62 protein-coding genes and 5 pseudogenes are annotated in these 57671 nt (G+C 44.0%); 9 read left to right on the top strand and 58 right to left on the bottom strand.

Annotation, left to right across the window (positions count from 1 at the left end):
• The first annotated feature begins 316 nt into the window (after positions 1 to 316).
• Positions 317 to 1123: a helix-turn-helix domain-containing protein gene (locus LKD23_RS06655; RefSeq protein ID WP_227621031.1), complete on the top strand. Its 807-nt coding sequence runs from the start codon at positions 317 to 319 to the stop codon at positions 1121 to 1123.
• 61 nt (positions 1124 to 1184) lie between these two features.
• Here the strand turns inward: LKD23_RS06655 and LKD23_RS06660 are convergent, their stop codons facing one another.
• The 10 genes and pseudogenes from LKD23_RS06660 to LKD23_RS06705 form a co-directional block, all read right to left on the bottom strand.
• Positions 1185 to 2147 (bottom strand): DUF3658 domain-containing protein, encoded by a 963-nt coding sequence (locus LKD23_RS06660; RefSeq protein ID WP_227620985.1) that lies wholly within the window; start codon positions 2145 to 2147, stop codon positions 1185 to 1187.
• 29 nt (positions 2148 to 2176) lie between these two features.
• Positions 2177 to 2554 (bottom strand): TnpV protein, encoded by a 378-nt coding sequence (locus LKD23_RS06665; protein WP_005335912.1) that lies wholly within the window; start codon positions 2552 to 2554, stop codon positions 2177 to 2179.
• On the bottom strand, positions 2514 to 2876 hold the full coding sequence (locus LKD23_RS06670; RefSeq protein ID WP_005335920.1) for a helix-turn-helix domain-containing protein: 363 nt from the start codon (positions 2874 to 2876) through the stop codon (positions 2514 to 2516). Before LKD23_RS06670 ends, LKD23_RS06665 begins: the two co-directional genes overlap by 41 nt.
• Positions 2877 to 2947: 71 nt before the next feature.
• Positions 2948 to 3100 (bottom strand): annotated as a pseudogene (locus LKD23_RS06675) (Maff2 family mobile element protein); the annotation flags it as partial.
• A gap of 244 nt (positions 3101 to 3344) precedes the next feature.
• Positions 3345 to 4178, bottom strand: a pseudogene (locus tag LKD23_RS06680) (VirD4-like conjugal transfer protein, CD1115 family); the annotation flags it as partial.
• A gap of 85 nt (positions 4179 to 4263) precedes the next feature.
• Complete coding sequence (locus LKD23_RS06685) at positions 4264 to 4629, bottom strand: hypothetical protein (RefSeq protein WP_055214749.1); 366 nt, start codon at positions 4627 to 4629, stop codon at positions 4264 to 4266.
• Positions 4630 to 4706: 77 nt separating this feature from the next.
• Entirely contained in the window at positions 4707 to 4880 is a 174-nt protein-coding gene (locus LKD23_RS06690; protein ID WP_005924807.1) for a transposon-encoded TnpW family protein, read from the bottom strand.
• A gap of 64 nt (positions 4881 to 4944) precedes the next feature.
• Complete coding sequence (locus LKD23_RS06695) at positions 4945 to 5808, bottom strand: ATP-binding protein (RefSeq protein ID WP_055214747.1); 864 nt, start codon at positions 5806 to 5808, stop codon at positions 4945 to 4947.
• Positions 5805 to 6554 (bottom strand): phage replisome organizer N-terminal domain-containing protein, encoded by a 750-nt coding sequence (locus LKD23_RS06700; RefSeq protein WP_055214745.1) that lies wholly within the window; start codon positions 6552 to 6554, stop codon positions 5805 to 5807. Before LKD23_RS06700 ends, LKD23_RS06695 begins: the two co-directional genes overlap by 4 nt.
• Before the next feature lie 113 nt (positions 6555 to 6667).
• Positions 6668 to 7066 carry a cysteine-rich VLP domain-containing protein gene (locus tag LKD23_RS06705; RefSeq protein WP_082414011.1) on the bottom strand — a complete coding sequence of 133 codons (399 nt, stop codon included), beginning with the start codon at positions 7064 to 7066 and terminating at the stop codon, positions 6668 to 6670.
• Between the two features lie 126 nt (positions 7067 to 7192).
• Between LKD23_RS06705 and LKD23_RS06710 the strand changes: the two genes are divergently transcribed.
• Together LKD23_RS06710 and LKD23_RS06715 are read left to right on the top strand one after the other, a co-directional pair.
• Positions 7193 to 7471, top strand: coding sequence for a type II toxin-antitoxin system RelB/DinJ family antitoxin (locus LKD23_RS06710; protein WP_005924829.1), 279 nt, complete (start codon positions 7193 to 7195; stop codon positions 7469 to 7471).
• Complete coding sequence (locus LKD23_RS06715) at positions 7468 to 7758, top strand: type II toxin-antitoxin system YafQ family toxin (RefSeq protein ID WP_002596328.1); 291 nt, start codon at positions 7468 to 7470, stop codon at positions 7756 to 7758. Before LKD23_RS06710 ends, LKD23_RS06715 begins: the two co-directional genes overlap by 4 nt.
• A 77-nt stretch (positions 7759 to 7835) precedes the next feature.
• Here the strand turns inward: LKD23_RS06715 and mobQ are convergent, their stop codons facing one another.
• The 11 genes from mobQ to LKD23_RS06770 all read right to left on the bottom strand — a co-directional run bounded on the left by mobQ (position 7836) and on the right by LKD23_RS06770 (position 17674).
• Positions 7836 to 9281 (bottom strand): MobQ family relaxase, encoded by a 1446-nt coding sequence (gene mobQ / locus LKD23_RS06720; RefSeq protein WP_227620986.1) that lies wholly within the window; start codon positions 9279 to 9281, stop codon positions 7836 to 7838.
• Between the two features lie 187 nt (positions 9282 to 9468).
• The gene (locus tag LKD23_RS06725) at positions 9469 to 9819 is read right to left on the bottom strand and encodes a DUF3847 domain-containing protein (protein ID WP_431834225.1); all 351 of its coding nucleotides are present in this window, start codon (positions 9817 to 9819) and stop codon (positions 9469 to 9471) included.
• Entirely contained in the window at positions 9788 to 10249 is a 462-nt protein-coding gene (locus LKD23_RS06730) for an RNA polymerase sigma factor (protein ID WP_009296689.1), read from the bottom strand. Before LKD23_RS06730 ends, LKD23_RS06725 begins: the two co-directional genes overlap by 32 nt.
• A gap of 10 nt (positions 10250 to 10259) precedes the next feature.
• Positions 10260 to 10712, bottom strand: a complete 453-nt coding sequence (locus LKD23_RS06735) for a hypothetical protein (RefSeq protein WP_055214735.1) — start codon at positions 10710 to 10712, stop codon at positions 10260 to 10262.
• Positions 10713 to 10815: 103 nt separating this feature from the next.
• Positions 10816 to 11229, bottom strand: a complete 414-nt coding sequence (locus LKD23_RS06740; RefSeq protein WP_055214733.1) for an RNA polymerase sigma factor — start codon at positions 11227 to 11229, stop codon at positions 10816 to 10818.
• An 841-nt stretch (positions 11230 to 12070) separates the two neighbouring features.
• Complete coding sequence (locus LKD23_RS06745; RefSeq protein WP_055214731.1) at positions 12071 to 12445, bottom strand: hypothetical protein; 375 nt, start codon at positions 12443 to 12445, stop codon at positions 12071 to 12073.
• Positions 12446 to 12499: 54 nt separating this feature from the next.
• Positions 12500 to 15016, bottom strand: a complete 2517-nt coding sequence (locus LKD23_RS06750) for an ABC transporter permease (RefSeq protein WP_055214729.1) — start codon at positions 15014 to 15016, stop codon at positions 12500 to 12502.
• Entirely contained in the window at positions 15016 to 15696 is a 681-nt protein-coding gene (locus LKD23_RS06755; RefSeq protein WP_055214727.1) for an ABC transporter ATP-binding protein, read from the bottom strand. The genes LKD23_RS06750 and LKD23_RS06755 overlap by 1 nt, the downstream gene beginning before the upstream one ends.
• Before the next feature lie 116 nt (positions 15697 to 15812).
• Positions 15813 to 16820, bottom strand: a complete 1008-nt coding sequence (locus tag LKD23_RS06760; protein ID WP_055214725.1) for a sensor histidine kinase — start codon at positions 16818 to 16820, stop codon at positions 15813 to 15815.
• Between the two features lies 1 nt (position 16821).
• Positions 16822 to 17493, bottom strand: coding sequence for a response regulator transcription factor (locus tag LKD23_RS06765; protein ID WP_055214723.1), 672 nt, complete (start codon positions 17491 to 17493; stop codon positions 16822 to 16824).
• Entirely contained in the window at positions 17471 to 17674 is a 204-nt protein-coding gene (locus LKD23_RS06770) for a helix-turn-helix domain-containing protein (protein ID WP_055214721.1), read from the bottom strand. The genes LKD23_RS06765 and LKD23_RS06770 overlap by 23 nt, the downstream gene beginning before the upstream one ends.
• A 144-nt stretch (positions 17675 to 17818) precedes the next feature.
• On the opposite strand from LKD23_RS06770, the gene LKD23_RS06775 reads away from it, so the two are divergent.
• Positions 17819 to 18187, top strand: a complete 369-nt coding sequence (locus tag LKD23_RS06775; RefSeq protein ID WP_055214719.1) for a helix-turn-helix transcriptional regulator — start codon at positions 17819 to 17821, stop codon at positions 18185 to 18187.
• A gap of 27 nt (positions 18188 to 18214) precedes the next feature.
• On the opposite strand, the gene LKD23_RS06780 is transcribed toward LKD23_RS06775, so the two are convergent.
• The 9 genes and pseudogenes from LKD23_RS06780 to LKD23_RS06820 form a co-directional block, all read right to left on the bottom strand.
• The gene (locus LKD23_RS06780) at positions 18215 to 18514 is read right to left on the bottom strand and encodes a hypothetical protein (protein WP_227620987.1); all 300 of its coding nucleotides are present in this window, start codon (positions 18512 to 18514) and stop codon (positions 18215 to 18217) included.
• A 16-nt stretch (positions 18515 to 18530) separates the two neighbouring features.
• A complete protein-coding gene (locus tag LKD23_RS06785) occupies positions 18531 to 18884 on the bottom strand; it encodes a TnpV protein (RefSeq protein ID WP_055214714.1) in 354 nt (117 codons plus the stop codon).
• Between the two features lie 26 nt (positions 18885 to 18910).
• A complete protein-coding gene (locus tag LKD23_RS06790; RefSeq protein WP_055214712.1) occupies positions 18911 to 20782 on the bottom strand; it encodes a recombinase family protein in 1872 nt (623 codons plus the stop codon).
• A gap of 90 nt (positions 20783 to 20872) precedes the next feature.
• A pseudogene (locus LKD23_RS06795) lies at positions 20873 to 21835 on the bottom strand (type IV secretory system conjugative DNA transfer family protein); the annotation flags it as partial.
• A 110-nt stretch (positions 21836 to 21945) separates the two neighbouring features.
• Positions 21946 to 22446 (bottom strand): DUF3801 domain-containing protein, encoded by a 501-nt coding sequence (locus LKD23_RS06800; RefSeq protein WP_227620988.1) that lies wholly within the window; start codon positions 22444 to 22446, stop codon positions 21946 to 21948.
• A gap of 231 nt (positions 22447 to 22677) precedes the next feature.
• Entirely contained in the window at positions 22678 to 23373 is a 696-nt protein-coding gene (locus LKD23_RS06805) for a phage antirepressor KilAC domain-containing protein (protein ID WP_227620989.1), read from the bottom strand.
• 13 nt (positions 23374 to 23386) lie between these two features.
• A complete protein-coding gene (locus LKD23_RS06810) occupies positions 23387 to 24283 on the bottom strand; it encodes a DUF6017 domain-containing protein (RefSeq protein WP_227620990.1) in 897 nt (298 codons plus the stop codon).
• A 495-nt stretch (positions 24284 to 24778) separates the two neighbouring features.
• The gene (locus LKD23_RS06815; RefSeq protein ID WP_146746505.1) at positions 24779 to 25417 is read right to left on the bottom strand and encodes a sigma-70 RNA polymerase sigma factor region 4 domain-containing protein; all 639 of its coding nucleotides are present in this window, start codon (positions 25415 to 25417) and stop codon (positions 24779 to 24781) included.
• A gap of 430 nt (positions 25418 to 25847) precedes the next feature.
• Entirely contained in the window at positions 25848 to 26054 is a 207-nt protein-coding gene (locus tag LKD23_RS06820) for a hypothetical protein (RefSeq protein WP_227620991.1), read from the bottom strand.
• A gap of 283 nt (positions 26055 to 26337) precedes the next feature.
• Here LKD23_RS06820 and LKD23_RS06825 point away from each other — a divergent pair, with 283 nt between their 5' ends.
• Both LKD23_RS06825 and LKD23_RS06830 read left to right on the top strand, forming a co-directional pair.
• Entirely contained in the window at positions 26338 to 26739 is a 402-nt protein-coding gene (locus tag LKD23_RS06825; protein WP_055185268.1) for a helix-turn-helix transcriptional regulator, read from the top strand.
• Between the two features lie 45 nt (positions 26740 to 26784).
• On the top strand, positions 26785 to 27339 hold the full coding sequence (locus LKD23_RS06830) for a hypothetical protein (protein ID WP_227620992.1): 555 nt from the start codon (positions 26785 to 26787) through the stop codon (positions 27337 to 27339).
• Between the two features lie 71 nt (positions 27340 to 27410).
• Here the strand turns inward: LKD23_RS06830 and LKD23_RS06835 are convergent, their stop codons facing one another.
• The 28 genes and pseudogenes from LKD23_RS06835 to LKD23_RS13045 all read right to left on the bottom strand — a co-directional run.
• Entirely contained in the window at positions 27411 to 27740 is a 330-nt protein-coding gene (locus tag LKD23_RS06835; RefSeq protein WP_227620993.1) for a hypothetical protein, read from the bottom strand.
• A gap of 144 nt (positions 27741 to 27884) precedes the next feature.
• Positions 27885 to 28310 (bottom strand): RipA family octameric membrane protein, encoded by a 426-nt coding sequence (locus LKD23_RS06840; protein WP_227620994.1) that lies wholly within the window; start codon positions 28308 to 28310, stop codon positions 27885 to 27887.
• A gap of 131 nt (positions 28311 to 28441) precedes the next feature.
• Positions 28442 to 29404, bottom strand: coding sequence for a hypothetical protein (locus tag LKD23_RS06845; protein ID WP_227620995.1), 963 nt, complete (start codon positions 29402 to 29404; stop codon positions 28442 to 28444).
• 152 nt (positions 29405 to 29556) lie between these two features.
• Entirely contained in the window at positions 29557 to 30168 is a 612-nt protein-coding gene (locus LKD23_RS06850; RefSeq protein ID WP_227620996.1) for a VanZ family protein, read from the bottom strand.
• 6 nt (positions 30169 to 30174) lie between these two features.
• Positions 30175 to 31077 carry a sugar phosphate nucleotidyltransferase gene (locus tag LKD23_RS06855; RefSeq protein ID WP_227620997.1) on the bottom strand — a complete coding sequence of 301 codons (903 nt, stop codon included), beginning with the start codon at positions 31075 to 31077 and terminating at the stop codon, positions 30175 to 30177.
• 143 nt (positions 31078 to 31220) lie between these two features.
• Positions 31221 to 32609 carry an MBOAT family O-acyltransferase gene (locus LKD23_RS06860; protein WP_227620998.1) on the bottom strand — a complete coding sequence of 463 codons (1389 nt, stop codon included), beginning with the start codon at positions 32607 to 32609 and terminating at the stop codon, positions 31221 to 31223.
• Positions 32606 to 32971: an SGNH/GDSL hydrolase family protein gene (locus LKD23_RS06865; RefSeq protein ID WP_227620999.1), complete on the bottom strand. Its 366-nt coding sequence runs from the start codon at positions 32969 to 32971 to the stop codon at positions 32606 to 32608. The genes LKD23_RS06860 and LKD23_RS06865 overlap by 4 nt, the downstream gene beginning before the upstream one ends.
• Positions 32968 to 33654 carry a hypothetical protein gene (locus LKD23_RS06870; protein ID WP_227621000.1) on the bottom strand — a complete coding sequence of 229 codons (687 nt, stop codon included), beginning with the start codon at positions 33652 to 33654 and terminating at the stop codon, positions 32968 to 32970. Before LKD23_RS06870 ends, LKD23_RS06865 begins: the two co-directional genes overlap by 4 nt.
• Before the next feature lie 798 nt (positions 33655 to 34452).
• Entirely contained in the window at positions 34453 to 35973 is a 1521-nt protein-coding gene (locus tag LKD23_RS06880; RefSeq protein WP_227621001.1) for a lipopolysaccharide biosynthesis protein, read from the bottom strand.
• A gap of 8 nt (positions 35974 to 35981) precedes the next feature.
• Positions 35982 to 37160 carry an O-antigen ligase family protein gene (locus LKD23_RS06885; RefSeq protein ID WP_227621002.1) on the bottom strand — a complete coding sequence of 393 codons (1179 nt, stop codon included), beginning with the start codon at positions 37158 to 37160 and terminating at the stop codon, positions 35982 to 35984.
• A gap of 30 nt (positions 37161 to 37190) precedes the next feature.
• Positions 37191 to 38309: a glycosyltransferase gene (locus tag LKD23_RS06890; protein WP_227621003.1), complete on the bottom strand. Its 1119-nt coding sequence runs from the start codon at positions 38307 to 38309 to the stop codon at positions 37191 to 37193.
• 4 nt (positions 38310 to 38313) lie between these two features.
• Positions 38314 to 39552, bottom strand: coding sequence for a Coenzyme F420 hydrogenase/dehydrogenase, beta subunit C-terminal domain (locus tag LKD23_RS06895; protein ID WP_227621004.1), 1239 nt, complete (start codon positions 39550 to 39552; stop codon positions 38314 to 38316).
• A gap of 19 nt (positions 39553 to 39571) precedes the next feature.
• Entirely contained in the window at positions 39572 to 40639 is a 1068-nt protein-coding gene (locus LKD23_RS06900) for a polysaccharide pyruvyl transferase family protein (protein ID WP_227621005.1), read from the bottom strand.
• A 15-nt stretch (positions 40640 to 40654) separates the two neighbouring features.
• Positions 40655 to 41785 (bottom strand): glycosyltransferase, encoded by a 1131-nt coding sequence (locus LKD23_RS06905; RefSeq protein ID WP_227621006.1) that lies wholly within the window; start codon positions 41783 to 41785, stop codon positions 40655 to 40657.
• A gap of 15 nt (positions 41786 to 41800) precedes the next feature.
• Positions 41801 to 42928, bottom strand: a complete 1128-nt coding sequence (locus LKD23_RS06910) for a glycosyltransferase family 4 protein (protein ID WP_431834226.1) — start codon at positions 42926 to 42928, stop codon at positions 41801 to 41803.
• Positions 42873 to 43031, bottom strand: a pseudogene (locus LKD23_RS13040) (DapH/DapD/GlmU-related protein); the annotation flags it as partial. The gene LKD23_RS06910 and the pseudogene LKD23_RS13040, both read right to left, overlap by 56 nt.
• A 360-nt stretch (positions 43032 to 43391) precedes the next feature.
• Positions 43392 to 44315 carry a capsular polysaccharide synthesis protein gene (locus tag LKD23_RS06920; protein WP_227621009.1) on the bottom strand — a complete coding sequence of 308 codons (924 nt, stop codon included), beginning with the start codon at positions 44313 to 44315 and terminating at the stop codon, positions 43392 to 43394.
• Positions 44316 to 44323: 8 nt separating this feature from the next.
• The gene (locus tag LKD23_RS06925; protein WP_227621010.1) at positions 44324 to 45070 is read right to left on the bottom strand and encodes a WecB/TagA/CpsF family glycosyltransferase; all 747 of its coding nucleotides are present in this window, start codon (positions 45068 to 45070) and stop codon (positions 44324 to 44326) included.
• 24 nt (positions 45071 to 45094) lie between these two features.
• Complete coding sequence (locus LKD23_RS06930) at positions 45095 to 46060, bottom strand: type I phosphomannose isomerase catalytic subunit (RefSeq protein WP_227621011.1); 966 nt, start codon at positions 46058 to 46060, stop codon at positions 45095 to 45097.
• Between the two features lie 19 nt (positions 46061 to 46079).
• Positions 46080 to 47390 carry a sugar phosphate nucleotidyltransferase gene (locus LKD23_RS06935; RefSeq protein ID WP_227621012.1) on the bottom strand — a complete coding sequence of 437 codons (1311 nt, stop codon included), beginning with the start codon at positions 47388 to 47390 and terminating at the stop codon, positions 46080 to 46082.
• 32 nt (positions 47391 to 47422) lie between these two features.
• Entirely contained in the window at positions 47423 to 49096 is a 1674-nt protein-coding gene (locus LKD23_RS06940) for a phospho-sugar mutase (RefSeq protein ID WP_227621013.1), read from the bottom strand.
• A gap of 666 nt (positions 49097 to 49762) precedes the next feature.
• Positions 49763 to 50038, bottom strand: a complete 276-nt coding sequence (locus tag LKD23_RS06945) for a hypothetical protein (RefSeq protein WP_341458695.1) — start codon at positions 50036 to 50038, stop codon at positions 49763 to 49765.
• An 89-nt stretch (positions 50039 to 50127) separates the two neighbouring features.
• Positions 50128 to 50334 (bottom strand): hypothetical protein, encoded by a 207-nt coding sequence (locus LKD23_RS06950; RefSeq protein WP_227621014.1) that lies wholly within the window; start codon positions 50332 to 50334, stop codon positions 50128 to 50130.
• Positions 50335 to 50885: 551 nt separating this feature from the next.
• Positions 50886 to 51560, bottom strand: a complete 675-nt coding sequence (locus LKD23_RS06955; RefSeq protein WP_227621015.1) for a sugar transferase — start codon at positions 51558 to 51560, stop codon at positions 50886 to 50888.
• 840 nt (positions 51561 to 52400) lie between these two features.
• A complete protein-coding gene (locus tag LKD23_RS06960) occupies positions 52401 to 52943 on the bottom strand; it encodes a nitroreductase family protein (RefSeq protein WP_227621016.1) in 543 nt (180 codons plus the stop codon).
• A gap of 103 nt (positions 52944 to 53046) precedes the next feature.
• Entirely contained in the window at positions 53047 to 53949 is a 903-nt protein-coding gene (locus LKD23_RS06965; RefSeq protein ID WP_227621017.1) for a hypothetical protein, read from the bottom strand.
• A 131-nt stretch (positions 53950 to 54080) separates the two neighbouring features.
• Positions 54081 to 54548, bottom strand: a complete 468-nt coding sequence (locus tag LKD23_RS06970; protein WP_227621018.1) for an Hsp20/alpha crystallin family protein — start codon at positions 54546 to 54548, stop codon at positions 54081 to 54083.
• Positions 54549 to 54834: 286 nt separating this feature from the next.
• A pseudogene (locus LKD23_RS13045) lies at positions 54835 to 55008 on the bottom strand (MFS transporter); the annotation flags it as partial.
• A 180-nt stretch (positions 55009 to 55188) separates the two neighbouring features.
• Here LKD23_RS13045 and LKD23_RS06980 point away from each other — a divergent pair.
• The 3 genes from LKD23_RS06980 (at position 55189) to LKD23_RS06990 (ending at position 57605) form a co-directional block, all read left to right on the top strand.
• On the top strand, positions 55189 to 56271 hold the full coding sequence (locus LKD23_RS06980) for an AI-2E family transporter (protein ID WP_227621019.1): 1083 nt from the start codon (positions 55189 to 55191) through the stop codon (positions 56269 to 56271).
• A gap of 217 nt (positions 56272 to 56488) precedes the next feature.
• On the top strand, positions 56489 to 56938 hold the full coding sequence (locus LKD23_RS06985) for a MarR family winged helix-turn-helix transcriptional regulator (protein WP_227621020.1): 450 nt from the start codon (positions 56489 to 56491) through the stop codon (positions 56936 to 56938).
• 16 nt (positions 56939 to 56954) lie between these two features.
• Entirely contained in the window at positions 56955 to 57605 is a 651-nt protein-coding gene (locus LKD23_RS06990) for a hypothetical protein (protein ID WP_227621021.1), read from the top strand.
• Positions 57606 to 57671: the final 66 nt, after the last annotated feature.

The raw sequence follows: 57671 nt of genomic DNA on the forward strand, positions 1-57671 counted from the left end.
CGGTGTCGTTCCTCCCCTGAATCTCACAGCGGCGTATCGCTCCCTTTGGTACGCTCGTTTCGGTCAGGGTTCCTCCATATCCCTGCCAAAAGTCATGGCGCTACATCGCCGGGGAAGCATATCCCACACAGGCTGGTCATTCGATTGGAATAATCCATCGATGAACTACCTGTATCATAGAACATTTTTGTGCCCTGTGCCGTATATCCACAAAGTAGGAATCAGGGGGAAAATCAGAAATTTCCACGATTGCGGAAAGTGTGATATAATCCAGTTAAACGGCAGAAATAAAACCACCGGAAAGGAGCGTGCGCCCATGAAAGTTGCAACAAGCATACAGGAACGCCTTTGGGAACTCCGCAAAGACAAAGGCTTAAATCTGGAAGAACTATCAAAGCTGACGGGCATTTCTAAATCAGCCCTTGGCAGTTATGAAAAAGAGGATTATAAGGAAATCAATCATGGCAACCTTATCACGCTGGCAGACTTCTATGGGGTTTCCGTCGATTATCTGCTGTGCCGGACAGAGAACAGGGAGCAGATCAACACGCCACTGACGGAGCTGCATTTGAACGATGAGATGGTGGCACTGCTGAAAAGCGGTCGGATTAACAACCGTCTGCTCTGCGAACTTGTCACCCATAAGGACTTTATCAAGTTTCTTGCGGACATTGAGATTTATGTGGACGGGATTGCCACCATGCAAATCCAAAATCTCAACTCCCTTGTTGATACCGTCCGGCATGAAATTATTGAACGGTATCGCCCCGGCGAAGATGACCCGCATTTGAAGGTGCTGCAAGCCGCACATATCAGTGATGATGAGTATTTCAGTCACATGGTTCTGGATGACCTCAACCTGATTATCCGGGATATTCGGGAATTCCACAAAAAGGACAGCGAGAGTGCGCCCCAAACTACCGTTGCCGATGAACTGAAAGAAAATCTGGAAGCGGTCGAAAATTTCAAGGGCAGTCGAGATGAAAAACTGGTTATCCTTTACTGCAAGCAGCTTGGTATCAACTATAAAAACCTGTCAGAAGAAGAATTTCGCTGGTTCATTCGTATTCTCAAAAAATCAAAGAAAATGGGAACGCCTATCAGCCAGAGGAAAAAACGGTAAAGGAAAACCGCTGTTGCATGGTTTGTTGGATTCCATGTAGCAGCGGTTTGTGCTGTGGTTATTATTTCATTCGTTTTCTTAATATTCGGCGATAATTTGTTTCTCCCTTTGGTGCGTCCTGTATAATTTCCAACACACCATCTTCAAGCATTTTATCAATGCGATTGGAAATCCATACATCACTAATTCCAAGTTGATATTTTCCTAAAACATTACCTATGACAATAGCCATTTTGAATTGCTCTGGCTGTTCCGCAATTTCACGAAGAATGAAACTATCATATATATCTTCTGAAACGCTTTGCAATTTACCATTTAACATTGCACGCAAAGGTGCATTTTCATTTTGAAGTTGATTCCATTTCATAGTACAAGCTGAAAGAAATACAGGATTAGCTTTCTCTTGTAGAGTTATATAGTTTCCCCATTCGCCAGGAGACACCTCGCCCCATGCTATTTTGGATGTCATAGTATTTTCTTTTCCATATTCCCATGTAGGTAACTTAACCAAATAAATTGTTGTCTGGCAGTTTAATGGTTGAAGTTGTTTCATAAGCCAATACATACCACAAAGCTCATCTGGATTATAGCTATACCAAATGCGAATTTCTTCCCCAGCTACATATCGTTCAATCACTGAGGTCAATGTAGTTTTAATTTTCTGTATTTTTTCTTCAACCTGATAATCTAAATCCTCTACAAAGCAGACAGACAGCATTTTCTTGAAAATATTTTTCCGCTGTTCGCCAATTCCATTATCAGAAATATCTCCCACACTAAGAACCATATCAAAACAATAAACATCACTGCTCTTGCCTCCCAATGGAATAGCATTCTCCCAAGCAATGCGTTCTTGTTCCTGTGCTTGAAGCTGTGCCTTTTTCATTTCATCTGAAGATGGAACACTCCCTTCTTCGTGCCTCATAAATATTGAAACAGCACTTCCTCTATACTTTCCCTTGCCGTAAGTTTGGGCAATTTTCAAACTTCCACAGGCACTTTCACCAAATACAATTTCAATCATCTTATATACCTCCGATTTAATTGCTCCCGTTATGAATAAATCATCTCATACAAAACAATTTCTTCTGCCCTGTTGTGAATGTTATTGCAACGCTGCACCCATTCCATTTGTCGGGTACACTTCAATTCCTCTGTCACGCCCTCGGTAGCTTTCATCTGCTCCATGATAGTGTCTAACCGTTTTTGTGCCTGTTCATTCAGGTCTGCAAGATATGTCAACAATTCTCCGGTCAGTATCAATGTATTCAATCTGGCTGGGTGGACTTCTCTTAAATATTCCCGGTGCATTCGTCCGTACTTTCCGATAGGGCGGTGTTCCTCCGGCAGTTTCAAGCCTGGAATGTAGTAATCTCCGACAAGGATATAATCAATTCCGTTTTCCGTTATTCTTGGTTTCAATTCGCTCATGTTCCTTACCTCCTGTGGAAGCAGGCTCGTCTGGTACTAACTCAATCACATCAGTAATCTCACAATTCAGAGTTTCACAGATACGGGCTAATGTATCCATGCTGATGTGCTTTCCCTCTTTGCTCATGTTGGCAATCATATTTGTTGTCATACCAGCAGCAAGCCTTAAATCCTCTTTTCTCATATCACGCTCTAACAGTGTGTGCCAGAGTGGTTTATAGCTGATGTGCATATTGTTTTCCTGCCTTTCTATCCATACCACCGGGGCGGTTGCCCCGGCAGGAACTTTTCTCTTATTATAACACCAATCTTGTGAAATCACAATTTATTCTTGTAGCCTGCCGCTGATACCGTCTGGATTGTGCATTCCCTTTCTTTTTGTTCCCTTTAATTAGCCATGAACTGCTTCATGCCCTGGGACTTTGCACCCGGATTGTCGTTGCCATATCCTTCCATCAGATTGACAACACCCCAAACGCCAAGACCTGCGCCAATAGCCACAACGAGAGTCTGCAGAACGGTAATAGACTGATTAAAGAATTCCATATATTATTTTCGCCAGACCGCAGATTTGATGAATATTTGCGATTCCAAAAGGAACGCGGGCTGGCACATCTCCGGTGCTGCCCGCTTCCTGCGATTCTGGCTTCTCCTTTCATTTTCAATAAAGTCGGCCTTTTGGAATCACATGATAGATGGTGGTTATTTCGTGTCGGTCATACGGATCACCTGTTCAGGGTCTGCCCGAACGGGTGGACGGGTGTATCGCTTGCTGCTGATATGTACCTCCTTATCCTTGTGCCTGTTCGGTCACATCCACTTCATAAAGGTCAAATTCTTCCGTGGTGAGCAGCCGCAGTTCGTGTTTCAGATAGCGTTCTACATCAAACTCGTTTTTCTTGTCGAAATCCGAAAGTTCCTTGTACCGCTTATGTTTGGTAATATCAAACTTATCGCTCAGGAATGGTCTGACACCTCGCAGTTGCAGGATGCACTTGCTGCCGTCCATGACTGCAAGCTCATCCCGGCTCATCAGTTCTTTTCCGGTCTTTTGGTAGTTCGTACCAAAAGAGGGGCTGTTGCCACGGGTATCCGATGTGTTGTAAAGGTCGATGGTTTCCTTGCCCAGCGTTTCGGAAATTTCCTTGAGGGTGGAGCTTTCCTTGCCGCCAAGGAACAGCATCGTGTCGCAGTTGCCAATGATGGTTTCTGCGGCATCCTTGTAAATGGTCTTTAGCTGGCTTTGCGATTGGAGAATAATCGAAGCAGAAATCTCACGGCTGCGGATGGTAGCGATCAGCTTATCGAACTTTGGAATCTGGCCGATGTTTGCAAACTCGTCCAAGAGCAGCCGCACATGGTACGGAAGTCTGCCGCCGTGTTCATCGTCCGCCTTATCACAAAGCAAATTGAATAGCTGTGTGTACAGGATCGACACCACAAAATTGAAGGTATCATCTGTATCGGAGATAATAACGAACATTGCCGTGCGCTGATCTCCCAGCATATCCAGCTCCATCTCGTCGTATGCCATCAGGTCACGCAGTTCCTTAATGTCAAATGGAGCCAGTCTCGCACCGCAGGAAATCAGAATGGACTTCGCCGTTTTACCAGAGACAAATTGTCAAGGACTTTTTAATCAAATTCACAAAAATCCACAAAAAAGGTGTCAGAAGCACCGTATGGCTCCTGACACCTCGTTTGATAGATTACATTTTTCCGTTCAGCAGGTCTTTGCAGAGATACGCATAGTCTGGCAGCTGGTTGATATATGGCTCCCAGCGCCGCTTGATTTCGGCTAATTCCAGCGGGTCGGCTGCTTCCGGTGCATGATCGTTGCCCGTCATATACAAAACATCCATAGCAACATCATCCAAACACTTGAAGCAGAGATCGGCGGCTGATTCTATCCTGATGCCAGTATCCACATAAAGTGGATTTACGCCAATCGCCAGCCAGACATAGCCTACCTTGTCCGACCAGAGCAGTTCAAAATCAGGGCTTTGCCGCAGATGTTCCGCAAAGACCTCCTTTACTCGTTCAATTTCATGCTTCTCTTTTTCTGTGTAAAGCATTTTCGTGTCCTCCTTGACAAAAATTCTGGTGCGTACCATCATCAGTTTAGCACAAGGCGGCTTCGTTTATCAGTCTGTCACATCTGCTGAATTTCATTTTTGAGCATACGCTTGATTTTATCGCTCATGGTTTCTGTGCTGGTATTGCTGAAATGGACATGAACCTTGTAGGTTGTCTTACCGATTTTCTTTACCATCGCTGGCGTGTTTTCCGGCGCTCTGGACGCAGTAGCGGCGTCTGCCACCTGCATAGTACGGGGTTCTCTGTTCATGGCGCTCCTTTCTCCGAACGGGTCTGTGCCGCCCGGTAAAAAATCAGTCTTGCTTACTGTTTACAATGTCTTTTGCTGTCTGTCGGGTAGCACTGGCATTTTCTTCCCGGAAATTCTTCCCGTCAAAAAGAATCGGCGCACACCGTTCCAGAATACGGTCATAGATGCGGGCGTGGGCCAGATCAGGCGGGTTTTTCAACTCGGACAGTTTCAAGTTTGTTGTGATAATCATGGGTCTGCAGCTGCGGTAGCGGCTGTCAATGACAAAAAACATCTGCTCCATCGCATACTCGGTACTGCGCTCCACACCCAAATCGTCAATGATAAGCAGGTCGTACTCGTCAAAGCTGGCGATAAAGTCGGCCTTGTCCTCGGAAAACATCCCGGTCAGGCGGTTCAGAATGGTGGGGAAGTTCGTCATCAGCACAGGCACATCCTGGTCAAGTAAAGCATTGGCAATACATCCGGCGAAAAAGGACTTGCCGGTTCCCACATCCCCGAACAGCAGCAGGCCGGTGTTGTTCCTGTATGCCTCCTTCCAGTTCTCCACATAGGCGCGGGCCTTGTCCATCAGGGGATTTTGGCCGTTGTCGTTGGCAAAGGTGTAGTCGTACAGATAGCGGTCTTGCAGGCCCTGGGCCTTTCGGCGTTTGATACGCTCCATGCGGCGCTGCCGTTCTTCAGCAGCCTTGCGCTGCTCCTCAGCCTCCCGCTGGCACTGGCAGATGCAGCGCGGCATAAAGTAGCCGGATTTCCCGAAGCATGGCACAACAGTCTGCCTCTGGCCGCCGCATTTCTTACAGTGGATGAGACCGTCTGACAGGTCTATATACTCGTCCTCAGCCAGTTCCACACCGGCGGCTGCCTTGTCAATCAGCGCCCGGATTTCTGCGGTAATCTCAATCATACGGTTTCATCCTCCTTTACGCTGTAATCCCGGTTGCGAGAGGGCGGGGCTGCTTTCTTCGCGTCCTCACCGGCCCAGCGCCGGATGGTGGCGGCATGGCTCTGATACCGCTTGCCGGTAGAAGCCATGTACTCGGACAGTTTTTCGATGTACTGTTCCCATACAGCAGGAAAGCTGGCCTGCAAGTCTGCCAGTTCTTCATCCGTCAGGAAAACATTCTGGTAACGGCCATAGGTGTGGGAAGGGTGCCCCGTTTCAGGGCGTACCTTCTCTATCTCTCTCTTTATCTCTATCTCTTTCTCTAACTTTATCTCTATCTCTGGTGGACGAATGTCGGACAAATGTCCGCCACTTGTCCGGAGCGCAGAAAGCGCCTTATTTTGGAGCCTCGCAGCCCGCTTTCGCTCAGCCTCGGTAGAGGACTGGCCGATTAAAAGTTCGATGTTGCTCATGTAGAATGTGCCGCTATCCAGCACCTCCACAAGACCCAGCTTCAAAAAGATCTGCAAGGCTCTCTCCACAGTGCCGATCTGCTGGCGGGTAATGGTGGCGATCATCTGCGCCGTGTAAGGAATGTCCTCGTCAAGTTGAAGCCGTCCGCCATGTTTCAGCGATTTCAGATACAGCTTGAGTAGAATGTTGGAATACAGCACACCATCCTGCATACTTTCCAGCAGCACGATGGAATCATCGTCAAAATAGTTTTCTTTGAGTTTCAGGTAATAATATTTTCGGTTGTCTGACATAGGGTTCCTCCTTGGGGTTTCTCTTGGGATTCTGTACGCATTTTAAGGCCGTTTTAGGGGTCAGAGGATAAATCTATCAGCCTGCCTTTGACACCCTCGAAAAAAGCCTTGATTTACAAGGGGTTTTCAGCCCCTAAAGCGTGACATTTCTCCCGTTGTTTCCGCTTGCGCTTTGCGGCATTGATTCGCTTCATGCGAGTGGAACATTCCGGGCAGTATTTGGCCCGGTTGGAACCGGGGGTAAACAGCGCCCTACATACGGCGCACTTTTTCGCATTCAGCCGGTGGAACAGCGCCGTTTCCAGTTCCTTATCCTGCGGCAATACCGCCGTCCGAAACCACCTACACAACAGGGAATAGGAAATGGACTGGACACAGACACATTCCTCCCCATCGTCCAGGGCGATACAGTTTCCGTCGATGTAGTTACAGCACTCATGCACCAGCCTCCGCACTCTGCGGTACTGGCGGTAATCCATGACGGGGATAGGTTCAGACTTATTGTTCTTCATAAATGATTTCTTTCATAAAGCCGGTAACCTCCTTAAATGAATTTATTATTAAATATTCGTGCAAAGTATTGTTTTCTTCGTGCAAATGGCATATACTATAATTGCCAGCAGAAAGGGGTTGATCGTATGGCTGGAAATACCACGAACATCAGTATCCGCATGGACGCAGATTTGAAAGCACAGGCGGACGCACTGTTTACTGAACTTGGCATGAACCTGACTACGGCGTTTAACATCTTTGTGCGCCAGTCGCTTCGTGAAGGCGGCATTCCCTTTGAAGTAAGGCTGGAACAGCCGAACAAAGAAACGGTTGCTGCCATGCTGGAAGCGGAAAGGATTGCAAAAGACCCGTCTGTAAAGGGCTACAATGACCTTGACGAGTTATTTGCTGACCTGAAAAGATGAAAGAAACCAAATATACCGTCAAGTACACGACCAGTTTCAAAAAAGACTACAAACGAGCCATCAAGCGTGGCTTGAAGATCGAACTGCTGGAGCAGGTCGTAGCATTGCTGGCAATGGGCGAACCGCTGCCGGATAAGAACCGTGACCATGACCTGTCCGGCGATTGGGCAGGCCATCGAGAATGTCATATTCTCCCGGACTGGCTGCTTGTCTACCGCATAGAGGATGATGTTCTGGTGCTGACGCTGGCCCGCACCGGCACACACAGCGACTTGTTCGGCAAATAAACAGTCTGCCGCCGTATGGGGAAACCTGTACGGCGGTTTTTCTGTGTGCAAAAGTATGTCGTGAAACGCGGTAGCCCTTACCGCTCCGGCTCCCGGTCGTGAGACTTGTCCCGTTCCTGTCTGGACAGCTGCTCGGCGGTTTTGCGGAGCCGTTCCACTGCTTTCAAATCCTCCCGCATGGCTTTCATGGCAAGCGTGTCCGTCTGCTTTCCAGCGGCCAGCTGTTCGATTTCCCGCTGCCATGCCTTCGGGGTGATTGCCTCGCCGCTGTCTTTCAGTTCTTTCAGATACCGGGCCGCTGCGTCATACAGAATCAGTTCCCGGCTGTGGCGCTGTTCAAACTGTTCCCGTTTTTCCGGCTTTATTTTGGCAAGCTGCTTGTGGATGGACTTGTACTGGTTGTACTGTTCCCACATCTCCCCGCGCTCGGTGAGGACAGCGATCCGGCGCTCGGCCTTAACGATTTTTCCCCGCAGGTCATAGTAGCGGGTGTTCATATCTGCTATTTTTTCATGGAGCTGCTGCATGGACTGGATGCCGTTTGCCTGCAAAAAGCTGAACAGGGCGGCGCTCTCCTGCAAAGCTCGGATTTTGCCGGTGCGGGTGCGGGTAGCGTTCAACTGCTGCTGGGCTTCCCACAAGGCGATCAAGTTGCTTTGCTGCGTTTGTGGTTTTTCCGCTTCGTCTTTCGACCAGAGATAAAGACGGGTAATGCGGGCTTTGATTTCTTTCAGCAGCTTGTTGTCGGCGGCGATCTGCCGGTTTACTTCGCCCTTGTCGGTGCGGATACCGCGCTTTTCCATTTGGCTGGCAGCTGGCCCCAGATGGACAGAGGGAATTTTATCAATGCCCTGCCGCTTGTAGCTGCGGTGGTCAATGCGCTCCGGTCTACCGGCAGATTCCAGCGCCCGGTTGGTGTAGGCTGCCCATGCCGCCCGCCAAATCTCCACATTCCCTTTGTCGTTCCAGTCGGTGGTGTCCTCCCGGTGGTTCTTCCAGCCGCCTTTCCCATCCGGGATACGCTGTCCGTTCTCGTCCAGATCGTATGCCTTACGGCACTTTGCGCCCCACTGTCCATTTTCTTTCAGAGGCCGGACGGTCAGCATGATATGAGCATGGGGGTTGCCGGTTCCCTTGTCATGGATGGCAAAGTCGGCGCACATCCCCTTGTCCACAAAGTTGTCCTTCACATAGGACCGGACAAGGGCAAGCTGCTGTTCTATGGACAGTTCGCGGGGCAGAGCTGCCTCAATCTCGCGGGCAAGCTGGCTGTCCCTTGCTTTCTCGATTTGCTCCACGCTGTTCCAGAGGATAGATCGGTCTGCAAATTCCGGCGGGGCGTGGGCAGGCAGCATGATCTCCACATGGACAATGCCGCCTTTCCGGGTGTAATCATGGGTCAGGCCGTCCCATTCATTCGTCAGTTTGGTTCCGCTTCGGTAGGCGGCTGCGGCAACAGCGGAACGGCCCGCGCTGCGCTTGATAATACTGACGGGGATATGACAGAAATCTATGGGGAACACCTCCTTTCAGTGAGGGGATAACAGGCTCTGTGGAGCCGGACAAACGCAAAGCGGGTGTTTGGCTGCGCAGAGCGCACAAGGGGTTTGGGGAGTGTAGCGCCCCATCGCGGACGAAGTACGCAACAGCCCCCGGCAGGGCGCACGACACCGGCAACGGTGTATAAGTGCGCCCTTGTAAACAAGGGACTTACGGCTTGTCCCCGGATTTCGGCAGTTTTGCGGCCAGTTCTGCCGCCCCCGGAAGATGGGACAGGGCAATCAGGAACGCTTTGACCTCCGCGCCGGAAAGGTCGGGAGCCAGCGGGAAAATCCCCTCCAAAACGGCTCCGCGCTCAATCAGGCGGCGGGTGCGAACCCTGCGTTCTTCGTTCCGCTGCTTGTTCTCCAAAATCTTCTTTCGGTTTTTAAGCTGCCGGATCTCATTCAGGACTTTCTCCCGTTCTTCTTTTTGGGGGTGGGCTGTAATTTTTTCGTTCATGTCAGGCACCTCTTTTCTTTGAAAATACTCATAGATTGACCGTCCATTTCTGACGCGCAAAGTACCGGCGCAGCCTCCGCAGTGCGGCATGGATGGATTTTCCCGCCTGTGATGGCGTGATACCCTCCATTGCGGCAATATCTTTCACTTTCATACCCAGCATATAGCGGGCGTGAACACGGCGAGCCTGCATAGGCGGCAGGGAGGAAATGGCTTCATACAATCGCCGTATCAGTTCTTCGTATTCGGCTAATTCTTCTTTTTCTATCAAGTAGTCCTCAGGCGATGGCTGCGCCCAGCCGATTGCAGCATTTTCGATTCCATCGTTACAATCGAGGGAATAAAACGCCTTATACCGGAACATCTTGCGATCTCTGGCGGCCTCGGCTCTCTTGTCCAGAAGAAACGCTTCGACGATCTCATCGGACACCTCCACAAAAATGTCCTCTTTGCAAAATGGATAATATTGTTTGAGATTGATGGTCTGCATAGGCATGCCCTCACTCTGTTTGGAAAAGGTCATCATAGCAGCGGCGCATATTCCGCAGACCTCGACGGATGGCAACGCTGACCTTGCTGCTGTGGATGCCCTCTCTCCGGGAGATTTCCGGCTGCTTGATACCAGCAATGTAGTAGGCGTGAACACGGCGGGCCTGTGTCGGAGTGGCATGAGCCAGAGCCACCGGCAGAGCTGCAATCAGGTATAGGCGGGTGGTCATTTCTTCTCGTTCCAGCAAAATATCTTCCGGCGATCTGCTGTGTTCCAGTGCGTAATTTTCCAGCCAGCTGTATGCGTCCAGAGAGTAGTAGGCGCGGTGGTAGACTTTCCGACGCTCATAGTTCTCCATCTCCCGCTTGGCCTGATACATCGCTGCCCACACCTCGTCCGTAACATCCACAAACTCGTCATGCCGGTAGTAGGGATACATCCACCGCAGATTGATTGTTTTCATAGGCTTACCTCCTGAAAATCGGAGAGGCGGACAGCTCGTCCGCTGTCCGCCCCTCGCTGAGATAAGGGAAATGATCCCTTTCACTTGGTAGCCAGAAAACAGGTCATTCGTTAAGCCTGTTCTCAAAGAAATTTATAAATTTTTTTCTGACCGCCTCCACACTTTGATAAACAGCCACTTTGGAGCAGCCGCACAGCACACCGATCTCTGCAAGGCTCAGCCCGTCAAGCGCATAGAGCAGGAACCGGCGGCGCTGGGCCTCGGTACAGGTGTCCAGAACAGCCATCAGCTCATGCAGCGTTTCCATGCGGCAAAGGTATTCCTCCGGCGTTTCGCTGCAGACCCCTACACCCTCGGTGGTAATGATGTACTCGTCAAACTCCCGGCCATCCCAATGCCGCCGCTGTTCATGGAACAGGTTCTCCGTTTTATGATCGGCCCGGTCAAGAAATTCATAGACTTCCAGCGTGACCTCCACGGCAACAGCTTGTCCGTTATAATTGATGGTAACTTCCATCTACCTTTCCTCCATTCAGATTTTTTGGGTAAATCTGAATAAGGCGGCGGGGAGCGGCACCGAGGATAAAGTTCGGGCCATGTTGACCCGATGTTCCGGCTCCATAGGGACAAAAAAACGCCCGAACGGCATAATGCCATACGAGCGTCATGGAATACTTTTTGTTGTTTACTTACATGGTATAGTACATACTTCTGACCGCATTGCTCCGCTGCTGGGAACAGGCTTTTTTTAGCTGGTGCAGTTCATGTGTACTGTGAAAAAAGGCAAAAATAGACACGGCGGCAATCCTCCTATGTGCCGCCGTGGATTTACACGGTGTTAGGTCGTCGTTGGTTTAGGATAGACGAAAAGAAACGGCGGCTCTGAAAATCAAAGCCGCCGTTTCAAATGGGCGTGTCAAATTGTCTGCTCTACGACGGCTTTTTTCTTTTGCCGTCGTCCGGCAGAGTATTAGAAATATTGTGTTTGTTTTATTTTCTTGTCCATCCCTTTCAAAATGAGCGATGATAAAGTATCACTCACCTGAATAATGGCTCAATCACAAGGTCTTTGCCGAAAGCCAGCGTATAGCATATTTCCAGCTACTTCTTTAGCTCACAATATAACTGTATGAGTGCCTGAGCCTTTGCCAGAAACTTCTCTGTCAAATACAGCTCTCAAATGTATGCGTGTGCGCCTTGCCGAAATACCCACATGTGCTCCGCATGACAAAATTGGGAAGCCAGAATCAGAATAGGCGTTGCCTTGGATTTTCGGATGGTAACTGAAAGCTGGTGAGAGTCCTGCTTTCCGATATGTACTATGATGCTACATACTTAAATTGATTTACGCGCTGTTACTATTTTTGCAACACTAAATATACCTGACCTGCAAAGTAGATTATCAATTGATTTTCATCAACATCAACACAAAACTCCGCACTGATGTCATCCTGTGTTACACAGATAGTATCTGTGTAACTGAAATGATAAGAAGCATTACCATGATATAAACCTGCTTCAGGAATGTCATTGTACAGTATTAGAGTGTCACTGTCTTGAACTGTAATTACATTTTCTGAATTGCTGTTTTTCCATGTGCCGATAATATTTTTTTCGTTTTGAGAAAGTTTAATTTTCTTGGCGCATACTACAACCAGAACAATCAAAATAACAGCCAAAAATAATATCATAAATACTTTCAACTTGCCATGAGTAATATGTTTTTTGTTCATTTCATTTCTTTCCTTTCATTTTACGAGATGTGCCTAATTCCCGATTGTCTTGAACTACATGCTCCCAGTTTTCAATTCTTTCACAATTTCAACCTTTTCAATACTTCGCAAAGAAAACAGCATTGCCGTTACTACTACAAGTGCAACCATAATAACAGCGATTCCGTATGCTCCCCAATTGATATAAAACACAAATGGGGTCATTCCTTTCGAAATCATGGAATACATGACATAATGAATGATTAAGCTGATCGGTATTGCAAATATCAGCGACTTCATGCCATATAATACAGATTCCAAAAGTAACATTTTCTTTAAATCACCAGATGTCATGCCAACAGATCGCAATACTGCAAACTCACTTCTACGGACATCTATGGTATTTGAAATCGTATTGCATACATTTAGTCCAATAATCATTGTCATTAAGACCGTGAAGATGCAAACCATCATTTTGAGAAGCATATATGTCTGGCGGGAATTTTCCGTTGTACTTGCCACATCAACCACTTGAAAAAATCCCGTATCCGCTAAACACTCCGCAACTTCTTCGTGCTGTGCTGTGTTAATGGTAAGTTCAATAGCGGTATCATCATTCAGCAGCCACTGAAAAAAAGACATTGGAACAATCAAGACAGCTCTATCTTGAACAAATTGTGATTGAATACTCGCATTATTTCCATTCACAATATCTTGAACAATGACCGTTTTATTTGTATCGTCGCCGTATTCCAGTTCGATTTTACACCCATTTTCAAGCACAAACGGAGAACCAACTACAACACGATTTGGAGACGTACCATAATTCCCAGTTGCATGATTGAATAGTATTCCGTGATTTGGCTTGCCATCATATCCTGTATAATTCAAATCATTTTCTTTACAAATAGCGCGAAAATGTTCTTCATCAATACCCACAACATATAATTCTGCAAAGTTGCCATTTATAAAGTATCCCGCCATATCTGAATTGATATTTTCTTCCTCAAATGCAGCTGTCATGTATCGGGAAATACGATAGGATATGTCTGCTGAAATACCCTCATCAGAAATTGCTTTCGCAGCAGTTGCTAAATCTTTATACGGAACAGCAGCTTGAACATCTGTATAACTTGAACCATCTTCTTTCATATCCATAGATGTTTGAAAAAGCATAAAATCCGAAAAACTATACAAGGATAACCCAAGAACCACAGCTAAAAAAATAGAAAGCGTTATCGCACGAAAGCGTTTCGGATTCCGATGGATATTTTTTGAAGCCAACGATCCGTAGATTCCAAAAAATATTGACATTAGTTTTCCATGTGTTATCCATTTTTGCTTTACTTGATAAATGTTGGTTTGCTTCAATGTATCGATTACTGTAACTTTTGAAGCGATTTTTCCCGGAGTTTTACAAGCAAAAAACAAAGAACCAATACCTGAAATTGCTCCCAGGAGAAAAGGGAGCCAATAAATATATGTTTTTAGCTCAATCATTCCAAAAGTAAAAGTGTCTTTAAAGGAAATCCGTATCATTGCCAGAACAACAACCGTTAAACCCAAACCAAATAACAGGCCCAATGGAATACCAATTATGCCAAGTAGAAAGGCTTCTATGGTAACGCTGGCTTTCTTCTGTTTACTTGTTGCACCGATACTCGCAAGCATACCAAGCTGCTTAATACGTTCCTGCAGAGAAATCGAAAGGACATTGCTAATCATGGCAGAGCAAGCAGCCATTAGCAATAGAATAACTACAGCAACAGCCGCAATCATCTTTACAGCTCCCTTACCCGCAGTCACACCATGATAAATGAGCAAATCAGAATGGAATGCTGACACAATACCACCAACTGCTTTTGCATTTTCTTCCGCTTCGGCGTATATAGACTTAGAAATATCCTTGCACTTTACAAATGCCGATAAATTAGTTTCATTATTGCTAATTCCGATATAAGCGTTAAAGTCACTGGCTACTTTAGACCCATTCATTTCAGATACAATACCAACAATGGTATATGTCCGCTCCGCAGTATCTGGATGAAAACTTTCCCTATCACCCAGATAATTTACTAATCCATATAACTCTGTGTCGATTTCGTCCCACACTCGCGTACCAAGTAAAAGTTGTATCGTATCCCCAACAGAGAATGTAAGCCCATTATCGTCAATAAAATCTTGCGTTAAGACAATTTCATTTTCATTGAACGGGTAACGGCCTTCCAGTAAATATTGTTCCAGATAAAAATTTTCGACAAATGCATCGTTGATTTCTGCAATGGCAAGCAAATTTTTATTAGATGGTTCTCCGTAAAAACTACTTCCAGCGAAACGTAGCAACGACACATTCTCTATATTCTTTCCTTGCATAAGAGTTTCCGCTTGCTGCTGCGAGGTGAGTTCAATACGATACGCATAATCTCCACCGTATACGGCTTCTTTCTCTTGCAAAAAGCGAAGCATGGACCAGCCGCCACACAAGACAGCAGTCATCATACCTACCGAAAGAATGATCGTGAAAATCGTAAGAAATGCACGCTTTTTGTTTTGTTGCAGTGTCCTTAATGTAAGGGTAAATATTGTTTCCATCAGCGAATCACCTCATCCCTGACAAGCTGACCATCCTGTATTTCCAAAATCCGATCTGCTTGTAAAGCGATTTCCCGGTCATGGGTAATCAGGACAATCGTTTGATGATAGGATTTATTAGAAGCTTTCAAAAGTTGCATGATTTCTTGTGTGTTTTGTGTATCCAGGTTTCCCGTAGGTTCATCAGCTAAGAGAATTGCAGGAGCGTTAATAAGCGCACGACCAATGGACACACGTTGTTGCTGCCCACCTGAAAGCTGACTTGGCAAATGCTTTCTACGCTTTGTTAAGCCAAGTACCTCTAACAATTCTGCTAAACGCTTCTTATTTATTTTTCGCCCATCCAGCCTAATAGGCAGGGTAATATTTTCCTCTACATTCAAGACCGGAATCAAGTTATAGAACTGGTAAATCAGTCCTACTTGGCGTCTGCGAAACACGGCAAGTTGATCTTCCGTTTGTTCATACACACTTTGACCATCTACAATTACTTCGCCTGATGTGGGACGATCAATACCGCCGAGAATATGGAGCAAAGTGGATTTACCAGAGCCAGATGCGCCAATTATTGCAACAAATTCTCCTTTTTGCACTGAAAATGAAATATCGGTCAAGGCATTCACTGTGGTTTCACCTGTGTGGTATGTTTTGCAAACATTTTCAACTCTTAATATTTCCATTGTTGTTTCCTCCTGCTGAAAGTAATTCCGTACAATGATGAAATCATAGCAAATTTAAATAACTCTATTATTACGCTTTCATTACAAAAATGTCACTTTGCAAAAAAGGGATTGCATTATGCAACCCCTCTGTCAAAGAAAATTGTAAATTTTGCCCCACATGGCATTATGTTTTCAGCGATAATCCTTCCGTTCTGCTGCGTGATAATTGCTTTTGCTAAGGCCAAGCCAATCCCTGCCCCGTTTTTGCCGGAGTTCTTACCTCGATAGAAACGCTCAAATAAGTGTGGAATATCTTCCTCCGCTATGCCTGTTCCGCTATCGATAACACACAATTTCACATACATGGCATTTTCTTCAGCGCTGATTTTTACTTGTCCTCCATCGGGAGTAGATTCAATACAATTTTTTACAACATTAGACAAAGCTTCTGCAAGCCACTTGATATCCCCGTATAGTTGAATTTCCTCTATATCTGAAATATCCATTTTAATATTTTTAATATCCAGCATGATATCAAATGGCGCTGTTGCCTGCTGGACTAATTTTTCCACAGGAAAGGACTTATTTTCGAATTTGATTGTCCCTGCATCAAGACGCGACAGCTTTAATAAAACGTCAATCAGCCATTCCATACGTGACAACAGTAATAACTGTTCATGCAATAGTGAAGATTGCTGTTCGAAATCAATACCTTCTTGTGAAAGCGCAGCATTCAATATTTCAAGAGAAGTCAGCGGTGTCTTTAATTGGTGGGAAATATCCGCCAAAGAATCCGCTAAATATTTTTTATCTTTTTGCAGCTGTCCCGATTGCACTAAAAGCCGTAATGTCATTTTTGAAATCTCATTTTCCAGAACAGCTAACTCTCCCTCACCATAATCGTCAAAACGAATACTTTCTTCACCATGTAATAGTCTATCAATATCCTGACTTAAAGAAGAAATCTTCATATAGCGGCGATATGTGAATATAAGGGAAATAGCGGTGATGGCGCAGCCAGTTAAAAATGTAACCCAATAGAACTTCATGCAAAAGAAATAGCTTAAAACACTCCCAATCACCGTCACACCAATACAGAGCATTATTTGCAATCGAACTTCCTTGTTTCGTAAAAAATCCATGTTATTCACCAGCCTTATACCCAAGCCCGCGAACAGTCAAAAGAATTTCCGGCTCTTGTGGATTTGTTTCAATTTTATCTCGCAATCTTTTCATATAGACAGTCAATGTGTTGTCACTAATAAAATCACCTGTAACATCCCAAATCATTTCAAGTAGTTTTTTCCTTGAAAATACAACACCCGGATTCTGCAAAAACACCAACAGCAAACGGTATTCTAATGCCGAAAGGAATAGCTCTGTATTTCCTTTTCGGACAACCGCCTTTTGAACATCAACTGTAATATCTTTACAAGACAGAAATTCACTTTTTCCATTTTTTCTGCGCAACACAGTGTTGATTCTTGCCAATAATTCTCTTGGGCGGAACGGCTTGCAAATATAATCATCTGCACCCAATTCCAGACCGCTAACAACACTAAATTCATCATCATCTGCGGTCAGAAAGATAATGGGAATGTCTTTTTGGCTCTTAATTGCTGAGCAAGTGCTAAAACCATTTCCATCATTCAACGAAATATCTAAAAGGATAATGTCGTATTGTTCCTGAGCTATTTTCTGTAAAGCAGTTTGTTGTCCATTTGCACTGTCAACCAGATAGCCTTCATTTTTCATAAATAAAGTAAGGGAGGACACTATATTGGGGTCATCTTCAACCAGCAGTATTTTTTTCATGCTTATCTCCCTTTCTTCTTTTTGTCCGACCATCAATCGGCTTTTCCGCAGTTTTCGGAATCAGCCAAATCGTCGCCATTTTTACAGCACCGGGGATGCGACCCGCAGTGCAGTAATAGTTTATCCATCGTGGGGTCACGCCCCATTTTTCGGCGGCCTCTTTTAGTGTCATATAATCCATTCTGCACCTCCACAGAGTACATTATAGTTCTCTTTCTCGAACAATGCAACAAATAGAATATGAATTATAAACTTCAACTAACCTTCATATAGCAACATTCCGCGGGCAAAGTATGAATTATACAATGTAACCGGGTGATGTTATATGGCGAAAGTTGAAGATTGTCCCGGTTTTGAAACCTTCGGTGCGGATGTCAAAGCCGCACGAGAGGCAAAGCGTCTGGCACGAAAAACATTGGCAGAAATGGTTGGGATTGAATGGCGGTATCTTGCCAACATTGAGAATCAAGGTGCGATTCCGAGCCTGCCTGTGATGATCCAGTTGATTAAGGTCTGCGGACTTCCCGTAGAGCGATATTTTAACCCGGAGATCATGCGGGAAGAAAGCGCACAGCGGCAGCGGGTCAGCCATAAGCTGAAGCTTTGCCCTGAAGAATACCTGCCGATTATCGAAGGTGCCATAGACGGGGCGCTCAAAATGGAACAGACTGCGAAGCAGAAGGAGGACGCATAATCGCGGCCTCCTTCTGGCGTTTCTATATCAAGTTTCCCGGCACTTTTCCAAAAGTTCCCGGCACCTCTGCTGGATTTCTCCGGTTTCTGTCACAGTCAGATCGCGGTCATTTCCGGTAATCTTATCTTCCAGAAAGTTGGCGTATGTATCCAGCAAGGCGTTTCGCAAATCCTCCGGAGTTTTCTGTATTTCGGCGCTGTACCAGTCATTCCGGTGAGGTTCCCATGCCATCAATGTATAACCGTGGCTGGTCTGCACCACCTCATACGGAGAATCATCATCCAGATATGCCTGAAACACTTCCAGAACCTTTTCAAAGGTCAGCATTTCCCACACCTCCCATTCAGCTGCAAATCAGTTCCATGAGTAAAATTTCCTCAATCTGTGCCGTTAATGTGTTCATCAGTCCCACCCAACGCATAGGGTCACAGGCTTTTAGTTCCTCAGTGACACCCGCAGCCTCCATCATGTGAGGCAACATGGTGTCCATGCGCTCCTGCGCTGTCCGGTCAATCTCTAACAGGTGTGGATACAACTTCTCGCTCATCAGCAGTTGGTTGTAGAGAATGGGGCGATGTTCCTTCAGGTAGGATTTTCGCATCCTGCCGTACTTGCCGATAGAAGTTTCCGGCAGCACAGAAAGTTTTAGGTTGGGTATATCATAATCTCCGCAACGAATGTAAGTCAACTTACTCATATTCATTCTCCTTTGCTCCATGATGATTAGACTGCTGCGCTGGTTGCTTTGCGCGGTTCTTCTTTCGGCAGCTGCCCGACAGTAGAAAAAATACCTTTTTTCATATCCTCAGCCCGGATCAAGGCTTTCTTAGCGTCCATTTCCGCTTTTTTCTTCGCCTTGATTTTGTCCTCATACCGTTTTTGTGCGCCGCTGGCTTTCCGCTTCAAATAATTCTGATGAAGCCTGTCCTTGCGTTCTTCTTTTTTCTGCAGTTCTTCCTGTTCCTCCGGGGTTAAAGGAACCGGCTGTAAGGATGGTGGGATATAGTGCCCTAAAAAATTGAAGTAGATTTCAATTTCCTGCGTGGTGTCCTGGCTGCCTTTTCGGGCGCGTTCGTGGACAAGGATTTTCTCTACAAACTCGTTGAGCATGGTGTTTGTCAGAGTGTCAAAATTCTCATACTTATCAATTAGGGCTATAAATTTCTCTGCGGATTTCTGGCTCTGCTCATAGCCGGTAACAGCCTTTTCCAGCTCTGCGATTTCAATCTCAAGTGCATCCTGCTCTTTGGCATACTGTGCATCAAGCGCCCTATATCGTGCATCCGGCAGCTTGCCGAGGGCGTTGTCCTCATAGATTTTGCAAATCAGTTTTTCCAGTTCTCCGGCTCTCTTTTGGGCAGCAGCCAGACGTCTGCGCTTTTTCGATATATCGGCACTCTGTTGAGCAACCTGCGTTTCCTGAACGGTGTGAATAAATTCCGTCCGGTCATTTCTGGAATATTCAGCGATAGCCCGGAGCGTGTCAGAAACCAATGTCAGAACAGCACTCTCATTGATACGGTGTTGTGTAGGGCATAGTGTCCCACACGGAACTTTGGTATAATTGGAACAGGTATATTGAGAAATCCGCTTGCCATTGTTGGTGCGGTGGACATACATCTTGCCGCCGCAATCGGCACAATAGAGCAAGCCTGTGAGGGGAGCCGCTTCGCCCCAGCCGTTTGGATAACGCCGTACATTGCTGCGGATTTTCTGCGCCAAATCAAAGGTCTGCTGGTCGATAATGGCTTCATGGGTATTCTCAAAGATCGTCCACTCGTCCTCAGAAACATAGTGGCTTTTCTTGTCCTTAAAGTGCTTGCGGGTCTTGAAATTGATGGTGTGCCCTAAATACTCTCGCTTTTTCAAGATGTTCACAATGGTAGATGATCCCCATCCATAGGGGTCTTTGACCGGCTTTGAACGGTTCACACCTTCGTTGAAGCGGGCAAGGTGTACGACAGGAATTTCAATCCGGTCTGCGGATAATTTGCAGGCGATCTGATAAGGCCCATATCCCTCCAGCGTGAGGGAGAAGATACGGCGTACCACTTCGGCGGCTTCCTCATCTACCAGCCAATGCTCCCGTTTTTCGTCCCATAAGTAGCCGTAAATCACAGTGCCGGTCAGGTGCTTGCCACTCATGCCTTTTGACTTAAACACAGATCGGATTTTCCGGCTGGTATCACGGGCGTAAAATTCATTCATAATGTTGCGGAACGGGGTAAAATCGTCATCACCTTTCAGACTGTCCACTCCGTCGTTGATGGCAATCAGACGAACGCCTCGCTGCCGCAAAACCTCCATAACTTGACCGACCTTCAGATAGTCGCGTCCTAACCGGCTCATGTCCTTGATGACGATTGCCTCTACACGCCCTGCCTCCACTTCCTCCATCATCGCCAAAAATCCGGGGCGGTCAAAACGAGTGCCTGAGATACCATCATCGGTAAAGTGCGTAGGGTTGGGCAGCCCATTCCGGCGGGCAAAATCCTCTAACATCTGTTTTTGGTTGGATATGGAATTGCTCTCGCCCTGTAACTCATCGTCCCGGCTCAGGCGCTCGTACAGTGGGGTGATTTTTTCGTTTCTCATAGCTGTACCTCCTGAAACAAAAATGCTCTAAGTGATTGCTTTACTAACCATGACAAAATCATGATTAAGAAGTCACTTAGAGCATATATCACCTGCCGCCAGCTTGTACTTTTTGTACTGCCGCACGGCAAAGTGTTCTGGTTTAGCCTTTTCCAAATCCTCAAATAGTTCATCGACCGGATTCTTGAACTCTTCATCATCCTCGCGGGCTTCGCTGGCATTGATAAATTCCAGCAGCGTGGAGAAGTTCTGTTCTTCTTCCGGGGCTTCATAGTAGATATAGCCGATGAGTGCGCAGTAGAGCAGGCGTTCTGCCTTGACCCAGAAATCTTCGCCGGACTTCTCGCCGTCTCCTTTCGTGTTGGCGATGATCGTATTGACCAGTTTCAGAATATCTTTCTCACTGCGGATATAGTGGAACGGGTTATAGTGCATCGACTTCTTGAAATTGATCGTGTTCAGGACTTTGATTTTGTACCCGGCATCCGAGAGCATCTTTCCGCATTCAATGATGATCGTACCTTTCGGGTCAGTACAGACATAGCTGACCTTTTCGGGCATCTGCATCAGATTGGGCTTTACGAAAAACCGTGTCTTGCCGCTGCCAGAGCCGCCGATCACAATGACATTCTTGTTTCTGGCATACTTCGGATGCTTTGGTCTGCCGCTCATCATCAACCGTTCCGTCTGGGTAAGCAGCACATTATTCTCGAATACCGGGTCAATAAAAGGTTCAATGTCCTTGGCATTGCCCCACCGGGCAGAGCCGTATTCCTCTCCCTGACGATACTTCTTTGCGTTCTTCCCCTTAAAGTAGATCACGGCTTTCAGTGCTGCTGCACCGATCAGACCCACCAGCAAGTCGAACGGATGGACACTTGGCAGATAACTCTTGTAGGCCAGACCGAAGTTCATAAAAAGAACCATCAGCCTGTCCACGATGGTATCGCCATTACAGTGTCGGTACAGCCATGCGGCTTTCTCCACCATGTAAAAGGCGATAATGTAAGGAAAATTCAGCAGGATCAGCTTTTTCATATCTGCCGACTGCATCTTTCCACTGATTGCCGCCGCTGCTTTCTTGCCCCATGCTGTTCCACCTGTCTGGTTGGAGGGGGCTTTGCGCGGTCGTTTGCTCTGTGCGGTCGTTTTCTTTTTCTGGCTCATCGCACCTGCCCTCTGTCTTTCGTCTTTTCCTTGATGATTTCCCGGTGCTTGGCAACACGCTCCTTTGCCTGCTCCAGCTTCTTACGGATGGACTGCCGCTGCTCCTTTTTCAGCGAAACTCCGGTGTATTCCTTGAACGCTGCCGTCATAACGTCTACATCTTTCGCCTTGAAAAAGACCAGATATTCGGTTTTACCCTCTTTTTCTGCCTTTTTCAGACTATAATCAATGCCGTACTTCCGGGCTACCCGGTCAAACGACTTGATGTTATTGTCCGTGACAACGATATTGGTAAGCTGTGCGCCGCTCTGTTGCAGGCTCTTGATGCTCTGCTTTCCTCTCTTACATCGGTTCTGCCCTCCCATCTTCTTCGACTGCTGTTTTTTCTTCTCGATCTCTGAAAGCAGCTTTGTCAGTGCTGCTTTCAGAAGCTGCGCCGAGATTTTTCCGCCTTTGATGCACAATGCCATCGTTTTTTCGTTTACTTCATCCTGCACCTGCGCCCTCCTTTCCGGTTTATAGTTTTATCCAAACGGCATCAGACACTGACTGTGCCTGATACCGGGGGAGCCGTATCGCCAAAGACCGAACGAAATTTCTTTCTGCACTGGTGCATCATGTAGCCGCACTCCCTGCGGTGTCGGCAGGAAATGCAGGGATGGTCACTGTCCGTTCCCGGACGCTGGCGCATCATACGTTCAAACGGGCTATTCGTAAAGTTCATAGGCTCACCCCTCCTGTTCTGCCATCGGAAGAATCCCACGCCGTTTCAGTTCGTGGTACAGAAACTTCCTGCCTTTGTGCGTCCATGCCGTATGCAGCTTTTCCACTGCACTGCCATCACTCCGATGGAGCCGGAAAACAAGGTTTGCAGTATATCCCTTATCCTGATGCTTTGCATACAGCACCCACTGGTTATTGGCCCGGTACTGGATACCGTGCAGATGGAGCAGACGATTGAACACCTTTGCACCGCAGCCGTACTCTTTTGCGATCTGTGTCGTTGTCACCAGCGAATCGGGCGGCTGTGATTCGTAAAAACGCTTCGGCGGCGCGTGGCTTTTGCACTTGTGCTGATGCAGCAGTTCAATGACTGCCTGCATCCAGTGATCCGTTCCCATGCAGTGCTGTCCTTCGCAGCTGCGGAAACAGTCGTTCTTGTGGAAGTGATGGAGCTTGTACAACTGCTTTGCCATCTCCAGCGTGATCCGGTAGTCTTTCACATACCGCTGCACCGTGCGCCCGCCCTCATCCTGCGGACGGACACGGGGAACGAACTCATAGTCCCGGCCCTCCACAAATCCATACTGGCACATCCGGGGGAACCACTTGCGGAAGTCACTCAGAATCTGCATCTGGTCGTACAAGTCTCTCGCCCAGATCACCGAGGGAGCCATATCAAAATCCATAAAAAACACGCTCATTGCATCGTCCTCCTTAATTGCTTCTGCCGCCCCATCCGAAATCATGTCTGACCTGTGCAGCGTAATAGCTGTCAATCGTGGTCGGAGCATTATACAGTGTAGCAAGCAGATATTGTTTGATGTTTCGTACCTGTGTGGTATTGCTTTTCAGGCATTCCATTACATACTGGATGTGCATGGAATCCAGCTTCATCAGGCGGCTTTTGATCACCTCTTTCGGCTTTTCTTCCCCACAAATGCGCAGGAACTTCTTTCTGCTGGTTACGGTTTCCACAAGAAGTTCCAGAATCTCCATCAGGATTTCCCGGTCATGTGGGAAGTTCTTCTCTAAGATTGGGATTTCCAGCTTGTCTTGAAAATAGAAGCGATACCTTTCATCTTCCCGCATCTCCCCGGATATGTTTTCACCAGATTGTGCAGAACAGATTAGATCAGTCTCACTACTATCAGTATTATTTATATCAGTCTTACTTCCGTTTGATTTCCATACTCCCGGAAGTTCGCTTTTCAAACCACCAGAAGTTTGATTTTCATACTTCCAGTAGTTCGATTGTGAAAGTCCCGCATAGAGGTCTTTCACATAGAGCAGGTTCGGCTTTCCCAAGCCCTGCCTGCGCCGCTCAATAAGCTGATATTCGTGTTCCAGCTCGTCCAGCAGTTTGACCGCTTTTTGTCTGGCACATCGAATCGAATCCATGATTTCATCTATCGTACAGATGATGTAGGCATTTCCATTCTCGTCTTGCCAGCCATTTTTAAGCGAGAGATTCATCCGATCCAGCAAGACTGCATAAAGCAGCTTTGCATCGCCAGACATCTTTTCAAACAGGTCTACCTTGATGAGTGCTTTCGGCACACGGTAGAAACTGTATCGGTCTGCTTCCAGACCTCTGAAATACGGGTACTTCATGTAGATTCATCACCTCCCCTCCTGCTGGATTTGCACTATTATAAATAACAGTACATTCCTACGACGGAGCATCTTTCGACACTCCGCCGCATTGTATCTGCTGTTATTTGAGCTTTGCCATTCTGCCCCAGCCCGTTCCTGCCCCATATTTCAGCGGCGTTTTCTCTGACAAGACACGCAGGATGCACATTCAGTATCAGAAGTATCTCTCTGGGATGGCTTATTCAATTTTCAAGGTTCCGGTGAGAGGTTTTGTATTGTCCTCTCATCCTTAGAATCGGAGAAAGGTCATTTCGCAAGGTGTTTTTAAAAAAAGTTTTTGAACTTTCTATGAACTTTCCGATTGGGATGGAGATTTTTTGTGTCCTCTCACTCCTAGAATCGAAGAAGGGCTATTTCGCAAGGTGTTTTTGAAAAAAATTCAAAAAAATTTTGAGCCGCCCAATTCAGAGTGCTTTCTGCGATTGGACGGCTCATTTTTCGATTATGTATATGTTAGCAGCTGCACAATGCCCGGAAGTGCTTTTTCTGTATCTTGTAAATTGCTGCGTTATAAATTCCGGTAAGATTCTGGCGAGTCATGCCAAGATGTTTTGCCGCCTCTGTGAAAGACAGACCATGGAACAGGTGGATGTGAACGACCTTTCTCTGCAAATCAGTCAAAGTAGAGAGCAATTCTTCCACTCTTTCCTCACTTATCATTCTTTCCAGTGTGCTGACTGCTTCATCGACTCCCTCCAGGATTTCTTCTTTATACTCCCTGTCCTCACGGGATGGCATCCACTTTCCTTGGATGATCTCATAGTTCATAAAAATCCGATCCTCGCCTTCCAGAACAAGCCGGATGTGCCACTCGTAGTCGTCAAACTCTGCTTCCTCAATGTGATGTCCCGCCCCTTCTGCTGCATCATATTTATAATGTACACAGTCGCGGAGAGAAAAAACTGTCACCCTCTTGTGCGCCCGGTAGATCACATAACCGTTCTGGTAGACATTGATGCTGCCATGATTTTCCAAGACCTTTTCGGTAACCACTGGCACACCAGATACCTCAAGTGCCTTCACGGTTGGAACACGCTGTTCCTTGTACGAAGGGAGTTCAACAAGCTTTTTCAGATCCTTGAATGTCATCATAATGTCCACCTTTCTGCCTTTTGGCTGCGGGCGGTCTGAAACAAAAAATGCAGCAAAAGTTGTCCCAGACTTACCCGTTTTTTTTGAACGGGAAGTCTAAGACTTCTCCTACTGCATCGCTATTTCATGATTCACTTTTAAGGTGTGATGTTTAGTCTCTCATATATAGAATTGCTGGAAGGGCATTTCGCAAGGTGTTTTAAAAAAAAAATTAAAAAAACCGGAACAGGATGAGTTACTCACAGGCGCACTACTGCGCTGCATTCGCTCATTCTGTTCCGGCCTATATCACATATTGCTACGGTATCGCTCTAAACAAACAGATATTATGTTGTAGACCCAAAAGAACGTCTGGTGGAGCTGGTCGGCTAACCAGGTGCCGCCTAAGATTCCGCCTCTGCGCTTTCAGTGTCCGATGAAGCACTCTGCTTCAGGCTTCTTTCCGATGGTTCTCTGCTGTGAAAAATTCGATACTCTTCACTGGAAGGCCGTGAATACACTCCACCAGAGATTCAGCAGAAATATAATCTTCACAGCCACCACGCTTGATCTGAAGCATATTCTTTCCATCAACGACACTGCGACTCCCGATCCGCAGCCCCTTTGGGGTGCGGATTTCATGTTCTCCGTTGCTCATCTTCTCACGGCCTCCTTTGTGTTGGTTTAAATTTCTTTTTTCTTCTATTCAATTTCACCTTTTGAACTTCCGCTCTTTTTTCACCTTTTTCGTCTTGCATATTCACATTTTTTACGGTATAATAATCCAAAAGATGATAGAATATAGCATATATTATAAGCAAGTCGTGTCGCCGTGTCAAGAGGAAAATGTGAAAATTTGTTGCATCTTCCAGATTGAATATTTACAAATTCCGTTGCACATTGTTACAGCACGATAACTACTCCATAGAAAGGTTGTAAACATGAAATTTGGGGAGAAGGTTCGCGATCTACGAAAGAAGCATTCTTTAACACAGGACGAATTGGCACAATGTCTGGGTATCAACAAAAGAACGATCATCGGATGGGAGCGTGATGGCCGCTACCCTCGCAGTATTGAAATGCTTGAAAAGATGGCCGATATATTCCATGTACCTCTGACCTATTTACAGCCGGATCAGTCTCTATTTATCGAACGTGCCGCCGAAGCCTACGGAAAAAAGGGCAAAATAGAAGCCCAGCATCTCGCATTTGAGCTTACTGAGTTATTTGCCAGCGGAGAGTTGACCCCGCAGGATATGGACGGCATCATGTATGAAATGCACAAAGCCTATTTTAAGTACCGAGAACAAAAACGAGAAAAGGAACGAATAATGAACCTGTGAACCACTGTTCTATTCACTATGCTATCCCCGGAAGGAGATCACATTATGGATTCTGCATTTATTCACCAAGCCGCCAACGAACTTGTCCAAAATGCCAGAACTCGCAACATCAAACAGATCGCGCGCAGTTGCAGTCTGGACATCAGTGAAACATCCCGCATTAAAGATATGTTGGGTTTACTTTCGCTCTATTTTGATAAGCCTTTGATTCTTATCAATCGCCAGCTGGACAAACAGACAAAGCAGATGGTGTGCGGCTACGCACTCGGACATTATCTGGAGCATCAGCTTCTTATGGATTTACACACCTTGAAAAAGTTTCTGACGATCAGGGACAAGCATATCTTTCTTTACGAGCAGAATGCTTTCACGTCCCACCTGATGCTGGACAGCGATGATGTTTACCAAATGACATGGAGAGGGTTGGACGCTGCGCAGATTGCCGCCGTCAAAAAGATTCACCTTAATCTGGTGCTGGTAAAGCTTTTGGAACTGCACCATCTGGGATATGACCTGCGACATTACCACGCCCAGCACCATGCGTTCATCAAACAGTTCCATCTTCCGGCACATTTTCAGTTTGATGTTGCCGCCGGATAACTGTATATTCTTATAACCCTAAAACCCGTAATGAACGGCGCGTTATGCCTGTCCATCACGGGTTTTTCGTGTTATTTCAGTTTTGCGAGGATTTCATCGGCACTCACGCCTTCGGCCAGCAGCTTTTTCAGAACGGATTCCGCTTCTGCCTTCTTTGCTTCTTCTGCAGCCTTGGCATCTGCCTTTGCCTTCTTTGCTTCCAGTGTGGTCACTTCTTTTTCGGCCTTCTTCAAAGCAGCCTTTTTTGCTTTCAGGTCAGTCTTCAAAGTGTCAATGTTGGCGATGATGGATGCGATCTCGGCTGCGAGTGCTTCATTCGCGGACTGCTTTTCCGCAATCTGCGTTGCAAAATCAACAGTCACAGTTTTGGGCTTATTCTTGCTACCTTTAGTTCTGGGCATAGGTGATAACCTCTTTCCTGTTATGATGGTTTAATTATATCACTATGGGATAATAAATGAAATATATAATATATGAACTTCATAAAATCAGCTTTCGATAACGCCAATCGCGGTCTGGAACACCTGGCCTGATTCCAAAGTATCTTATCTCCCCCTACTGATTATAATTATTGCCACAATGTACATAACAGAAAATGTAATCGGCAGTAGTTGTTCAAGATCTGTTCCGTCTACATATTTCTTAGAAGACTTCAAATCTTCCCATTCATCAATAAATGGAGCTTCTGGTAATTTTGTTTCTAATTGAGCAATCACCTTGAATTTAGATGTTTTCAGTAATCTGAAATGTCTAATAAAAAATCCCCAAATAATGCACGTTATAATCCCTGCTATTATAATAAAAACAGATTTAATATCCCATGCCAAAGAAACCGCAGTAAGTAATGCCAGATTTAGGGTAATAAATACATTATTCATAGCATCCCGCCTCTGACTCACCGAATTGGCCATCTCCACATAGGTTTGCCATTGTGCTAAGATTAAATCTTCATTCCGTTTTCGTTTTGACATTTTCCCCCCACTTAATTTGCCTGTTCCAGTCTAACTCCGAGAACTGTTTTCTATTTTAGGAATTTTTTATCATTCGATACTGTCTATAAAGTCTGCATTCTTTCAAGCCATCAAAATGAGTGCAACATCTATCATATCATCAAATCGACATTTTCCTTAACCTTATTCAGCACCACATCCGACAGAACACCTTGGCTATTCAGATGGATTGCCAAAATAATATACTCTGTCAAAAACATATCTGTATACATTTTAAATGTATCTTTGTTTGCATTGATGCTGTTCATTCGAGCCGCAACATTACCATGGAAATTATTGCAACGAGAAGCATAGAGAATACCAAAAAGAACGAACGACATTCTTTCTACTTCTGTGAATTTGTATATTTTCTTTGTTCCTTGCACATCACAGAATGTAATCTCAACTTCTTCTCCTAGCATGAGCGCTCTTAATTTTATTCCAAAACTATGTGTTATGGCTCGACTCTTTCCTTTATTTGCATTAGTAATTCCAAGATCCACTTCATTATTAACAAGTGTCGGATTGGAGATCTGACAGTATGACTTTCCATACGCATTATCCAAAATATCTAATAGCGATGGAATTTTTCGTTTTAACGATTTATACGAAGTGGCCCCATATTTTTCTGCTATTCCATTCTTTTCCATCGCATACCCTTTAAGCATATACGATGCAACATAATGAAATGTTTTATCTGGCATTCTCTTCAAAAAAGGCTCTAAAATTGCTTTATATTTATTACTCCAGTCAACTAAAATCGCATCTCGAACAAGTTCAATCCCCCTTGTGTCCTGACAGAAACCTACATTGTTATCGCTTAATTGCTGAACGTAATACGAATGATTAATTGCCTGCCAGCAAAACAGTGCTGCCAGATCTGGTCTCTCGGGTAAAACATAATAGCTATCAAACAGATACGTTAATATTTCGTATGGATAAGGTACGCCTTGATTTTCCCAGTTTTCATCATATATATAATCAAGTTTGTCCAAAATATTATTATTACAACGCGGCAGAAGGTCTAAATGGCGTTCTTTCGAATAATCCTTTGCAAGTTTCAAAATATCGTCCATAATGATAGCACCTATTTGTTTTTCTGCATTTATTCGTTATCACATCTCTGCCGATCACAGATCGTTGCCTGCTGCTCACCACGAAGAGGTGTGTGATTATCCGAGCAGCATCGGGAGCCACCGCTCCCAATATTCCACATAATTCTATTCTTTTACAGATGCTTTTTTGCCTTCGTAATTCCGTAGTACATTAAACCGCCAATCATTCCACCGACTGTGTTATAGAACAAATCAGACAGTTGGAATGTACCGAGCCTTAAAAACAGCTGTAGCATCTCAATGCTTATCGAAAAAATGAACGCTATCTTTCCGCTATACCACAGTATCTTCTTCCAGCTACTGGCTACTTTCTCTTGAAATGTCCATATAACCATACTGGTGAACGGCACCATCATGATCACGTTCTCGATGCACTCCGTTGTCAGCTTCTGTTCACCATTTTCTATTTTCCAAATCCCCCAGCCCCCCATAACATTGGACAACGGGTTCATCCAAAGATTACGGTTTAACAGAGTTCTAAACAGGATCATCGAAGTCACGAAAACCAATAGGAACAACTTGCGGAAAAACACACTCTCTTTGAATTTCTTATACCATATCACCAACGCATTCTTCCATCCCTTTCCAACATGTATTGGCTCATATGCATACAGGTAGAAAAACATTGCAAGGAAAGAAAGAAGGAGTGAGAATCCAAATGGCACGTAGAGAGCAGTCAGGATATTTGTGAGAATCTTTCCGAGTAAATCAATTGTTTCTTTCATCGTCGTTTACAGATCACCGAACAAGTCAGCCTTATACACGCCGTTCTCGAGCATTTCTTTAAAACTTTCCCGTACTGCTGCCACATCCTCATGATAAGTCATACCGTACCAGGTATCGTTGGTCTTCAGAACCTTTACGTTCATCTTTCCCTGCTCCAGCAGTTCACCGATGAAGATAGGAATCAGATACTCAGCTTTCAGAGGATTACCCGGGACTTCTTTCTCAAAGAACTCTTTGAAGCCGTCTTCCAGTACATCCAGAAAATCAAGTGTCAGTCCCCACATATTCATGGATACCAGAGAATTCACATCAACAACCACACCGTCTGCTTTTGCTCCAGTTGCCGTCTTTACGATGTTCTTGGTCTCCACAACCTCGGTCAAATTGTTCTGATCATCCATCTTGCAGATGCCACGGGTCACACCGCCATTATCAGACAGCGTATTCTTCAGCACAAAGCCTGCCATGCAGGACTTGCCGCCATTCACCAGATACTCATGTACGGCTTTGAAGCCTTCCTTGCCGTAGTAATCGTCTGCATTGATGACGATAAACGGAGTCTTGATGACCTTCTTCGCTGCAAGCACAGCCTGACCGGTTCCCCACGGCTTTGTCCGGCCTTCTGGCAGAGTTCCCGGGATATCATTGATATCTTGGAAAGCATAGTCAACAGTTACATTATGAGAAGAGCAAATGGAGGCAATGCGATCACCGATGACCTCTTTGAACTCTTTCTCGATATCCTTGCGGATGATAAATACTACATGATTGAATCCGGCTTCGATTGCATCGTGGATCGAGTAATCCATGATGATATGTCCAGCATCATCCACCGGCTCCAACTGCTTGATTCCTGTTCCGAAGCGGCTACCGATACCAGCAGCCATGATAAGTAATGTTGTTTTCATAATCTCTCCTTACTTTCTTAAGAGGGGCAGGCCCCAACATTTACTGCAACTATTGTCAACCATCTGCCGTATTTTCATACGCCCACCATCCGCCGCGTGAAGGCTGTTGATTAGGATGGCAACCGCCCATTGGGCGGCAATATTTAAAACTGTGCGTAGATAAACGCAGAATCACCAACGTACATAAACGCGATGATTAGGAATATCCAGGTAAACAGGATAAATTGTCCTTTGAATGTATCCAGATCCAATTTTACTTCAAAAGCATGGCCATTGTTTTTAATCGCACCAAGAATATGTACAACTGCGATAATCACAAAATAAATCACAACATATACATTTATATAAGTGATACCCGTCATGCGGAACAACCCAGACAGCACTTCCATTGCCTGTCCCATATCGGTCGCACGGAATACCACCCATAACAACGCTACGAAAATACAGTTCCCCACAATACAGATAAAGCTTACAGCTGGATTTGTTCTCTTATCTGCCTTACCTTTTATATCTCGAAATATCTTATGGACTGCAGATCCGACACCGTGTAGCACCCCCCAAACAATAAAGGTCCAATTTGCACCGTGCCAGATACCACTGAGCAGCATGGTCACAAACAAATTACGGTATGTCTTTTCCTTACCTGCTCTGCCTCCGCCAAGAGGAATATAAACATAATCCCTAAACCAGCTGGACAGACTAATATGCCATCTGCGCCAAAAATCCGACGGATTCCTGGCAAGATACGGAAGATCAAAATTCTTTCCCAAATCAAAATCCAGAACTTTAGCAATGCCGATCGCCATGTCGGAATATCCAGAAAAATCACAGTAAATTTGAAGTGAGTATCCAATAATAGCCCAAAAGATACTGATGTTATTATAGGCTAAAGGAGCACTGTACACCGCATTAACAGCAACACCAATACGATCTGCAAAAACAACTTTCTTGGTCAAACCAAGCACAAACAGTTGGATGCCCTCGTATACGTTTGACTTCTTGATTCGGTGTACTCGATCAAGCTGAGGCAGGAAATCATGAGCCTTTACAATCGGCCCAGATGTGATCTGCGGGAAAAAGGAAATATATGTTGCCAACTTAATGAAATCTTTTTCGGCAGAAATCGTTCCCTTCTTTACATCAAACAGATAGCTCATTGCTTGGAACAGGTAAAACGAAATGCCTAGCGGTAGAATGATTTGCAGTGTATGTATACCACTGATATTAAAAGCCTCGCAGAATGAATCAATAAAGAAATTCAGATATTTACAAATTCCCAGTACGCCTAAACAAGTCACCACAGGAATCGTTATAAATACCCTGTTCTGATTAGTTTCATACAGATTCGCACCATAATAGCAAATCAGAATAACGGCTGCCAACAAGAGTAGGAAACGCACATCCCAATAACCGTAAAAAACAATATTGGCTAACAAAAAAACAATATGCTGCTTTTTGCAGTCCTTCACTAAGTGCGTCAACATAATTAGGGCAGCAAAAAACAAAGCAAATGTCAACGAATAGAATATCATTTGCGCTCCACCTCCTCTAAATAGTCTATAATAACATCAGCCATAATTTTATGACCAACTTCATTTAAATGACCATTTCCTGGAGTAGTATTTGCAAAACCATACGGAAGCTCATGATATTTGTTATAGTGTTCTAAGAATGCATCACCGGTATCGATAAAATCAATACCCACATGTTCACACTCTTCTTTGAAAATTTCAAGAGTTTGACTTCTGATAAGCTTAAGTGTCCCGTCAGTCTGTATCTTTGTTGTTGGATGATATATAAAAACAATCGGCCCATCGAAACACGAACGCATCAATGATAAACCATCTGTTATTACAGTGCGATATTCTTCCTCATTAATACTATTATTTTTCACCCCCCCCCACTAGAATTTAGCTTTTGTGATGTTTCTATATGATTTTTAATCATCGCAATTAACGGGAGATACTCTTTAAGCATGTTCTTCGCTTTTTTGACACTACTCTGCGAGGCAAAGAGTTCTATCGCAGTTTTTGTGTCAATTTCATCTGCCAAAATCAAAGAATTTCTTAAATCATCTATTGAATAATCCGTACTCATTATTTCAATCGTCACACAATTTGCTTTCGGATAGTTTTCAATGGCCGATTGGAAATGGTTTATGATAGACGGTAAAAAATGACCATCGCAGGCAATATTAAATGCTCTCAACTCTTCTTTATCATCAACAAGCATATTATTCACAATAGTTGAATATCTATTTGAAATTGTTACCTCTTTGCCTTGAGAATGTGATGCCCCCATCATCAAAATATATTCATCCGCTAGTGCATAATTTTGATTTGTAAAACCATAGGAATCTATTTTAGATATACTATATCCCTCTGTTCCATGAATTAACATAGCATTTGGATTCCTTACCGCACGACTTGCTCCATTCGGTGTATCAATCCATGCAACTGGTCTCTCATAGGCAAACATTATACCATTCACTACGAAAAACGCTAATATGAATGCTACACACGCCGATATTATTTTTTTCATCCATTTACCCTTTCTTTGATTTTTATTTACTGCCATAATTGCAAAACAGTTGAGTTCATATTACTACTAGCATATTCCATACTATTTCTGTCATTATTTATATTGATATCATTTACTCTTTACCTTTCCCACAACATATGGAAAATACCGCCAATAATAAATATTTCAATGGGGAACACAATCACTGTACAGATTTTTCTCGCATATTGGCTGAACTCACCATGCCCATTATAATTGAAAGAGCACCTACGTATTCAACTGTGCAGAGTCGTAAAGAAACGCACTCTACTTTGCACAGGAACACAAAGGACTCGAAGGCGTAAAAAGAACCGGGACAATGTAACTGGCATTTATGCCGAACCTGAGCTTGGCCAGATCTATGAATTTGAGACAAGGTATGGCGAGATTCTGAAAAGGGCAACAGACGAATACATACTGCCCAGTAAATACTACCGAGATGGTCTTAATAAAGTTCTTACCGTTCAAACCGAACCTCAAGCAATTCGGACAATAAAAACCTTCTCCAGCGTTTGGTTGACAGCCAGCTCGCCTTCCAATTTAGTCTGACCATATACTACATTAAACGCTTGCAGTCCGGCTGCTAAGGATCGTTGCGCTGATCTTCAAACACATAGTCCGTACTGATATAGGTTATCTTGCAGTCCAACTTCTTGCAGATGTCTGCAATGTTCTAAGTGCTACCAGCATTGATGACACAAACTTTCGCTGCTTTATCGTCATCCTTTGACATATCCACCGCAATCCATGTTACACAGAGAATTGTGGCATCTTGATTTACTTCTGCGTTCCTTGATCAGACCCCAATATTTGTCGTTACTTTCTTTTTGTTATCTTTTTAATTAAGAACAACTTTTCATCCATATTACACATAATTAAAACATGTATAATTAAACCGCTAATACACATAATAATTGCACTTACTATTAATCCAACCCAACCGCTAGGCCGGATGACTCTAGCAATTCCTATAAATCCACCCACCATTATAGCTGCTGATATCAAATGTTTAAAAATCACTTTATAATACACTTTTACACTGATTTTCAAATTATAAGCTGCATATACTGGGTTGAAAAACAAGTTAATACAAAGCATTATTACAGTTGTTGTTGAAACTATTGCATACACGCCCATTTGTGTATATTTGAGCAAAACATACATTGATACAACATTTAAAAAGCCACCTGCAATTGTTATCCAACACGGCAATTTATTCTTTAAAGTTAACGTATAAACATAATATATAGGACGCATTACACCTGCTGTAACACTTCCTAACACAGTTACAATCGTCAACATATGAAGCAATTTCGTATCTTCTGAGGGCAACCACAATTTATAATATAATCCTCCTAATGCAACAAATCCAGCAAATGCAACATTAGAAAAATATCCACATATTCTCATGGCTTTTTTCTGTTCATTAATAAATATATTTACATCGCCACTCGCATATGCCTTTATCAAGTTAGGCTGAAAAGGCTGATAAACAACCTCATATAACATTGAAAACATAGTTCCAATAGTCTTTACAACTGCTATTTGCCCAGTTGCCACACCATTTAAAAATAAATTCGAAATAATTAAATCCAACCCACTATTTAGTTCATTTCCCAAAGAATTTAATGAATTCCAAATTCCATTTCCTACAAGATTTTTAAGTTTTGAAACTGAAAAAAAATCTTTGTTAAAGACCAATTCAGGAACTAGTTTTTTTGATAATATATAAGTACATATAAAAGTAACAACTGATGCAGCTAAAGATCCCATTCCAACAAACCATACATTAGGAGTACAGTTTATAAACAATATAACCATCACACCAGCATCAACAAGATACGCAATAATTTTAATAATACCAGTAATATCTAATCTATTTTTAATATAGGCTGCTGTTGTAAATGGGGTTGTTGCTGTTGTTAGCACAAAATTAAGAAATACAATTAAAAACAACAACTTGACGGAGAATATTAAGTTTTGCGGAACATTCAATAATAAATCAATTTTAGTTATTAAAAGCAAAGCCGATATAAAAATCACTCCGGCTAGTGCAACACATGCAATAACCGATGTTGAATAGTATTCATTTGCTTCCTGCATTTTCCTTTCGTGATATGATACCGAAATATATCGCACTACAAAACTTGTAATTGCAATTGTTGCTATTTGAGCATAATTAACAAAGTTTTTTGCAAGAGAAACAAAACCATAAGCTTCTATTCCTATATTATCTGTAATATATGGTGTCAACAAAAAATTGATTAAATAACTAATAAATACTCCTAGTCCTGAAACAATTATTGCTGTTGCTATACGCAAATTATTCTTGTTCATCCTTGCCATTACCCTTCATTTTCTTTAGTTGTTTCTGGATATTTGTATATTATATATAGAAATATCCATGTCGCAAATACGCTTAATATTGACTCAAACATCATATCAATCATAATCGAAAGTAACATCAATAATTTCATATTGCCAATATTTTTCTCAAATTTTCGAGTACTATTTGCCAACCAAATTATTATAAGAGCCACTAACAAAAAAAGAATAACTCCACCTTGAAATAAAGTATTAAGCCATTGATTATGTGCACTTGTAAAAAACTTATTTCCTAATATAGATCCCACTGTACTACCCGACAGCTGTCCCCAACCCCAAATAGGTTTTTGTGCAATCAAAACCGGCATCTGTATCCATATCTTGGTTCTACCGGAAAACGTCAAATCCTTTCCAAATAGCTTTACCACAATGGAACTTATAAATGGAAGAGAACCCATAAATATCAAAATTTGTACACTACAATAAGCTAGCATCACACCCCAAGCATTTATTCGTGCTAAATTTTTACTTGTATTTCTCATTCCATACCATGCAGCAATAATTGCAACAATTGTTGCAATTGTTGAGGTTGATGATTTTGTTCCAATCATCGCCAAAAGAGAGATAGAACAAATAGCATATATTATAACTCTGTTCCCTCTATTTTTTTCAAGAGCAAGTTTCCATACACTCAAAATTATAGCTATAAAATACCAATAACATCTGTTATTTTTATTTCCTAAAATCCATTGCGCAGCAGATGTAGATGTCCACTCATTCCAAACTGTTACAGATTGATATAAGCCATCTGGATATAAAACAATTGATATAAAATCCAATATAATATAAACACCAACTACAAATAACAATCCATTAATTGCTATCCTGGCCGAATAATTAATTTGAAAATCTAATACACATAAAAAAACCACCATCTTAGCAACGCTAATAATCAAATGTATATCTGCCATATCCGTACCACTAATAAAAGTTATTACTGTCAAATATATATAATACAGGCTAAAAGCACATATAAATCTATTAGGAATTATTCTATTTCTAAGAACAATCAACATTGCCCATATAAAAAATGCATTATCCAATAAGTTTGTAAAAGAAGACTCAAAATATGTAGGCACAAGCATTACAGCAGCGTATATCACAAGCCAAATTCCTCGTTTTGATACTTTTAGGTTCATCTTTTGCCATCTCCTTTCACTATCAAAGCTTTATAATACATTCCACATTGCGTCACGCGTTGCTTCGTATGAAAACTTCTTTACAAACAAATCAAATACTTCCTGATTATATTTCAACGGTTTTTCTTTACTCATTTCATTGAGTTTTTTAATCCACTCATTTTCATCATTAGTTTTAAAAACAAATCTGTTTTGGATTGTTGAATCCATTTCTTGCCAAAAGCCCTCTAAGCCTTCATCAGTTGCTACAATGCTCTTACCATAGGAAAGCGCTTCAACAGTTTTTGTCTTCATTCCACCACCATCAAATAAAGGAGCAATTATTACATCAGCCCCCATATAATATGGTGCAAGCGAATCAACACTACCATAAATTCTAATACGACAATCTGTTAGTTCTTTTTTAAGAATTTCGGTTCCCCGACCAACAATATTTATTATAATGTTATTATTTAACTTCGGCAAAACATTTTTATAAAACCACTTTATTCCAACAATATTCGGGTAATACTTCGACCCAACAAACAGTACTTGCATAATGTCAGATTTTTCATTTGACCATGCAGCCTTCTCCCAATCAATTTCCGGAGTTGGGGTTGAAATCGGAATAATAGCATCAGGCATTTCACCATAATATTTCTGATAAAGCTGAGCATCTCTTTGATTAAAGACAATATTAACATCACAATACTTTTGATTTAGCTTTTCTTGATATATAGACAACTTACATTCTATTTTTCCCATCCAGTTTTCTCTTTTGGACCATTGAACAAAAAGATCTGCTCCCATATCATGGTAAAATGATATAATCTTAACATCGCTAAACTTTTCTTTTATTGCTTTAACTAAACCACCAAAAACAGAATCTTCGATGAAAACAAGTTTAATACTATATTTTTCTACAATTTCACATATATTTAAAATCGTTCGATTACTAATATACATTGTGTTTCCTTGTAGCCATTGCAAAATCCTACTTAACTTATTCTTATATTTTCCATATGCTATATAATGTCTACTTTGCTTTTCTTCAAAAAGTCGAAGATCAACTGTGTAAATATTATCCGTTCCAAACTTTTCCTCTAATATTTTATAATGCACTTGAGATGCTATATTGGTTTCAAAACGCTTAGATACATACAAAATCATATATTTATCCTCTTATTCTTCTTATAAATGCCTTTCCTTGCTCTTTTACACATCTAGGTATTGCTTTCATAATTTTCAATTTTATTTGTTTTACATGTAATATTTTCATTACAGCATTCTTCTGCTTGAATTTGTAGAATGTATTATCAGCTGCGATTTCAAAATCTTGATACTTTCCATATAGTTCTATAAATTGTTTTCTTTCTTTCGGCGCAACGGATGGTCGATTAAATTGATGTTCACCTTCCATCGGCTCTGTTAAGGGACGCTCATACAATGTCAATTGCACTTTTTCCTGTACCTCATCAAGAAAATTCATTCCTAAATCAGAATTAACAACTAAACAAGATACATTGATTTTTTCATGATTGTATGGTTTTAATTTCCCCAATCCATGATAATCACCAATTGTTAAGTCACCCACGCGTTCTCTTTTAGCGTACATGCAATTATAACATACCTCTCGATAAATCAATGCATTATGATATCCTATTTGATAGTTGTCATTTTCATCGACAAATTTTACATATGTAGGTTTTTCTGAATTATGCGTATACAATGTATACACAAAATTCGATGTATCGAATTTTGTGTCACGAAAAAAACATTTGGTGAACTTTTGCTTCTGCTTAAGTTCAATTGCTTTAATATGTTGTTGTAAATAAATTGGTGGTGGCGTTCCATGGCATACCAAATCAACTGTAATCAGATTTCCCTTAACCGTAGTAATTCTAACAAGATTTTTTATTGCAGCAACCTGACATGGTAATCCTATAAAGAGAACATCGTAACCACATTTTAATTTGTTAAGTATTTCATCAAAGATGTCGCTTGCAAAACTAAACGTATACTTTGAATTTTTAAAATCTTTAATATTCTCAACTCGATCCGTCAATTTAAAATGTGCTTCAAACTTATCGTTCAATGAAACACCAGAGAAAAACATTTTTTGGGTGACTGCATATTCATAAAATGCCGTTGCTATTCCACCAGAAGCTGACTCAAAATGCAATGTACTATCAGTTCTCCATGCAGCATACGATTTTTTTGCCTTATTAAATATTGGTGAATTTAAACTAGGGCAAACACGTTCACATTTCTTACAGCTGATACACTTTTTCTCATCTATGGAATAATAAAATGACGCATCTTTTGTCACTATTTTTTCTATACATTTTTGGGGACACGCTTGAACACAAGCGCCACAAGCAGTACACTTCCCCTCATCGCAGATTCTTCGCATATTTTACTTTCTCCAGCTGTTATATTTCTGAAACTCGGTTTTTTAACACTAATAAGGATTTTCTTCTCATTTCATTAATCACATTATCCACATATTGATAATCTATCATTGGTTGTTCCTTAAATTCTCCCGATATTTCACGATTAGAAATTCCTAATTTTTTTCCCAACGACTCCATTCTTGATTTATTTTCACGATTATAATAGTAAACATTTTTATGAAAATACAAAGAATATAATAAACCATGATAAGAAGCCGTAAATACTGTATTTGCATTCGCAATTAATGATATCCATTGCTCTAAAGAAACCGGCTTCACATTGTCTACTCCGGGAATTGGATTATAAAACTGTTGACATTTTACTCTTAATCCATGCGCTTTCGCATACATTTTAGCATGATTAACAGTCCTCATATCTTTCGTCCACATATATACAAGAACATAGGGCTGCTCATTTGTTTTAGGACGCTCCACCATTCTACTCCAAAAAGAGCTATCCCAAAGCATTGTTGGATCGCAGGTCACGTCTGCATTAATTCCTATTTCCCTAAGCCAACTTTGGGCTAACTCTTCACGAACACTTATCGATTTAAATTTATTTAAATTACTTAGAATCTGTTTTTCTACATCACTATTCCATTTTGTTCCAATTGAAGATGAAAATGCAATTTTTGTTTTTGAGTCATCCGCAAAATCCAAAAAATATGTCCAATCATTTCCAGTTATGTTCGTACCCCATACAATATCGCTTCCAACAATAAATACGTCAAAGATATTATTTAATTCTTTAACATTTTCCCTTGTATAGGGTTTAGTAATTTTCATATTTTTCTTAATAAACGACCAAAAATTTTCATATTTCTTTTGCATCGCTTTGTGCCACATTAAAGATTTAATGATATCTTTTATATTACGACACTGGCTTAACGGATATGTAGTCTCGCGATCCATAATCGCTTTACATTTATAGTCTATTAGTTCTATTTCTACACCTAAGGATTCAATTGCTTTATATAAAGCATACGTCTGTAAAAGAGAGCCATAATTTAATGTGTCATGTATTGTAATAAGACCTATTTTCTTCATCTCAAATCCTCTATTTTAACTTTCATATATGTCTTTTAATCTTTTGGCTGTAAATTCAATATCATATCCAGCCTCTTTAATTTCCAACGCAGTATCACGTTCACTAACTTGATTCAATAATTCTAATCCCTTCTCTGCCCAACAACTCGCAGGTTTACTTAAAGACATCCAATGTACTTTATCCGTTATTTTCAATTCTGGAGATATTGTATCTGAAGCAAGGACCCAGATTCCCGCTGCCTGAGCTTCTATTCCAACGACTGGAAGTCCCTCATACAAGGACGGAAAAAGGAACAAATCCATTGCCTGAAGGTACTTGTTTATTTCTGGCGATGTTCCTGGAAATTTAATAATTGATTTTAAACCTAATTGCTCAACTTTTTGTTCCATGTCATTTTTCAAATCGCCTATGCCAAATAATACTGCTCTAACAGATGGATTTACTTTATACATTTCCGCGATCACATCAATTAAAAATGTGTGATTCTTTTGTTCTGAAAATCTACCAACATGACCAACAATTAAGTTATTTTGCCACCCTAGTTTTTCACGATATTCATTTCTAGTATTTTTGTTATAATAATATTGCGTTCCTATAATACCATTTTTTAAAATTTCAACTTTGCCTTTTTCTACATTTTTTCTCCCAAACAACCAATTTCCAGCCTCTGAAGAACAAGCACACATATAATCAGCTATTAATGGCCAAAAACCCCTAATAATATAATGTATTTTTTTCTCAATTACTGCCCTTTTTCCTGTTCCTGCCACATGTGTATTATGGGAATGCACTATTACTTTTTTTGCCCCAGCCATTTTAGCAATAATAGCCTCTACCATGCAAGAAACCGTTTCTTTATGGATATGAACAATTTCATATTTTCCATTTCTTACAATATCATAAAATTTTTTTCTCCGTTTAAGGAACCTAAAAACAGCATTTCCATTTCCATCATCAATAATCTTTATAATTTTTGATCCGCGGCTTCTATTTTTTTTCTCAAAAAACTGTTCTTCATTATTATACGTAAAAAGTAGAAAATCAAACGGTTCATCAAATACATCCTCGCAACTGTTTAGATTCGTTACAAAAGCCTCTACTCCTCCACAATTCAAATCATAAACCAGTTGTAGAATTTTCCCCACAGTTTTTTCCTCCTCTTACATAATTTGTTCATATATTTTCATTAATTGGGCAAAATGAGTTTTTATAGAAAACTCGTTTTTAGCAGTTTCATATGCATTATTGCTAAATTTCACCCACAAGTCTTTATGCAATATAAGATTTTTCATTTTTTCTGCCAATGAATCAACATCCCCTGGCTCAATTGTAAAACCATTCACTCCATCTGTAATTGCTTCTGGAATTGCAGCAATATTAGTAGAGATATTAGGAATTCCATACCCCATGCTTTCCAAAATTGTCATTGGTAACCCTTCATTGTAGGATGGAAGAACATTTATTAATGTATTGCTAAACACTGTCTGACGTTTTTCACTCGTCATCCATCCTTCATATGAAGCTCTTTCTTCTAGATGATATTCTTTCAATTTTTTTAAAACGTCGAACTCTTTATTATCGCCGTATAATCGTAAGTGTATATTTTTCGGGATATCATCTTTAATTCTTTCAAAAGCTGCTAAAAGATCTTCTATTCCCTTACGTTTAATTAACATTCCATAAAATAGAATATCTGTCGCGTTCGCATTTGCCTTATTTTCAGCTTCAACATATACTGCGTTATGTAGTACCTTAATTTTTTCCTCATGTCCGACCATAACGCTTCTCATAAAAGGAAGCCAATTATCTCCTAACACGATCATAACATCTGCTGCACAAAAAATATTTGCTATAAGCTTTTTTATTAATACGAATTGTTTATTATACCAATCTTCTATATCCGCTCCATGCATATGAATAACAGTTTTGCATCCCATGACATTTGCCAATAGAACAACAAATCCCTCTCTAAACACACTGCCTCGTTCTGCCATATGAACATGAACAATATCAATCTTATCATTTCTTATTGTAGAAATAATCTCTGGAATTTTACACAAAAATGTTTTTATCTTCACAAGTTTATTCGAACGAATAACCGTTGCGACATATTTTAAGTTTGTCATTTTGCAAAATTCTTTATTGTTCTTGTAATTATTAACAACTGTTAACATTCCACCTATAGATGTTTCATCAACACCAATCATTAATACATTCATTTTCTCATTCCTGCCTACTTTTAATAATTTTTGCCGGAACTCCTCCAACAACTGCATAAGGAGGCACATCTTTTGTTACTACTGAACCAGCTGCGATTATTGCCCCATCGCCAACTGTTACTCCAGCACAAACAGTACTGCCATAACATATCCACACATCATCTCCAATAATAATTGGTGCATCGGTTCCTCCCTGTTGATTCATAGGTATATCCAATCTCTTTGTATTGTGGTTTGACGCAATAAACGCACAATTTGCTGCCATCATCACATCATTTCCAATTGAAACTTTTCCTAAAATATAAGTATTGTCCCCTACAGAAGATCTATCCCCAAGTGAAAAATGAGAAGAAAATGAAATTTTTCTTCCTATATCGACATGCTTTCCACATTTATCAAACATGAGTTGTGCTGCTATTCTTCGTATTGCAGTTGTTATCGGCCACGAATAATGTAATTGATAGTGTGGAAGCCAACTTGTAATAACATATAATACATACCCAATTGGTTTTGTTATTTTGAACATCAATAATTACTCTCCTTGCATAAGATGCGCATAAAATGTATTTTTTCTTTCATACACTTCCTCTTTTAATTTATATGTTAATTTATGAATACTTGATAGTCTTGTAATATGTTCTAAAACTTTCTCAGAAAACGGTTCATCTAATACATTTAAATACTGATGACAATAATCACTATTCGCATAAGGAAACCAACCACAACTATTGACATTTCTTTCATACGCTATTTGAAGAATCATGTATGTAAATAAATAATCAACAACATATTCCTCATTTCTCCAGTACGCAAAAGCCATATTTTTTGCTTCTTTTATTATTATATTATGTGGCACACTATGAAGAAGCCAGTTGCTAATAGTCGCTGGATTTTCAATTAGGCCAAATGTATCTCGAAACGCAAAGAAATCTGATTCCAGTATATACTCAGGAATTTTTCCAGTTAATAATACTGTAGCATCAATCCAAGTACCTCCAAAATGCTCCAATAAAGAAAACCGAATCAAGTCTGATAATGCCGCATCAGACATTTTTCCTGATGTGTACTTTTGACGAATATCATTTGGCAATTGAATATATTTTTCCACACTCTTAGCATCTAATTTAATAACCGGTCTCTCTGAGAATTCAACTACAGATTTTATACATTTTTGTACCAATTCTGGGGCATTTTCAATTCCTTGCTGCCAATAAATCCATATTGGATTTTCATTTACACATTCCCCATATTTAACATCGTCATTAATTTCATCTGCATATTTTTCATAATGATTTTTTATGTACTTTTTTGCATGATAATAATATAATAGTTTTTTATTTTCATAATCACGAACTATATGAATGGGATTCGCCATATAAATTCCTCTGAGCAATCCATTCTTTAAGCCATATCTTTTTAAATAAGCATTAATTCCGATATTTTGAAAAGCTCCCATATCCATCCTCACACTTGCTTTTTGTATTTAATTGCTAGTTTCAATATTTTTCTGTCATTAATCAAATATCTTTTCGCCATACGTTTGGGATCTTGTGTGATTCTAAAAAGCCATTCCAGCCCATGATCCGCCATCCAGCGAGGAGCTCTTTTAATGTTTCCTGCCTCGAAATCAAGACTTGCACCCAAACCAAAAGAAATTGGCACTCCAAGTTCTTTACAATGATGGTACATGAACTTCTCTTGCTTTGGACATCCCAATCCAACAATCAAAATGTCAGGTTTAGACTCTTTAATCATAGACTTAATCTTATCCATTTCTATTTGATTATTTTCAAAACCAAATGGCGGAGAGTATGTACCAACAACCTGTAATCCCTTAAATTTATTTGCAAGATTCTCTGCTGCTTTCGCTGCTACACCTTCAGCCGCGCCTAAAAAGAATAACTTATATCCTTTTTTCGCAGCCATATTGCACAAGCGTGGGAACAAATCCGAACCTGAAATTTTCTCTTTAATCGGTGTTCCATACCATTTTGCAATCCACAACAATGGTTTACCATCCGTCAAAATTAACGACGCATTCTCATAGACCGCCTTTAATTCTTTACTTGTTTCAAGCTGCACAATGTGATCCACATTAGGTGTGACCACGTATGCGCTTCTATTTTCTTGAATCAGCTGATCAATAGCCTGCAGTGTTTCCTGCATTGTCAAATTATCAATCTCTGTGTTCATAAATTTTATTCTTGACATTTTTCTGTCCTCATTACAATCCTGTTAGCACCGAACCTTAATTAACTCTGCATCACCAACAACCAGGCATCTACCCAGTCTAGCTGGCAAAAACATTGTTTCACCTTTGCTGAAGCGCATCGGCTTTTGTTCCGCATCCATTGTCTGCACTTCTCCATATCCATTCAGGCACATCAATACCTGGAATGAACTATCCATCACCGAAAAGGCAAAACCTTTCGTTACTTGTATTCTCTCTGTTTCAAAATATTTACAACGGCAAAGTAATTCACGAGAGCAACCTGGATAATACTTTACCATCCTCGATTTTTTGTTCACATTCGATGTAACTTTCATCTCCATGACTTGCACAGCCTTATCAAAATGCAATTCACGTTTTTTACCGTTCTTATCCACACGATTATAGTCGTAAACACGATATGTTACATTAGAACTTTCCTGAATTTCTGCCAGAAGGATACCTTTACCAATACCGTGTACCGTACCCGCTGGAACAAAGTATGTATCCCCTTTATGAACTTGAATTTTTTGTAGATGCTTATCTAGTGTTCCAGTATCAACAGCCTTCCGAAGTATTTCTTCCGTCACTTCATGCTGAAAACCATAAATTAAACTAGCTCCTTCATCAGCATCAATAACATACCACATCTCGGTCTTGCCGTTGTCGCCTTCGTGCTCCCGTGCATATACATCATCGGGATGAACCTGAACAGACAAATCCTTCTTGGCATCGATGAATTTCACCAATACAGGCAGTTCTCCGTTTTCCACCTTTGTGCCAAGATATTCTGAGTGAGCATTCAGTACCTCCGCCAGCGTTTGTCCCTTATAGATTCCATTCGCCACATAGCTAGGGCCATCCGGATGTACAGAGCATTCCCATGTCTCTGCCAGCGGAGTCAAATCAATCTTTTTTCCGTATTCTTCCCGGAGTCGGGTGCCACCCCACAGATAGTCCTTGCCAGTCGGAATCAATTTCATGATTTCCATTAATTTATCCTCCGCAGCATTAATCCATCGGGAATTTAATCTTGTCTGTAACGCTGATTTCTTCACCGAGCTGAACTTCAATCATATCAAGTGCTGTAATAGCCTCTACTGTATGCTTACAGCCTGCGGCAATTGTGATTACATCACCAGTGCGCAACACCTGTTCCATGCCATCTACAATTGCCTTTCCTTTACCAGAAACGACCGTCCAAACTTCCTCGCGGTAATTATGCATATGGTATGTCATATGCTCACCAGCTCTCATGGAAATCTTGACTGTCATCGAGCCCGGTTGAACATCAATGACTGTATAAGTACCCCATGATTTCTCAGCATACATTGCTTCTGTCTCGATTTTTTCCACATAGGGCTTCATATAACCGCTACGTTCTTTATCAGCAATCAAGATACCATCGCCACTGGCGGCAACAATCATATCCTTACACCCCATACAGAGGATTGGAATATTCAGTTCGTTCACCACATTGGTATTCTCGCAGGTTTCATCCAAAATGGCCTTGCCCTTGGTTTTATCAGCCATGACTTCGGCCATCATGTTCCAAGTACCGACATCTTTCCAGTCGCCACTGTAACGCAAAACCTGAATGCTGGACTCTTTCTCAACCACTGCATAGTCAAAGCTAATCTTGGTCAGGGTATCATATTTATTGAACAGATCACGGTAATCCTCGAAGTCGATCATACTATGTGCTTTATCCAGCAGATAGCCTAGCTTGAACGCAAAGATACCGGCATTCCACAGCGCACTCTGAGTCAGATACTTTTTGGCCGTTTCTACATCCGGCTTTTCTTTAAACTCCTTGACCTTGCTGACGTTTTCGCCACTTTCAGGGATGATGTAACCATACTTCTCACTGGGATAGGTCGGCTCAATGCCCATCAAAGTCAGGTTTGCGCCACCCTGTTCTGCCAGCTCCTGCAGGCTCTTGACTGCTTCGTAATAGGTATTATCTACATAAGGGTCAACCGGGCAGACAACAACAGCTTCATCCTCTGCAACCCCCATTTCATCATGAAGATATGTAGCAGCCAACGCAATAGCCGGAAAGGTATCGCGGCGGCAAGGCTCTACACAAATGGATGCCTTTTCGCCCAACTGATTCTTGATAGCACTTGCCTGTGACTTACTGGTTGCAATGGTAATCTTTGCATCAGCGTCTACTGTGGTGATTTGGCGGTAAACACGCTGCACCATAGACTCATACACATCATTATTCTTGAACAGTTTGATAAACTGCTTACTACGCACATCATTAGAAAGAGGCCAAAGACGTTTACCGGAACCACCAGAAAGCAAAATAATATTCATGTTTTTTCTCCTCATACAACTGCCAATCTTTTTTACTTTAAATATTTTTCAGCGCTCTTTCGGATATCTGCCTCCACAATCTCGGCAGTTTCCTTATTCTCCGCACTGACAGAGATATAAGTTTTCAGCTTCGGCTCGGTGCCGGAGGGGCGCACCACGATGGAGCAGTTATCTTCCAGCAGGAACTTGAGCACATCGGACTTGGGCAGGCCGTCCAGACCCGGTGCGTAGTCCAGCAGCTTGACGACCTTTTTGCCGCCGAACACCTTGATATCACCACGGAATGCCTGCATGATGCTCTGCATCTTGGCAAAACCGGCGCTGCCGTCGAACTCATAGCTGTGCAGGGTGTTCAGACAGTAGCCGTAGGTCTTGTACAGTTCCTCCAGCTTGTCCAGCAGGCTGATGCCCTTGGTGGCATAGTAGCTGAACATCTCGCAGATCATGTACGCGCCGTCCACGCCGTCCTTGTCGCGGACGTAGGAGCCGGTCAGGTAGCCATAGCTCTCCTCAAAGCCGAACACATAGCTGTCGGCCCTGCCCTGCTGTTCCAGCTTGCCGATCTGCTCCCCGATGAACTTGAAGCCGGTCAGCACGTTGATGGTACGCAGGCCATAATGGGTAGCAATCTGCTCACCCATATCCATGGTGACGATCGTCTTGACCATGACCGGGTCAGCGGGCATCCTGCCGTGCTTCACACGCTGGCTACAGATATAATCCAACAACAGCATACCCGTCTGGTTGCCGGTCAGCAGCTCGTACTCCCCTGCCTTGTTCTTGACGGCGATGCCCACACGGTCACAGTCGGGGTCAGTCGCCAGCAGCAGGTCGGCGTTGCACTTTTTGGCATACTCCATGCCCAGTGCCATAGCCTCTTTGATCTCCGGGTTGGGGTACGGGCAGGTCGGGAACTTCCCGTCCGGCTGCTCCTGCTCCTTGACCACCGTGATGTTGGTGTAGCCCATCTCCTTCAGGGTGCGGGTCACGGGCTTCAGGCCGGTGCCGTTCAGCGGGCTGTACACGATGGCTACATCCTTGTTGACAGTCTCGCCAAACAGGACGGACTGGCTCTTGACCTGCTCCACGAAGGCGGTGTAGACCTCGTCCGGGATGTACTGGATGCTGCCGCTTGCCACGCCTGCTTCAAAATCACTCGTCTTAACGTCTGCGAAAATATCCAGCTTCTCGATCTCAGCCAGAATCTCCGCAGCAGCCTCGGTGGTGATCTGGCAGCCGTCCGCGCCGTAGACCTTATAGCCGTTGTACTTGCTGGGATTGTGGGAAGCCGTCACCATGACACCGGCAGAGGTGTGCAGATAGCGGGTCGCAAAGGACACGGTAGGAACCGGCATCAGGGTCGGCCAGATGTTGACCTTAACGCCATTGGCCGCGAACACACCTGCAGCCACCTTTGCAAACACATCGCTCTTGATGCGGCTGTCGTAACCGATGGCCACAGACGGCTCTGTAAAGTTCTTTTTCAGATAATCAGCCAGACCCTGAGAAGCCTTTGCCACGGTGTAGACATTCATTCGGTTTGTGCCTGCGCCAATCACACCACGCAGACCTCCCGTACCAAATGCAAGGTCACGATAGAATGCGTCCTCAATTTTTGTATCATCCAGCGTTTTCAGTTCATCGGCAACATCTGTATCCGCAGTTGCATTCACCAGCCATCGCTCGTATTCCTTTTTAATATCCATAATTCATTTACTCCTCTGGTCTTTTTCGGACCTTATTTCCTCAAAAGGTGTTTTTATCTATGTACACATCCCGAAAGATGGTATTTCTTGCTATCGTATTCTCTTACTCCTCAACTTACTTCATAGCACAACAACAAGCCTGTATACAGATTGCAGTGACAATCTATACGCAGGCTTGTCCTCGTACCTCCTTATTTTGTTTTCTGCTCTATCAGCTTTCGCTGTGATGGGTTAAGTATAGAGCGCAACCAGAAGCTATTAACCCCTGAAAACACGCTGGCCGTAACGCACCATGACAAGCAGAAACAAGTTGAGGTGAAAAGGTCAAGCCGCGCAAACCCGCATGAAATCAGGATTATTTTTGGTTGCCCATATTATTTCACACTCCCCCGTGCCGACCACAGCAGTTTTATAATTTCTCATAGTTCTTTTCTCCCTCACTAATTCTTCATTTAATAAAGCAACAAACAAGCCCACGGCGGATCACTCAATGGCAATCCACCGTAGGCTCGATTCGTTCTCCTTATTTTTTTACTTGCTGCTCATTTTGTGGGTCAAAACAGAGCTGCGCCAAAACCTCCCACATATAACATTTGGATTTCAGCTTCTCCGCTTCCTATCAGCAAATAAACACTTTTGTTGAACGAGTCGAGCTGTCAAAACCCTTTAGTTATCGTAGTTTTTCTTGGTTGACCCTATTATATCTCTAGCCCCGCGCCGTTCAATAGTCGGAACAGATTTCTGACGAATTCCCTCGTACTCCGTTTTACCAGCATCGTCATATTCTGCACCACTCACATGATGACCTGCTCTGTTGTAGCAGGTCACGTCACAACCATTCTGTGCCATTCGGGTGCAGAGCTCTTTGACAACGATCTCTACTCCGCCTTCTCTCGATAATCGCTTCTGTCCGAACATCGCAATCGCAAGTTTCTTGCTCATAAATCTTTCCCACAATCCCACTCAATTTCTTCATTAACATCTCGGCCAACACAAAGAGCGGATAGGCTCATACACCTGTCCGCTGGCTGTCACCCCACCCTCATGGTCGAGATTTCTTCCTGTGCGGCATTTCTGCCACTCAGAAAGATCATTCGTTCATTCTTCGGGTAAGAAAATATGAACTTCAGGTTGCGGAGCCTTTCATTCTCTGCCGTACCCTTGTCCCTATTATGACAGCCGCGTATTATATCTCTAGCCCCGGTACCAGCAACCGCAATTTTATAGTCCTTTTTCATAATTCTATATCCTCCTGAAATTCATCTTACTTATATGGAAGGCTCATATTGAGCCGAGCAAATCTATATCAAACAGTGTGTTCATCATCCATGCCGGATGAGCTATCGCGCTGTAGTTATCATTTTTTCATAGTGGCCGTCTACTTTTCCGACTACCACTGAATCTTTTATGTAGACCTGTCATGGTCTACTCGCCCAATTTGCTTCAACTGAAACTTTATGGTAGACACCTTCATACCAACTCACCGACAAAGTGTTAGGTCTTATTGTCATAACTCGCAGTCGCACTTTTCCCTTTTTCAAAGTGCTGACCTTTATTGTCATAACCTTCATATCAACTTACTTTGTTAAAACTGTACAAGTTCATAACTACTCTCTGTTGCAACATGAACAATCATCTACCCCTCACTACCTCTAATTCCCCGGAAAAATGAAGGTATCATGTCACTACCCTGCTCGGCAATAAAACAGGCTCGCAGTAAGGGGATTTTGCATGCGTTTTATACGCCACCGTAGACCATCATGCCGCCACTGAAAGTTTGAGGTAGACATTACTCCCCATGCCCCAGCAAACACACCTTAAATGTCTTAAAAATGATCTTCCAATCCACCCAAAAGCTGCGCTCCTTGACATACTTCACGTCCAGATCCATCCACTCCTCAAAGGAGAGGTCATTCCGGTGCGGAGCGATCTGCCAATAGCAGCTCAGGCCTGGAGTCACATACAGGCGCTGCTTTTCGTAGTCGCCGTACTGCTCCACCTCACGGGGAAGTGCCGGGCGGGGGCCAACGATGCTCATATCGCCCTTCAGGATGTTCCAAAGCTGCGGCAGCTCGTCGAGACTGGTCTTGCGGATAAACTTGCCCACGCGGGTAATGCGGGGGTCGTCCTTGATCTTGAACACAGGACCGTCCATCTCGTTCTGTTCCAGCAGGTCGTCCAGCTTTGCCTCTGCATTGGGGCACATAGAGCGGAACTTGTAGAACTTAAACGGCTTACCGTTTCGTCCAATACGCTCCTGCGAGAAAATCGGGCCAGCAGAAGGGTCATCCACCACGATCGCGATGGCCGTAGCCAGCATGACCGGCGACAGCGCCACCAACGCCAGCGACGACAAGATCACATCCTGCGTCCGACGCCCGATCCAATAGAGCTGATGCTCCCTCAGATTTTCCTTTCGGTCAATTTCAGCCGGCTTATTGATTCCAGTTACCTCTACGCTCATTTTTTTCTCCTCACTCACACTATGTAATCTCACACACGATTCCAACTGTACGTCCTCTTATCCAGCTTCAACGGCAGAGGCACTTGCAGTCACTTTTTGGCATCGATCCGCAGCGCCCCCATACGTCAGAGCACGCAAAACGCCCCTGACGACTGCTTCGCCAAGGGTCATTTTGTTTGCAATTCTTCCATCAAGCACCTTTTCCTCACGCCGTCCCATCCCAGTTAGCGCACCTTTGCCTGTTCTCGGATGATGTCCAAATCGTCGAAACGCCACACCTATCACCCCTTCCGCAATTAAGGGGTATCTCTCATTCGCTCGTGGGAGACACCGTGCGTTCGACATCCTATAGCAATTCAACTTTTCAATGCAACAGCAACAGCGTTGAATTGCATATCGCAAATATGCTGTTTTCATGCTACACTGATTTCTTACCTTGCGATAAAACTATTTATAAGTTTATTTTACCATTGTGTTACCTTGTACGCAAGGGGTTTTGACACTATTCTACCCCCCCCCCCCCTAGAAAATTTTGGTCGATATTGTCAATCTTTTTGTGATTTATTGTCCAATTTGCCTCAAAAAAACAACCACAGATTCAATTTTAGTAGAATTAGTAGACGATTAAGCGTCCACCGGGGCTTTGCTGACGGAGAAATCCTATCATAATTTTGCTGTTTTGCCAGATACGCCAAACCCAACGGGCGGCTCCGGTAGCCTGCCCGTTGGGTTTGGTCAGAAATAGAATAACATCACCCCGGCTTCTGCCTTTCAAAAAGGGAAACCGGGGTGATGTTATCTACTTTGTGGCAGGTGTCCAGAATGCCGGACCCATCTCATTTACTGTACGCTCAGCAGTTCTTCCACGCTCTTGCGGGCAGGTGCGGCGGGATCCTGTGCAGGATGACCGATGGCAATGAGCGCAGCCACTGTCTGTCCTTCGGGCACGGAGAGCACCTTTGCCACCTTGTCCGGGTCATAGATGCCCATGATGACCGTCCCGAGGCCCAGTGCGTGCGCGGCAAGGCAGAAGGTCTGTGCGGCAATACCGGCGTCAAAGGACTGCCAGTGGCCTTCGAGCGGGCTGGAATAGCTGCCGTCCCGCTCAAAACCAGAGCGTCCCGTCACCATCGTCAGCGCAACCAGTGCGGGGGCATGGGAAAGCGTGTTGGCGTTATAGGTGAAATCCAGCACACAATCGCTGGCGATTTTCTCACGCTTCTGCGCATCTTCCACGAGAATATAGCGGGCGATCTGGGTATTTTTCCAGCTGGGGGCATAAGCGGCAGCGGCCACCACTTCGGCCACCTGCTCCGGGGTAACAGGCTCTTCGGTAAAGCGGCGGACGCTGCGCCGGGTCTTGATGCATTCCAATGCTTCCATAATTGTTTTCTCCTTTTGGCAGTTTGTTGTATATAACTGTCTCTCTATTATTACAACTCCGCCCGGCTTTGTCAAGATGCTTTCGAAACGGAGGCCGGGCCGCTCAGAATAGGTCGAGCATACTGTCCAGATAGATGGCTTCCCGGACGTGCAGCTGGTACTCCGGCCTTACCATATAATAGAGCAGAAATTCCAGCACCAAGGCGCTGCCAAGCCCCCGTCCCTCGATCTTGAAGTTGGAAAATCCCATCGGAAGGAAGGTCCTCCGGATGTCCTCCACGCCGATGAAGCTGGGGTTCTCCATCGCCTTCGAGAAACGGTAGCCCTCCCCCGCGCCCGGGGCAGTGCAGATATGGTCAGGGCAGTCCTCGCCGAGATTTTTGCGGCTGACATTCTCGTAGCAGCGCTTCCGGTCCCGGCATCCGACCCAGCAGCACTCGTTGCAGAGAAACTCCACCTTGTCCTTCTGGGGCTGCGTCAGGCTGTCCAGCTGTTCAAAGGCCTTGTTCAGTCGGAAATCCGGCACCACATAGCGAAATTCCTCCCGGGCCGTCTCGTCCCGGAGCTGTCGGAAATCCGTCAGCACCTTGGTCGTGGAGGAGACGAGGTAAAGCTGCGGGTAGTGCGTCCTCAGGTAGTCCAGCAGCAGCTCCGAATGGAGGATGACGCCATTCTCCACCCCGCCGCTCTGTGCAAAGAGGGCGCAGAGCGCATTGCATTTCCGGTCCGAAAGATGCTCCTCCCGGAGGAGGGAGTTGCTGAAGGTCAGCCGGGCCGAGACGCCATACTCCTGCATCAGTGCAAGGACCTCTTTGGGGTCGTGCCCGCCGAAACCGGTGCGTCCCCCGCCCCAGATGCAGTCGGCCGGTGCTCCGTAGATGGAGCCAATGCTGCACCAGTCATAGAAGTATTCCCGATGCCCCCGGTACAGGGGTAGGAACTCCCGGTATAGCTCGTAAAACTCAAACAAACCGGGCAGGTGATAATAGGCTTTTTCTTGTTTCATCGCACCCTCTTCTCTCTCGTTCTTTCCTATTGTACCATGTTTCCGCCCCACAAAAAAGCCCCCGGAGGGCTTGTTACAGCTCTCCGGGGGCATCTTATGTGCGTTGTGCCTTGGCGCACACGACCGGCGTTTTACTCGATCTCGATCAGGTTCGGGTTCTCAGGCAAAGCCTTCGTCTGCTGAGGAGCAGGCAGCTCGACGTGCAGGACGCCATCCTCGAACTTTGCGTGGATGTCCTCCTTCTTCACAGCGTCGCCCACATAGAAGCTGCGGGCACAGGTGCCGGAGAATGTCTCGCGGCGGATGTAGCGGCCATTGTTGTCCTTCTCGTCATTCGAGTGGCTGCGCACTGCCTGAATAGTCAGATAGCCGTCGTTCAGTTCCATCTGAACGTCTTCCTTCTTGCAGCCCGGTAGGTCAACAGCCACATCGTAGCCGTTCTCGGTCTGCTTGACATCGGTCTTCATCATGTTTGCACCGCGCTTGCCGAAGGTTTCACGCTCTTCACGGTTCATCGCACGCTCCAGCGCGCCATCGTTCCAGAACGGATCAAAGAGATCATCGAACAGATTCTCATGGAAAACAGCAGGCATAAACATAAATCATTCCTCCAATCCCGGCGTTCGGGTCGGGTAAAAAATCTTTATGTTGTTCATTCGGAAAAGCTTTCCGGGGAGCTGCTCGATCACCTCGCGGCTCTCTCTTTTGCCCTTCCTCCTGAGCACGCCATAGTTATAGCACCATTTATTAGCAGTGTCAAGCGTAGAGTGCTAAAATTCACGAAAAGATAATACTTTTATCATCTTTCATACAATCTCCATCGTTTTTCTTCCTAGGGACGCATTTTATCAAACTGCCGTCTCTTGCAGGCCGTTTCCCACAGGGCAGAGCCACATCCAGAACCATCACGCTGAGCGGATACAGCAGCGGCATCAGACAATTTCCGACGTATGCACTTGCCATCTGGACTCCAATGATCGCCTGCGACCGATCCGCCCCAAAGTGGCTCGGCGTTGCATGGATGATGCCGGGATAGATGGGCGCACAGCCAAGGCCGACAGGCAGGGCCATCGCTGCGGGCCGCCACTTCCCTTACCGGCGTCTTGACAAGCCTGTTCCTTCCCATTACAATACGATAAAAGAGTCCGCAGAGGAGCTTTTGCAATTTGCAGCTACAGGCTCCGGGAAAGGAATGTCGTCATGGAACCAAAAACAAAACAATATCTGCTCGTGACCGTTGTGGGGGTAACGCTTTTTGTCGCACTGCTGCGGCTTTCTGCCGTTCTGGCCTTTGCCGCCGATCTAGTCGATCTGATCCTGCCCATTCTGGCCGGAGGCATTCTGGCGCTTTTTCTCAGCGTGCCTATGGCCGGACTGGAAAAGCGGCTGAGAAGCCTGTTCCGCAGGGCCAAAAAGCAGCCCTCAGGCAGCGCCATCCATCTTCTCAGCTTTTTCATCACCCTGCTCGGCGTTGTTCTTGTGCTGGTGCTGGCGCTCACCCTGCTGATCCCGGAGCTTGTGCAGTCGTTTCACAGCCTCTATCTACAGATCGAGTCCAATATCCCCCGCTGGACCGCCTATCTCAGCGCACAGGACACCAACATGGACTGGTTGATGCACTGGCTGGAGGGCATCGACTGGGAGCAGCTGCTGCACAGGATCACCAACAGCATCGACACCGTGCTGGTCAATGCGGTCGGAGCGGTATCTGCCACCGTGAACATCGTGGTGACTGCATCTTTTGCCCTGATCATCTCCATCTATATGTCCCTCGGGGCCGAGAGCCTCTGCCACCACGCCCGCACACTGGTATGCGCCTATCTGAAGCCCAGCCACGCCGCCGGGCTGCTGAAATTCTGTCGGCTGTTCCGTCAGTCCTTCGCAAACTTTCTGACGGGACAATGCAGTGAGGCCGTGATCCTCGGTGTCCTCATGACCCTTGCATTTTCGGTTTTCCGGATCCCCTACGGCAGTCTGGTGGGGATGCTCACCGCCATCTGTGCCATCATCCCCTATGTGGGGGCACTGATCTCCTGCGTGGTCAGCGTGTTCCTTGTGCTTCTGGTGGATCCTGTGCTGGCGGTGCGCTGCCTCATTGTCTACCTTGCCGTGCAGTTTATCGAGAACCAGTTCATCTATCCCCGCGTGGTGGGAAAGTCCGTGGGGCTTTCTCCGTTTTACACCCTTGTGGCCGCCATGATCGGCGGAAAGCTTTTTGGCATCATCGGCATCATCTTCTTTATCCCTCTGACTGCGGTGGTCATTGAGCTTGTAAAAGAGGATGCCTCCCGACGCCTGCATACAAAAGAGACCCTGTCCTGACAACAGCGACCCCGGAGAGTGATTCCCACCGCTCTCCGGGGTCGCTGTTTTTTATTCTTTGTTCACTGTGTTGACGTGGCAGAAAAGGCTCCGCAGGGCAATGAGTCCTATCTTCCGGTCAAGAACATCGTCGGCAGAAATTTCCTCTTGACAAGGCGGCGGGGATAGCATATAATGCAATCGTTCTAAATAGAACAATATATCACAGGAGGTATCTATGAACTTTTGGGATCATCACAAAGCCATTACCTGCTACTATGAGCTGCTGATGTCATCCGTATGTCAGAAATATCAACTCCGGCAGATGGAGTATGATATCCTGATGTTTTTATACCATAATCCTCAGTACCATACCGCCGCAGATATTGTACGGGTGCGCAATTCCACCAAATCTCATGTCTCCACCTCACTGAAAGTGCTGGAGGAGCGGGGACTGATCGAAAAAAAGGTCGCCGACGGGAACAAAAAGCATATCGATGTCTATCTGTCCGCGTCGGCTCAGCCGATCATCGCCGAAGGGCTTGAGGCTCAGCGGCAGTTTGCCAGAGATATGTTTCAGGGACTCTCAGAGCCTCAGATCGCAGCTTGTAAACAGGCATTCCAGAAGATATGCGACAATGCAGAAGAATGCCTCAAAATAAAAGGAATGACACATCATGAATCATAAAGCCTGCCAACCCAAAATGCCCGATCGGATGGAGGCGGTGTTCGATGCCGCCTATCTGATCTTTGATCTCATCGCAGGCATCCTCTTTTTCACGATGGCTCAGGGCCGCAGCCTTTTTATCCTATATGGCGTCCTGACCCTGACCCTCTGCGGCGGTGACGCCTTCCATCTGGTGCCCCGGATCATCCGGGCCGTGCGAGGCAGCAGCGACCGGATCAAGAAGCAGCTCGGCATCGGGCTGCAGGTCTCTTCCATCACCATGACGGTATTCTATATCATCCTGCTGTATGTCTGGAAGGCCACCTTCCCTCAGCTTCAGGCTCCCGTAGCTGTGGAAGTCCTGATTTGGCTGTCTGCCATCCTGCGCATCCTGATCTGCCTGCTGCCCCAGAACAACTGGTGTACCGATGAGGGCAACCCCACCCTGTCCATCCTGCGCAACGCAGTGTTTGCCCTTACCGGCCTCGGCGTCATCATCCTGTACGCCATCTCCGGCAATACCGGCGACTACCATATGACCCGGATGGTGGCAGCCATCCTCATTTCCTTTGGCTGCTACCTGCCTGTGACCCTTTTCAGTAAGACCAAGCCCAAAGTGGGCCTGCTGATGATCCCCAAGACCTGCTCCTATATGTGGATCATCGCCATGGGTCTGCAGCTTCTGTGACTGTGTTACAGAAGAGCCAAATGCAGATCGTTATTATATGATCAGCAAGATCCTCTTTAACTTCAA

This window comes from Faecalibacterium butyricigenerans (assembly GCF_020687345.1).
In the GTDB taxonomy this organism is placed as follows: domain Bacteria; phylum Bacillota; class Clostridia; order Oscillospirales; family Ruminococcaceae; genus Faecalibacterium; species Faecalibacterium butyricigenerans.

Coding starts and splice junctions, on each gene's coding strand:
- LKD23_RS06655 (WP_227621031.1), top strand. CDS start 317: ATGAAAGTTGCAACAAGCATACAGGAACGCCTTTGGGAACTCCGCAAA.
- LKD23_RS06660 (WP_227620985.1), bottom strand. CDS start 2,147: ATGATTGAAATTGTATTTGGTGAAAGTGCCTGTGGAAGTTTGAAAATT.
- LKD23_RS06665 (WP_005335912.1), bottom strand. CDS start 2,554: ATGAGCGAATTGAAACCAAGAATAACGGAAAACGGAATTGATTATATC.
- LKD23_RS06685 (WP_055214749.1), bottom strand. CDS start 4,629: ATGCTTTACACAGAAAAAGAGAAGCATGAAATTGAACGAGTAAAGGAG.
- LKD23_RS06690 (WP_005924807.1), bottom strand. CDS start 4,880: ATGCAGGTGGCAGACGCCGCTACTGCGTCCAGAGCGCCGGAAAACACG.
- LKD23_RS06695 (WP_055214747.1), bottom strand. CDS start 5,808: ATGATTGAGATTACCGCAGAAATCCGGGCGCTGATTGACAAGGCAGCC.
- LKD23_RS06700 (WP_055214745.1), bottom strand. CDS start 6,554: ATGTCAGACAACCGAAAATATTATTACCTGAAACTCAAAGAAAACTAT.
- LKD23_RS06705 (WP_082414011.1), bottom strand. CDS start 7,066: ATGAAGAACAATAAGTCTGAACCTATCCCCGTCATGGATTACCGCCAG.
- LKD23_RS06710 (WP_005924829.1), top strand. CDS start 7,193: ATGGCTGGAAATACCACGAACATCAGTATCCGCATGGACGCAGATTTG.
- LKD23_RS06715 (WP_002596328.1), top strand. CDS start 7,468: ATGAAAGAAACCAAATATACCGTCAAGTACACGACCAGTTTCAAAAAA.
- LKD23_RS06730 (WP_009296689.1), bottom strand. CDS start 10,249: ATGCAGACCATCAATCTCAAACAATATTATCCATTTTGCAAAGAGGAC.
- LKD23_RS06735 (WP_055214735.1), bottom strand. CDS start 10,712: ATGAAAACAATCAATCTGCGGTGGATGTATCCCTACTACCGGCATGAC.
- LKD23_RS06740 (WP_055214733.1), bottom strand. CDS start 11,229: ATGGAAGTTACCATCAATTATAACGGACAAGCTGTTGCCGTGGAGGTC.
- LKD23_RS06745 (WP_055214731.1), bottom strand. CDS start 12,445: ATGAACAAAAAACATATTACTCATGGCAAGTTGAAAGTATTTATGATA.
- LKD23_RS06750 (WP_055214729.1), bottom strand. CDS start 15,016: ATGGAAACAATATTTACCCTTACATTAAGGACACTGCAACAAAACAAA.
- LKD23_RS06755 (WP_055214727.1), bottom strand. CDS start 15,696: ATGGAAATATTAAGAGTTGAAAATGTTTGCAAAACATACCACACAGGT.
- LKD23_RS06760 (WP_055214725.1), bottom strand. CDS start 16,820: ATGGATTTTTTACGAAACAAGGAAGTTCGATTGCAAATAATGCTCTGT.
- LKD23_RS06765 (WP_055214723.1), bottom strand. CDS start 17,493: ATGAAAAAAATACTGCTGGTTGAAGATGACCCCAATATAGTGTCCTCC.
- LKD23_RS06770 (WP_055214721.1), bottom strand. CDS start 17,674: ATGGATTATATGACACTAAAAGAGGCCGCCGAAAAATGGGGCGTGACC.
- LKD23_RS06775 (WP_055214719.1), top strand. CDS start 17,819: ATGGCGAAAGTTGAAGATTGTCCCGGTTTTGAAACCTTCGGTGCGGAT.
- LKD23_RS06780 (WP_227620987.1), bottom strand. CDS start 18,514: ATGCTGACCTTTGAAAAGGTTCTGGAAGTGTTTCAGGCATATCTGGAT.
- LKD23_RS06785 (WP_055214714.1), bottom strand. CDS start 18,884: ATGAGTAAGTTGACTTACATTCGTTGCGGAGATTATGATATACCCAAC.
- LKD23_RS06790 (WP_055214712.1), bottom strand. CDS start 20,782: ATGAGAAACGAAAAAATCACCCCACTGTACGAGCGCCTGAGCCGGGAC.
- LKD23_RS06805 (WP_227620989.1), bottom strand. CDS start 23,373: ATGAGCGTGTTTTTTATGGATTTTGATATGGCTCCCTCGGTGATCTGG.
- LKD23_RS06810 (WP_227620990.1), bottom strand. CDS start 24,283: ATGAAGTACCCGTATTTCAGAGGTCTGGAAGCAGACCGATACAGTTTC.
- LKD23_RS06815 (WP_146746505.1), bottom strand. CDS start 25,417: ATGATGACATTCAAGGATCTGAAAAAGCTTGTTGAACTCCCTTCGTAC.
- LKD23_RS06820 (WP_227620991.1), bottom strand. CDS start 26,054: ATGAGCAACGGAGAACATGAAATCCGCACCCCAAAGGGGCTGCGGATC.
- LKD23_RS06825 (WP_055185268.1), top strand. CDS start 26,338: ATGAAATTTGGGGAGAAGGTTCGCGATCTACGAAAGAAGCATTCTTTA.
- LKD23_RS06830 (WP_227620992.1), top strand. CDS start 26,785: ATGGATTCTGCATTTATTCACCAAGCCGCCAACGAACTTGTCCAAAAT.
- LKD23_RS06835 (WP_227620993.1), bottom strand. CDS start 27,740: ATGCCCAGAACTAAAGGTAGCAAGAATAAGCCCAAAACTGTGACTGTT.
- LKD23_RS06840 (WP_227620994.1), bottom strand. CDS start 28,310: ATGTCAAAACGAAAACGGAATGAAGATTTAATCTTAGCACAATGGCAA.
- LKD23_RS06845 (WP_227620995.1), bottom strand. CDS start 29,404: ATGGACGATATTTTGAAACTTGCAAAGGATTATTCGAAAGAACGCCAT.
- LKD23_RS06850 (WP_227620996.1), bottom strand. CDS start 30,168: ATGAAAGAAACAATTGATTTACTCGGAAAGATTCTCACAAATATCCTG.
- LKD23_RS06855 (WP_227620997.1), bottom strand. CDS start 31,077: ATGAAAACAACATTACTTATCATGGCTGCTGGTATCGGTAGCCGCTTC.
- LKD23_RS06860 (WP_227620998.1), bottom strand. CDS start 32,609: ATGATATTCTATTCGTTGACATTTGCTTTGTTTTTTGCTGCCCTAATT.
- LKD23_RS06870 (WP_227621000.1), bottom strand. CDS start 33,654: ATGGCAGTAAATAAAAATCAAAGAAAGGGTAAATGGATGAAAAAAATA.
- LKD23_RS06880 (WP_227621001.1), bottom strand. CDS start 35,973: ATGAACAAGAATAATTTGCGTATAGCAACAGCAATAATTGTTTCAGGA.
- LKD23_RS06885 (WP_227621002.1), bottom strand. CDS start 37,160: ATGAACCTAAAAGTATCAAAACGAGGAATTTGGCTTGTGATATACGCT.
- LKD23_RS06890 (WP_227621003.1), bottom strand. CDS start 38,309: ATGATTTTGTATGTATCTAAGCGTTTTGAAACCAATATAGCATCTCAA.
- LKD23_RS06895 (WP_227621004.1), bottom strand. CDS start 39,552: ATGCGAAGAATCTGCGATGAGGGGAAGTGTACTGCTTGTGGCGCTTGT.
- LKD23_RS06900 (WP_227621005.1), bottom strand. CDS start 40,639: ATGAAGAAAATAGGTCTTATTACAATACATGACACATTAAATTATGGC.
- LKD23_RS06910 (WP_431834226.1), bottom strand. CDS start 42,928: ATGTGCCTCCTTATGCAGTTGTTGGAGGAGTTCCGGCAAAAATTATTA.
- LKD23_RS06920 (WP_227621009.1), bottom strand. CDS start 44,315: ATGGGAGCTTTTCAAAATATCGGAATTAATGCTTATTTAAAAAGATAT.
- LKD23_RS06925 (WP_227621010.1), bottom strand. CDS start 45,070: ATGTCAAGAATAAAATTTATGAACACAGAGATTGATAATTTGACAATG.
- LKD23_RS06930 (WP_227621011.1), bottom strand. CDS start 46,060: ATGGAAATCATGAAATTGATTCCGACTGGCAAGGACTATCTGTGGGGT.
- LKD23_RS06935 (WP_227621012.1), bottom strand. CDS start 47,390: ATGAATATTATTTTGCTTTCTGGTGGTTCCGGTAAACGTCTTTGGCCT.
- LKD23_RS06940 (WP_227621013.1), bottom strand. CDS start 49,096: ATGGATATTAAAAAGGAATACGAGCGATGGCTGGTGAATGCAACTGCG.
- LKD23_RS06945 (WP_341458695.1), bottom strand. CDS start 50,038: ATGAGCAAGAAACTTGCGATTGCGATGTTCGGACAGAAGCGATTATCG.
- LKD23_RS06950 (WP_227621014.1), bottom strand. CDS start 50,334: ATGAAAAAGGACTATAAAATTGCGGTTGCTGGTACCGGGGCTAGAGAT.
- LKD23_RS06955 (WP_227621015.1), bottom strand. CDS start 51,560: ATGAGCGTAGAGGTAACTGGAATCAATAAGCCGGCTGAAATTGACCGA.
- LKD23_RS06960 (WP_227621016.1), bottom strand. CDS start 52,943: ATGGAAGCATTGGAATGCATCAAGACCCGGCGCAGCGTCCGCCGCTTT.
- LKD23_RS06965 (WP_227621017.1), bottom strand. CDS start 53,949: ATGAAACAAGAAAAAGCCTATTATCACCTGCCCGGTTTGTTTGAGTTT.
- LKD23_RS06970 (WP_227621018.1), bottom strand. CDS start 54,548: ATGTTTATGCCTGCTGTTTTCCATGAGAATCTGTTCGATGATCTCTTT.
- LKD23_RS06985 (WP_227621020.1), top strand. CDS start 56,489: ATGAACTTTTGGGATCATCACAAAGCCATTACCTGCTACTATGAGCTG.
- LKD23_RS06990 (WP_227621021.1), top strand. CDS start 56,955: ATGCCCGATCGGATGGAGGCGGTGTTCGATGCCGCCTATCTGATCTTT.